The sequence below is a fragment of the Dysgonomonas mossii genome (assembly GCF_004569505.1).
Lineage (GTDB): Bacteria > Bacteroidota > Bacteroidia > Bacteroidales > Dysgonomonadaceae > Dysgonomonas.
The window spans coordinates 1,152,762-1,210,432 of record NZ_SPPK01000001.1 but is presented as its reverse complement, the minus strand read 5'-3'; the positions used below and the strand labels follow the sequence as shown (position 1 = coordinate 1,210,432).

55 protein-coding genes and 3 tRNA genes (1 of these 58 only partly in view) are annotated in these 57,671 nt (G+C 34.7%); 37 read left to right on the top strand and 21 right to left on the bottom strand.

Annotation, left to right across the window (positions count from 1 at the left end; translation table 11 throughout):
- Both E4T88_RS05150 and E4T88_RS05145 read right to left on the bottom strand, forming a co-directional pair.
- Nucleotides 1–391, bottom strand: partial view of a polysaccharide biosynthesis/export family protein gene (locus tag E4T88_RS05150; RefSeq protein ID WP_135104382.1) — the beginning only. The gene continues 440 nt to the left of window position 1, outside the view; the window shows 391 of its 831 coding nt (coding positions 1–391); the start codon lies at nucleotides 389–391; its stop codon lies beyond the left edge, outside the window.
- A gap of 395 nt (nucleotides 392–786) precedes the next feature.
- Nucleotides 787–1,860, bottom strand: a complete 1,074-nt coding sequence (locus tag E4T88_RS05145) for a glycosyltransferase family 4 protein (RefSeq protein WP_135104381.1) — start codon at nucleotides 1,858–1,860, stop codon at nucleotides 787–789.
- Between the two features lie 183 nt (nucleotides 1,861–2,043).
- Here E4T88_RS05145 and E4T88_RS05140 point away from each other — a divergent pair, with 183 nt between their 5' ends.
- Genes E4T88_RS05140 through E4T88_RS05130 form a run of 3 tightly spaced genes read left to right on the top strand, consistent with a single transcriptional unit; the run spans nucleotide 2,044 to nucleotide 3,892 of the window.
- Nucleotides 2,044–2,307: a DUF2089 family protein gene (locus tag E4T88_RS05140; protein WP_135104380.1), complete on the top strand. Its 264-nt coding sequence runs from the start codon at nucleotides 2,044–2,046 to the stop codon at nucleotides 2,305–2,307.
- Complete coding sequence (locus tag E4T88_RS05135) at nucleotides 2,297–2,917, top strand: hypothetical protein (RefSeq protein ID WP_135104379.1); 621 nt, start codon at nucleotides 2,297–2,299, stop codon at nucleotides 2,915–2,917. Before E4T88_RS05140 ends, E4T88_RS05135 begins: the two co-directional genes overlap by 11 nt.
- A gap of 12 nt (nucleotides 2,918–2,929) precedes the next feature.
- Nucleotides 2,930–3,892, top strand: coding sequence for an alpha/beta hydrolase (locus E4T88_RS05130; protein ID WP_135104378.1), 963 nt, complete (start codon nucleotides 2,930–2,932; stop codon nucleotides 3,890–3,892).
- A 17-nt stretch (nucleotides 3,893–3,909) separates the two neighbouring features.
- On the opposite strand, the gene lpxB is transcribed toward E4T88_RS05130, so the two are convergent.
- Nucleotides 3,910–5,052 (bottom strand): lipid-A-disaccharide synthase, encoded by a 1,143-nt coding sequence (lpxB, locus tag E4T88_RS05125; RefSeq protein WP_135104377.1) that lies wholly within the window; start codon nucleotides 5,050–5,052, stop codon nucleotides 3,910–3,912.
- Between the two features lie 26 nt (nucleotides 5,053–5,078).
- Nucleotides 5,079–5,852 (bottom strand): 5'/3'-nucleotidase SurE, encoded by a 774-nt coding sequence (gene surE, locus E4T88_RS05120; RefSeq protein ID WP_135104376.1) that lies wholly within the window; start codon nucleotides 5,850–5,852, stop codon nucleotides 5,079–5,081.
- A 518-nt stretch (nucleotides 5,853–6,370) separates the two neighbouring features.
- Here surE and E4T88_RS05115 point away from each other — a divergent pair.
- Nucleotides 6,371–8,020, top strand: coding sequence for an alkaline phosphatase (locus E4T88_RS05115; protein ID WP_135104375.1), 1,650 nt, complete (start codon nucleotides 6,371–6,373; stop codon nucleotides 8,018–8,020).
- A gap of 85 nt (nucleotides 8,021–8,105) precedes the next feature.
- On the opposite strand, the gene E4T88_RS05110 is transcribed toward E4T88_RS05115, so the two are convergent.
- The 4 genes from E4T88_RS05110 to mtaB all read right to left on the bottom strand — a co-directional run bounded on the left by E4T88_RS05110 (nucleotide 8,106) and on the right by mtaB (nucleotide 12,070).
- Entirely contained in the window at nucleotides 8,106–8,729 is a 624-nt protein-coding gene (locus E4T88_RS05110) for a DUF4294 domain-containing protein (RefSeq protein WP_135104374.1), read from the bottom strand.
- 88 nt (nucleotides 8,730–8,817) lie between these two features.
- Nucleotides 8,818–9,846, bottom strand: a complete 1,029-nt coding sequence (locus E4T88_RS05105) for a glycosyltransferase family 2 protein (protein WP_135104373.1) — start codon at nucleotides 9,844–9,846, stop codon at nucleotides 8,818–8,820.
- The gene (locus E4T88_RS05100) at nucleotides 9,843–10,757 is read right to left on the bottom strand and encodes a lysophospholipid acyltransferase family protein (RefSeq protein ID WP_135104372.1); all 915 of its coding nucleotides are present in this window, start codon (nucleotides 10,755–10,757) and stop codon (nucleotides 9,843–9,845) included. Before E4T88_RS05100 ends, E4T88_RS05105 begins: the two co-directional genes overlap by 4 nt.
- A gap of 2 nt (nucleotides 10,758–10,759) precedes the next feature.
- Nucleotides 10,760–12,070, bottom strand: a complete 1,311-nt coding sequence (mtaB, locus tag E4T88_RS05095; RefSeq protein WP_135104371.1) for a tRNA (N(6)-L-threonylcarbamoyladenosine(37)-C(2))-methylthiotransferase MtaB — start codon at nucleotides 12,068–12,070, stop codon at nucleotides 10,760–10,762.
- Between the two features lie 190 nt (nucleotides 12,071–12,260).
- Here mtaB and E4T88_RS05090 point away from each other — a divergent pair, with 190 nt between their 5' ends.
- The 20 genes from E4T88_RS05090 (at nucleotide 12,261) to E4T88_RS04995 (ending at nucleotide 31,374) form a co-directional block, all read left to right on the top strand.
- Nucleotides 12,261–13,928, top strand: coding sequence for an AMP-binding protein (locus E4T88_RS05090; protein WP_135104370.1), 1,668 nt, complete (start codon nucleotides 12,261–12,263; stop codon nucleotides 13,926–13,928).
- Nucleotides 13,929–14,105: 177 nt separating this feature from the next.
- Nucleotides 14,106–14,327, top strand: coding sequence for a hypothetical protein (locus E4T88_RS05085; protein ID WP_006843518.1), 222 nt, complete (start codon nucleotides 14,106–14,108; stop codon nucleotides 14,325–14,327).
- Between the two features lie 161 nt (nucleotides 14,328–14,488).
- Nucleotides 14,489–15,349 (top strand): ABC transporter permease, encoded by an 861-nt coding sequence (locus E4T88_RS05080; RefSeq protein ID WP_135104369.1) that lies wholly within the window; start codon nucleotides 14,489–14,491, stop codon nucleotides 15,347–15,349.
- On the top strand, nucleotides 15,349–16,296 hold the full coding sequence (locus tag E4T88_RS05075; protein ID WP_135104368.1) for an O-fucosyltransferase family protein: 948 nt from the start codon (nucleotides 15,349–15,351) through the stop codon (nucleotides 16,294–16,296). Before E4T88_RS05080 ends, E4T88_RS05075 begins: the two co-directional genes overlap by 1 nt.
- Entirely contained in the window at nucleotides 16,290–17,096 is an 807-nt protein-coding gene (locus E4T88_RS05070) for a glycosyltransferase (protein ID WP_135104367.1), read from the top strand. The genes E4T88_RS05075 and E4T88_RS05070 overlap by 7 nt, the downstream gene beginning before the upstream one ends.
- A gap of 12 nt (nucleotides 17,097–17,108) precedes the next feature.
- Nucleotides 17,109–18,386, top strand: a complete 1,278-nt coding sequence (locus E4T88_RS05065; RefSeq protein WP_135104366.1) for an ABC transporter ATP-binding protein — start codon at nucleotides 17,109–17,111, stop codon at nucleotides 18,384–18,386.
- Nucleotides 18,376–19,092, top strand: coding sequence for a class I SAM-dependent methyltransferase (locus tag E4T88_RS05060; protein WP_135104365.1), 717 nt, complete (start codon nucleotides 18,376–18,378; stop codon nucleotides 19,090–19,092). Before E4T88_RS05065 ends, E4T88_RS05060 begins: the two co-directional genes overlap by 11 nt.
- A 6-nt stretch (nucleotides 19,093–19,098) precedes the next feature.
- The gene (locus tag E4T88_RS05055; RefSeq protein WP_135104364.1) at nucleotides 19,099–20,211 is read left to right on the top strand and encodes a glycosyltransferase; all 1,113 of its coding nucleotides are present in this window, start codon (nucleotides 19,099–19,101) and stop codon (nucleotides 20,209–20,211) included.
- A 76-nt stretch (nucleotides 20,212–20,287) separates the two neighbouring features.
- Nucleotides 20,288–21,139 (top strand): glycosyltransferase, encoded by an 852-nt coding sequence (locus E4T88_RS05050; protein WP_135104363.1) that lies wholly within the window; start codon nucleotides 20,288–20,290, stop codon nucleotides 21,137–21,139.
- Nucleotides 21,140–21,161: 22 nt separating this feature from the next.
- On the top strand, nucleotides 21,162–21,959 hold the full coding sequence (locus tag E4T88_RS05045) for a glycosyltransferase (protein ID WP_135104362.1): 798 nt from the start codon (nucleotides 21,162–21,164) through the stop codon (nucleotides 21,957–21,959).
- A gap of 2 nt (nucleotides 21,960–21,961) precedes the next feature.
- Nucleotides 21,962–22,867 carry a glycosyltransferase family 2 protein gene (locus E4T88_RS05040; protein ID WP_135104361.1) on the top strand — a complete coding sequence of 302 codons (906 nt, stop codon included), beginning with the start codon at nucleotides 21,962–21,964 and terminating at the stop codon, nucleotides 22,865–22,867.
- A complete protein-coding gene (locus E4T88_RS05035; protein ID WP_135104360.1) occupies nucleotides 22,864–23,652 on the top strand; it encodes a glycosyltransferase family 2 protein in 789 nt (262 codons plus the stop codon). The genes E4T88_RS05040 and E4T88_RS05035 overlap by 4 nt, the downstream gene beginning before the upstream one ends.
- 10 nt (nucleotides 23,653–23,662) lie before the next feature.
- Nucleotides 23,663–24,508 carry a glycosyltransferase gene (locus E4T88_RS05030; RefSeq protein WP_135104359.1) on the top strand — a complete coding sequence of 282 codons (846 nt, stop codon included), beginning with the start codon at nucleotides 23,663–23,665 and terminating at the stop codon, nucleotides 24,506–24,508.
- A gap of 65 nt (nucleotides 24,509–24,573) precedes the next feature.
- On the top strand, nucleotides 24,574–25,428 hold the full coding sequence (locus E4T88_RS05025) for a glycosyltransferase (RefSeq protein ID WP_135104358.1): 855 nt from the start codon (nucleotides 24,574–24,576) through the stop codon (nucleotides 25,426–25,428).
- A 6-nt stretch (nucleotides 25,429–25,434) separates the two neighbouring features.
- Entirely contained in the window at nucleotides 25,435–26,556 is a 1,122-nt protein-coding gene (locus E4T88_RS05020; RefSeq protein WP_135104357.1) for a DegT/DnrJ/EryC1/StrS family aminotransferase, read from the top strand.
- Complete coding sequence (locus E4T88_RS05015; protein WP_135104356.1) at nucleotides 26,553–27,248, top strand: WbqC family protein; 696 nt, start codon at nucleotides 26,553–26,555, stop codon at nucleotides 27,246–27,248. The genes E4T88_RS05020 and E4T88_RS05015 overlap by 4 nt, the downstream gene beginning before the upstream one ends.
- Nucleotides 27,249–27,310: 62 nt before the next feature.
- Nucleotides 27,311–28,264, top strand: a complete 954-nt coding sequence (locus tag E4T88_RS05010) for an aspartate aminotransferase family protein (RefSeq protein ID WP_135104355.1) — start codon at nucleotides 27,311–27,313, stop codon at nucleotides 28,262–28,264.
- A 50-nt stretch (nucleotides 28,265–28,314) separates the two neighbouring features.
- Nucleotides 28,315–29,520, top strand: a complete 1,206-nt coding sequence (locus E4T88_RS05005; RefSeq protein ID WP_135104354.1) for a hypothetical protein — start codon at nucleotides 28,315–28,317, stop codon at nucleotides 29,518–29,520.
- Between the two features lie 147 nt (nucleotides 29,521–29,667).
- A complete protein-coding gene (locus E4T88_RS05000) occupies nucleotides 29,668–30,549 on the top strand; it encodes a glycosyltransferase (RefSeq protein WP_228093732.1) in 882 nt (293 codons plus the stop codon).
- Between the two features lie 3 nt (nucleotides 30,550–30,552).
- Complete coding sequence (locus E4T88_RS04995; protein WP_135104353.1) at nucleotides 30,553–31,374, top strand: glycosyltransferase family 2 protein; 822 nt, start codon at nucleotides 30,553–30,555, stop codon at nucleotides 31,372–31,374.
- Here the strand turns inward: E4T88_RS04995 and E4T88_RS04990 are convergent.
- On the bottom strand, nucleotides 31,371–32,738 hold the full coding sequence (locus tag E4T88_RS04990; RefSeq protein WP_135104473.1) for a methyltransferase RsmF C-terminal domain-like protein: 1,368 nt from the start codon (nucleotides 32,736–32,738) through the stop codon (nucleotides 31,371–31,373). The two genes, E4T88_RS04995 and E4T88_RS04990, sit on opposite strands and share 4 nt — an antisense overlap.
- A gap of 118 nt (nucleotides 32,739–32,856) precedes the next feature.
- On the opposite strand from E4T88_RS04990, the gene E4T88_RS04985 reads away from it, so the two are divergent.
- Nucleotides 32,857–34,362 (top strand): hypothetical protein, encoded by a 1,506-nt coding sequence (locus E4T88_RS04985; RefSeq protein WP_135104352.1) that lies wholly within the window; start codon nucleotides 32,857–32,859, stop codon nucleotides 34,360–34,362.
- Between the two features lie 6 nt (nucleotides 34,363–34,368).
- A complete protein-coding gene (locus E4T88_RS04980) occupies nucleotides 34,369–35,073 on the top strand; it encodes an SAM-dependent methyltransferase (RefSeq protein ID WP_135104351.1) in 705 nt (234 codons plus the stop codon).
- A 152-nt stretch (nucleotides 35,074–35,225) separates the two neighbouring features.
- Here the strand turns inward: E4T88_RS04980 and E4T88_RS04975 are convergent, their stop codons facing one another.
- Together E4T88_RS04975 and E4T88_RS04970 are read right to left on the bottom strand one after the other, a co-directional pair.
- Nucleotides 35,226–36,911: a B12-binding domain-containing radical SAM protein gene (locus tag E4T88_RS04975; protein WP_135104350.1), complete on the bottom strand. Its 1,686-nt coding sequence runs from the start codon at nucleotides 36,909–36,911 to the stop codon at nucleotides 35,226–35,228.
- Nucleotides 36,912–37,019: 108 nt separating this feature from the next.
- Nucleotides 37,020–38,720 (bottom strand): SulP family inorganic anion transporter, encoded by a 1,701-nt coding sequence (locus tag E4T88_RS04970; RefSeq protein ID WP_135104349.1) that lies wholly within the window; start codon nucleotides 38,718–38,720, stop codon nucleotides 37,020–37,022.
- A gap of 243 nt (nucleotides 38,721–38,963) precedes the next feature.
- On the opposite strand from E4T88_RS04970, the gene rbr reads away from it, so the two are divergent.
- Nucleotides 38,964–39,542: a rubrerythrin gene (rbr, locus tag E4T88_RS04965; protein WP_006843541.1), complete on the top strand. Its 579-nt coding sequence runs from the start codon at nucleotides 38,964–38,966 to the stop codon at nucleotides 39,540–39,542.
- Between the two features lie 93 nt (nucleotides 39,543–39,635).
- Here the strand turns inward: rbr and E4T88_RS04960 are convergent, their stop codons facing one another.
- Nucleotides 39,636–40,496: a sigma-70 family RNA polymerase sigma factor gene (locus tag E4T88_RS04960; RefSeq protein WP_006843542.1), complete on the bottom strand. Its 861-nt coding sequence runs from the start codon at nucleotides 40,494–40,496 to the stop codon at nucleotides 39,636–39,638.
- Between the two features lie 227 nt (nucleotides 40,497–40,723).
- Nucleotides 40,724–42,235 (bottom strand): Do family serine endopeptidase, encoded by a 1,512-nt coding sequence (locus tag E4T88_RS04955; protein WP_135104348.1) that lies wholly within the window; start codon nucleotides 42,233–42,235, stop codon nucleotides 40,724–40,726.
- Nucleotides 42,236–42,797: 562 nt separating this feature from the next.
- Here E4T88_RS04955 and E4T88_RS04950 point away from each other — a divergent pair.
- The 7 genes from E4T88_RS04950 (at nucleotide 42,798) to E4T88_RS04920 (ending at nucleotide 49,399) form a co-directional block, all read left to right on the top strand.
- Nucleotides 42,798–44,252, top strand: coding sequence for a sodium:solute symporter (locus tag E4T88_RS04950; protein ID WP_135104347.1), 1,455 nt, complete (start codon nucleotides 42,798–42,800; stop codon nucleotides 44,250–44,252).
- Between the two features lie 43 nt (nucleotides 44,253–44,295).
- The gene (glpE, locus tag E4T88_RS04945; protein WP_135104346.1) at nucleotides 44,296–44,604 is read left to right on the top strand and encodes a thiosulfate sulfurtransferase GlpE; all 309 of its coding nucleotides are present in this window, start codon (nucleotides 44,296–44,298) and stop codon (nucleotides 44,602–44,604) included.
- A 102-nt stretch (nucleotides 44,605–44,706) separates the two neighbouring features.
- On the top strand, nucleotides 44,707–45,375 hold the full coding sequence (locus tag E4T88_RS04940) for a hypothetical protein (protein WP_135104345.1): 669 nt from the start codon (nucleotides 44,707–44,709) through the stop codon (nucleotides 45,373–45,375).
- 227 nt (nucleotides 45,376–45,602) lie between these two features.
- Nucleotides 45,603–47,450: a 2-oxoacid:acceptor oxidoreductase subunit alpha gene (locus tag E4T88_RS04935; RefSeq protein WP_135104344.1), complete on the top strand. Its 1,848-nt coding sequence runs from the start codon at nucleotides 45,603–45,605 to the stop codon at nucleotides 47,448–47,450.
- A 4-nt stretch (nucleotides 47,451–47,454) separates the two neighbouring features.
- A complete protein-coding gene (locus E4T88_RS04930; protein WP_135104343.1) occupies nucleotides 47,455–48,489 on the top strand; it encodes a 2-oxoacid:ferredoxin oxidoreductase subunit beta in 1,035 nt (344 codons plus the stop codon).
- A 107-nt stretch (nucleotides 48,490–48,596) separates the two neighbouring features.
- Complete coding sequence (locus E4T88_RS04925) at nucleotides 48,597–48,992, top strand: VOC family protein (RefSeq protein WP_135104342.1); 396 nt, start codon at nucleotides 48,597–48,599, stop codon at nucleotides 48,990–48,992.
- A gap of 98 nt (nucleotides 48,993–49,090) precedes the next feature.
- Nucleotides 49,091–49,399 (top strand): hypothetical protein, encoded by a 309-nt coding sequence (locus tag E4T88_RS04920; protein ID WP_135104341.1) that lies wholly within the window; start codon nucleotides 49,091–49,093, stop codon nucleotides 49,397–49,399.
- 82 nt (nucleotides 49,400–49,481) lie between these two features.
- Here the strand turns inward: E4T88_RS04920 and E4T88_RS04915 are convergent, their stop codons facing one another.
- Together E4T88_RS04915 and E4T88_RS04910 are read right to left on the bottom strand one after the other, a co-directional pair.
- Nucleotides 49,482–49,811 (bottom strand): YnfA family protein, encoded by a 330-nt coding sequence (locus tag E4T88_RS04915; protein WP_135104340.1) that lies wholly within the window; start codon nucleotides 49,809–49,811, stop codon nucleotides 49,482–49,484.
- Nucleotides 49,812–49,976: 165 nt separating this feature from the next.
- On the bottom strand, nucleotides 49,977–50,798 hold the full coding sequence (locus tag E4T88_RS04910) for a hypothetical protein (protein ID WP_135104339.1): 822 nt from the start codon (nucleotides 50,796–50,798) through the stop codon (nucleotides 49,977–49,979).
- Nucleotides 50,799–51,621: 823 nt separating this feature from the next.
- Between E4T88_RS04910 and E4T88_RS04905 the strand changes: the two genes are divergently transcribed.
- A complete protein-coding gene (locus tag E4T88_RS04905; protein ID WP_135104338.1) occupies nucleotides 51,622–52,686 on the top strand; it encodes a type I restriction endonuclease in 1,065 nt (354 codons plus the stop codon).
- 76 nt (nucleotides 52,687–52,762) lie between these two features.
- Complete coding sequence (locus E4T88_RS04900; protein ID WP_135104337.1) at nucleotides 52,763–53,353, top strand: DUF4352 domain-containing protein; 591 nt, start codon at nucleotides 52,763–52,765, stop codon at nucleotides 53,351–53,353.
- A 223-nt stretch (nucleotides 53,354–53,576) separates the two neighbouring features.
- On the opposite strand, the gene E4T88_RS04895 is transcribed toward E4T88_RS04900, so the two are convergent.
- The 5 genes from E4T88_RS04895 to metN form a co-directional block, all read right to left on the bottom strand.
- A tRNA-Leu gene (locus E4T88_RS04895) sits at nucleotides 53,577–53,658 on the bottom strand.
- A 9-nt stretch (nucleotides 53,659–53,667) separates the two neighbouring features.
- Nucleotides 53,668–53,740 (bottom strand) — tRNA-Gly (locus E4T88_RS04890).
- Between the two features lie 104 nt (nucleotides 53,741–53,844).
- Nucleotides 53,845–54,213: a rhodanese-like domain-containing protein gene (locus E4T88_RS04885; protein ID WP_135104336.1), complete on the bottom strand. Its 369-nt coding sequence runs from the start codon at nucleotides 54,211–54,213 to the stop codon at nucleotides 53,845–53,847.
- Between the two features lie 51 nt (nucleotides 54,214–54,264).
- Complete coding sequence (gene metI / locus E4T88_RS04880; RefSeq protein WP_228093728.1) at nucleotides 54,265–54,906, bottom strand: methionine ABC transporter permease MetI; 642 nt, start codon at nucleotides 54,904–54,906, stop codon at nucleotides 54,265–54,267.
- A 4-nt stretch (nucleotides 54,907–54,910) separates the two neighbouring features.
- Nucleotides 54,911–55,942, bottom strand: a complete 1,032-nt coding sequence (gene metN, locus E4T88_RS04875; RefSeq protein WP_135104334.1) for a methionine ABC transporter ATP-binding protein MetN — start codon at nucleotides 55,940–55,942, stop codon at nucleotides 54,911–54,913.
- Nucleotides 55,943–56,395: 453 nt separating this feature from the next.
- Here metN and metQ point away from each other — a divergent pair, with 453 nt between their 5' ends.
- Entirely contained in the window at nucleotides 56,396–57,199 is an 804-nt protein-coding gene (gene metQ, locus E4T88_RS04870; RefSeq protein ID WP_135104333.1) for a methionine ABC transporter substrate-binding lipoprotein MetQ, read from the top strand.
- A gap of 143 nt (nucleotides 57,200–57,342) precedes the next feature.
- Here the strand turns inward: metQ and E4T88_RS04865 are convergent.
- Nucleotides 57,343–57,416, bottom strand: a tRNA-Thr gene (locus tag E4T88_RS04865).
- Between the last annotated feature and the right edge of the window lie 255 nt (nucleotides 57,417–57,671).

Below are 57,671 nucleotides of genomic sequence, written 5' to 3'. Positions count from 1 at the left end.
TAGACGTCATCCCTCCTATACTTAATTCTCCTAATATTGGAAAATTTATTTTCCCATCTTTATCTACTAAATAGTTTTGTAAACTACCGGTTGTATTGGCATATACTACCGTTGTCTGTATTGGTGAGGTTAAATTAGTAGGTACCATCGGTAGGTTGAAATCTGTTGCAGCACCAGGTATATTAGAATTGACAGTAATGGTAATTATATCATTAGGCATAATTTTCGCTTCATGAATAGCAGCCATACTTGATAAAACTTCAGGTGAAACTGTTTCTGCGTTCTTTAAATAAGGCAACTGTTTATAACCCGTACACGAACCTAAAAAAATAACTAAAAAAGAAACTATTAATGAGTGAAGAATTCTGCGCAAACTCCTTTTTGGTTTCATTGTGTTAAAATAAATAATGTTTTATAAAAGAGATTTCCTGCCAAAGATAATTTATTTTTTATCTTTTTTGACTAAAGAAAAAATAATAACTTTTTTAAGAAATGGAATCAACATTAAATAAACAAAAAGGAAAAAGCCTAAAAAAAAGAAGATATCAGACTAAAAAAAAATCTTGAAAGTGTTATGGTGTCTAGGATTTAAGAATTCGGGTATTAATCCAAAAAATGCTGTAAAATTTCACAAAAAAGAAAACAGATCGTTTAAAAGGCTTATCAAATTAACCTTTATTTACACAACTTTAACAATATCAATATCCACGATCATAATAAAGGATTTAAGACTCAAACCATGAGAAAAGCAACATTTATTCACTTTAATCACTCACTATTAAAATTTTAGTATAACATACCTCTAATAATGGTTCCCATTTTTCCTATAGCATTATCCCAACTAAAACGAAGCACATATTCATGTCCTCTCTTAGCCAAGTCTATACGATATTCATTATCCTTAATCAAATAGCAAATTTTATCAGCCATATTTTTCGCATCACCAGGTTCTACCAACAATGCCGTTTCTCCTTCAACCGCATATTCTTTATGCCCTTCTATATTGGTGCATATAAGAGCACATCCACAAAACATAGACTCTACAGATACCAGGCCAAACCCCTCAGTAAAGCTATTGGATATAAATATAGAGTTACGATTATAGATTGCACACAAATCATCCGGATCTCTATGATAATGAATCCAGTCGGGCAAATCTTCAGGTGAGGGATAAATGCCGAATAAATCAACTTTAAGCTCGGGAATCTGCTCTTTTACAAGATGTAGTGCTTCTAACCCATATTTAGAACCTTTTATTTCTTGAACAGAATACATCATAGCAACGGTTGCAATCTCTCTATTCTCTATTCTTTCCTTAATGTAATATACATTGTTGTCAACTCCATTTTCAATCAATTCTACTCTATTATTGGTATGCTTGGCTACTATCTTTTTTAAATAAGAAGCAACAACGATATTAACCGTATCTTTCAAGTTATACGAAGAGTAAAGTAAATCTTCATGTCCTTCCCAATTTTCATAGCCTTGTATAAGGTTGATTTTTTTACCTTTTTGAGGAGATAGTGTTCCCATATCCAATACGGTAGACCACCAAGTAGCAATAACAATATCTGCATCAACCACATATTTGTCCTTTACTTCTTTTACATAAGACATCGTAATATCCGGATCAAACTCGAACCATTTATTTCTATCAAATCGTTCAATTTTAGATAAAAGACAGCGTACGAAGTATGGTAAACGATACTTCATATACTTTGTTTTGATAGGAAATGTTAGATGAACTTGATACCCCATGTAAGCCAATCGATTTGCATATTCGTACATAACACGAAATCCACCTGCAGGGCGACGAGGCTTGAATGGTAGAATAAAATTAATTTTTATATTGTTCTTCATTTCTTCATCTTTTCTTCACAAATATAATGAGTTTAGCAATTCTTTTATCATTATTAAAACTCTTATTTAGAAACTCTAAAAACAATACAGCGAACATAAAATTAAAATAAAAATAAATTTTATTAAATATATATTTAATATTACTAAATAAAACATTATGTTTGTAAAAAAAATGCAGTAAATATGTTACCATGTAATTGTCCAAGTTGTAAAACACAATTAAAAGTCAAAAGCCTTGTTTGTGAAAACTGTGCAACAGAGGTGCACGGTCTCTATGCACTCCCCATACTAGCTCGTCTGTCTGTAGAAGATCAAGACTTTATTCTAAAATTTGTGAAAAATAGTGGAAGTTTAAAAGAGATGGCTAAAGATTTAAAATTGAGTTACCCTACCGTGAGAAATTTATTAGACGATATAATTGATAAACTAAAAGAATATGAAAAGTAAACCTTCTGTGACAAGCTGGTTATTCAAACCATTTCAATACATTGCCGGTACAAAAGCTCTTATACTTGGGCTAATTGTAATGTTATTACTATCGGTTTTGGGGTATTTGGGAAATACTCATTTCAATGGAGTGATCGGGATGCAATATGCGCCACCAAATCAACCTCAACACTATGCAGTCCACATAGTTTATCAGATCATCACCCTCATTTCTATGACAGTGATTTTCTATATTGCGGCCCGCATTGTATCCAAATCTTCTGTCCGTATTATTGATATTGCAGGCACAATGTCTTTATCACAAGCACCCCATATCTTGTTTGGGCTAGTAGGCTTAATACCCCCTGTTCATTTAGATTTTGGAAACATAAATGCAGTAAATACAAATGAAATATTTTCTATACTGAAAGATAATATTGGAATATTAGTAATAGCCTCTCTACTGTCTGTTGTAATATTAGCTTGGTCCATTGTTCTTAAATACAATGCCTATTCCGTTTCGGGTAATATAAAAGGAGTTATTGGAGGAATCTCTTTTACAGCAGCTCTTATCATATCCGAAATATTAATTAAAGTACTTATTTTTATCACCATACCTTATTTACACTAAAAACAGACCACTATGAATCGCAAAAAACTATCATTTATTTTATTATTACTCTTATCCCTAAATATATCAGCACAATTAATCGTAAGTGAAGAACCTATTATATTGAAAACGGAAACAGGGGATATATTTGGCTCATTAAAAGTTCCGAATAGTAAAACTCCTGTACCAATAGCAATTATTATAGCAGGTTCGGGACCAACAGACCGCAATGGAAATAGTCAACTTACTCAAAACGATGCATACAAAATGTTGTCTGATGAATTATTCTACAGTGGAATAGCTACACTCTGCTTCGACAAAAGAGGTATAGCTGCGAGCAAATCAGCAATGAAAGAGGAATCGGATATCCGATTTGAGAATTATATTGAAGATGTAAAAGGGTGGATAGATTTATTGTCAAACGACAAGCGGTTTTCTAACATAATAATTATAGGGCATAGCGAAGGTTCGTTGATTGGGATGATTGCCACAGAAAACAATCCAAAAGTTACAAAATACATTTCTATAGCAGGAATGGGTGTACCTTTTGATGTGATACTCAAAGAACAATTAGAAAAGCAGTTGGCGGGACAGCCCCAGGCTACAAAAGATCTGATATTCTCTTATTTAGATAAATTGAAACAAGGTGAAACTATCTCGAATGTTCCTCCAACACTCAATGCACTATTTCGCCCAAGCGTACAACCATATATGATATCAGTAATGAAATATAATCCTCAGGAAGAGATAGCAAAACTTACCATTCCAACTTTAATTATACAAGGAACAACAGACATACAAGTACCCACAGAGCAGGCAAACCTACTATCTGTAGCAAATCCTAAAGCAAAAAAGGTTGTTATAGAGAATATGAACCATGTATTGAAAGACTGCAAAAGTAGCGACATGGCAGAACAAACGCCAACATACAGCAACAAAAATATTCCGCTAAACAAAGAAATAGGAAAAGTTATAATAAACTTTATAAAAAATTAGAAAGCGAAAGAGAGGAATTATTTTCCTCTCTTTAGTTTTTGTATAATAATATCTGCAGCTCTTTGCGACGCTCCAGACTCACCCAATATTCTTATAACTTCATCATAGTCGGCTAACATCGTTTCACGATAGGTGTTGTCATTCAAAAGCTTATTAACTTCCTCCCTAATTGTATCTACAGAGAAAAATTTGGCAAAAAGCTCTTGTACCACTACCCTATCGGCTATCAGATTTACTAACGAAATATATTTTGTATGAAGTATATTCTTGAATGCCCAATAAACCACATGAGGAATAGGCGTTTTGTAACAGACAACTTGCAGAACTTTGAATAAAGCAGTTTCTAATGTAGCCGTGCCGGATGTCACCAATGCCACATCAGCATACTGCAAAAGTCTGTAAGTTTGACCAAATACAATTTTACAAGAATTACGACCTATATATTCTTTGTAATAATCAGGATCTATACCGGGTGCTCCGGCTATCACAGCTTGATAATCTTTAAAGCCTTCAATTGCCTCGAGCATAGCGGGCAGATTATCTTTTATTTCTTGTTGGCGGCTACCGGCAAGTAATGCTACAATAGGTTTATTATCTAAGTCGTTTTCCGCTATAAACTTATCTTTAACGTCATTCTTATTCTCTTCTCTAAAATTGGCTACAGCATCGACCACAGGATTCCCCACATAATCGATACGATAGTCATGCTTCTTATAGAAATCGACTTCAAAAGGAAGAATAGAAAGCATTTCGTCAACATATTTCTTAAACGATTTCACTCTATATTCTTTCCAAGCCCATACTTTTGGGGAGATATAATAATATACAGGAATGTTGGTATGCGTTTTAATATATTTGGCAACTTTCAGATTAAATCCGGGATAATCGATCAATATCAACACATCGGGATTAAACGCCATAATCTCCTTTTGACACATCTTCATATTACGAAGAATAGTCCTCAGATTGAGAAGTACAGGAATAAATCCCATAAAAGCCATTTCGCGATAATGTTTTACGAGTCGTCCTCCCTGAGCCAACATGAGATCCCCTCCCAGAAAGCAAAATTCAGCTTCTGCATCCTGCGCCTTGAGAGCTGCCATCAAGTTAGACCCATGCAAATCTCCCGAAGCTTCTCCTGCCACCAAAAAATATTTCATTGTATTGTAATTTTATCGATAGAGAATTAAAGAATGGCTTCCCAAGACTTTATTGAGGCAATAAGATCATGATTTGTCATATCCACCTTCACCGGCACAACTGAAACATACCTGTTAGCCAAAGCCCATTCATCCGTCATTTCATCACTAGGCTCATCATTCTCAAAGTTTCCTGTCAACCAATATATATCTTTATCTGCACCATCTTTCGACTGCATAAATTCATTCACCCACTGTCCGGATGTCTGACGACAAACACGGATTCCTTTTATATCGTCTCCTTTCGGAATATTTACATTCAAACATGTTCCACTAGGCAGCCCATCTTCCAATACTTGCTTGGTAATAGAGTGAATATATTTTTTTGAGTAAGTAAAATCAGCATTGTGACTATGATCAAGCAACGAAAATCCAATAGATGGTATTTTAAATACCGCTCCTTCTATTGCTGCTCCCATTGTTCCCGAATAAAGGACAGCTACCGCTGCATTCGAACCATGATTTACACCCGAAAGAACAATGTCAGGCCTGCGTTCAGCCAGTTCACTTATACCCAACTTTACACAGTCCACAGGAGTTCCTGTTGTCGCATAGACTTTGATATTCTGGCTTTCACTTATCAAATATACCCGTAATGGCTGTAATGATGTTATTGCACTCGACATTCCCGAACGAGGTCCATCGGGTGCTACAACTATAATATCTCCTAAATCTTTTACGCTATCTATCAATGCTTCTATACCTTTAGCCTGATAACCATCGTCATTCGTAATCAGTATCAGAGGCTTCCTATTCTCCATCTATCTTTATTTATCATTAAAAAACAAAACTAAGAACTAAAAATTAAATTTCAGTTAAGAAACAAAGATACATCAATATTTTTAGAGCGTATTTATTTCCTTTGTAAAAAGAAATCGACGAAAGGAACGACTCCGAGCAGTCACATTTATCAACAAATAACTGTTTGTAATCTTATATTGCAGATTTATCTTATATAAGACATTATAGTGATCTGAAAGAAGTAAAAGTGACATTAAAAAGAGCATAACGACTGTTACTTTTGTTACTTTTTAACAACATTAAATATCTAAACATATGATGTACAACAATATACAAAACCATAAAAAAGTAACACCCACGCACGGTAAAAAGCGTGACTTAAATGAATTATAGCCATTAAAAAACAAACTCTTTTTTGTGTTATTTACAAAAGGTTTGAAATGGCTTTAAATTATTATCCAGCGTCTTTGCGATGCAAACATATTTTGTAACTTTGGTATACTTTTTCAATTTATTAATCATTCAAAATATTCCCAACATGAGAAAAACAAGTACGGTCTTATTGCTTCTGCTGATTTTTTCGACCGCGATATATGCCCAACAGCAGTACCGCAAGCATGTCAGACCTACCAAAAATGTGATTGTGATGATACCTGACGGAACATCTATCGGTGTAGTTTCTGCCGCACGTTGGTATCAGATTTACAACAAGCTTGGAAGCAACAATTTAGCTATTGACCCTTATCTATGCGGCACGGTAAAAACATTTTCATCAAATGCTCCCATTGGAGACTCGGCTCCTACAACTTCTTGTTATATGACCGGTATGCCCCAACAGACGGGTAATGTATCGATCTATCCTGTTGCCGATCCTCAAAATGACTTAGTACCTGTAGATCCGGCAAAAGCTTACCAACCATTAGCTACAATACTGGAAGCTGCTAAACATCAACAAAACAAAGCTACGGGATTGGTTGTTACGGTGGAATTCCCGCATGCAACACCCGCAGACTGCTCTGCACACTATTATGCCAGAGGCAAATATGAATATATCGCATCACAAATGGCATATCAAAACTTAGATGTCATGTTTGGTGGTGGTAATTCTATACTTACTGACGACATTAAACAACATTTCAAAAACACGGGAACCAGACTTATTCAGGATGATCTAAAAGCTTTCCGTAACTTTAATGGAAAAGATAAAGTTTGGGCATTATTCGGAGAAAGAGAGCTACCTTACGACATCGACAGAGACTCTACTCTAGTTCCGTCACTGAATGAAATGACTAAAAAAGCGCTAGACAGGCTTTCTCAGAACGAAAACGGCTTTTTCCTCATGGTAGAAGGCAGTAAAGTAGACTGGTCTGCTCACGGAAACGATGCTGTAGGCTGTATTACAGAATATTTAGCATTCGACAAAGCAGTTGCTACTGTTATGGATTTTGCCCGCAAGAATGGAGAAACAACTGTAATAGTTCTTCCCGATCATGGAAATAGCGGATTCACAATTGGTCGTAGAGACCTGAAAAGCTATGACAAAGCAACCATCGATCAACTATTCAAAAATGTATCGCAATACAAAAAAACAGGAGAAGGTTTGGAGCGTATCTTATTAAAATCGAAACCGGAAGATTTCAAAAGCATATTTAAAGAATATACGAATATAGACCTGAACGACGATGAATTAAACTTACTTCTCAGTTCTAAGAACTATCAAGAAGCTGACTATATGAAAGTAAGCAATAGCGTGAATATGGGTTCGAGTATTATTAATATAATGAATCAACATACATATTTCGGTTTCACAACGGGAGGGCATACCGGCGAAGAAGTATTTCTCGCAGCTTATCATCCTGATGGTGATCTGCCTATAGGTATGAATACGAATGTAGAAATAAACCAATATTTATCTGACGCTATAGGGCTCAAAACATCTTTGAAAGATATGACAGAAGAAGTGTTTGCTAAACATACAGAAGTCTTCAAAGGATTAGAGTATAGCATCGATAAGTCTACTGATTTCCCTGTATTAAAAGTAAAGAAAGGAAATATGACCTTGACTATACCTGCGTTCAAGTCGGTAGTTTATCTCAACAATCAGCCAATCTCGTTAAGTACAGTGACTGTATACATAGACAAGAACGACACATTCTATGTTCCTAAGAGCCTAATTAATAAGCTATAAGAAGATAGTTACCCCCATATACAAAACAGCGATAAACTCAAAAGGGCTTGTCGCTGTTTTATTTATGTAATCTAATTGTTATCAATCATTTATATCCATGATAATTAATGGAATAATAATAATCTAATGTACCTTGTTCCAACTGAGTAACGATGGCTTCTATTTCGGCATCTCTACCTTCAGGATCATATTCTGTTTTCAGGCTATTGCCAAACAATCCGGCAAAAGCATTATATACACCGGCTTTGAAGCTACCAACCAAGGCTTTTACAATATTATATGACGAGGTATTACATTGACGATCGATAAGCTTCACCAAAACCTTACCCTGATTCTTGGTCATTTTCTTCATCTTGGGTTTGTATTCCTCCATCATATATTTCTGCACATCGTTCATATACTTATCTCTTGCTTTATCATTGGGCAAGGATTGCATATATTCATAAGTTTCAACAATAGCAGCTGTAATCATCTTTGCATAAGGGTACGCTATGCGGACGTCCCTTACTAGTTTTGAGTATTCCTGTCTTTGCTTGTTATTCTTAAATTTTAATGGAGCATATATATAAACCGGCTTGAGGTTCATAATAGCAATCGTATCCCCATGATAGATAACTGCCATATCTATATACGTATCTTGCTTTTCCTGTGCCTTGAGAGCCACAGAAACCAACAATAACAAGACAAAAGAAAATACAATCTTTCTCATTGGGTTACGCAGTATAAATACAGTCCAAATATACAAGAAAAAAGAAAATTCAGATAAGAAATATCAAACTTAATTGCAGTTGAAGAGCTTAACGTCCAAACTTCAAATTTGAGAATAACTTTATTCCTCTCAGATAATAAGCAGCAAGAATACTTCTTGGGTAGATAGTTGCAGGGTATTCAACAATCATTTTTTCCAGATTTTCATTTCTAGCAGACCGATACATCTTCCTGTTATTATAAAAGTCTTTATGGGCTCTAACAACCTCTTTCGCGTTAGCATACTTTCCTGTTACAGCAAATTGGAACGCCGCGATATAATCCAATATCAGCCGTATAGTCATCACTTTCTTTAAGTTATCCTGAGGCAGATTTTTATAAAGCATTATAAGGTTATTCCTGAAATTGAGAAATGTTTTTCTGGGATTTTCCTTTTTCAAGGTAGCGGCTCCCACATGATATACAACCGAAGAAGGTAAGCAAACAATACGCCTGCCTCTTGAGTTCAACCTCCAACAAAGATCAATCTCTTCCATATGTGCAAAAAAGGAAGAGTCGAACCCTCCTACCTCAAAGAAGTCTGCAGAACGTATAATGAGACAAGCTCCCGTAGCCCATAAGATATCTATTGGCGTATCATACTGATGATGATCCTCTTCTATTTTTTGAAAAATACGCCCCCTACAAAATGGATAACCATACTTGTCTAAGAATCCACCCGCAGCTCCTGCATATTCAAAACTAGCTTTGTTTCGTTGAGCCAATATCTTAGGCTGGACGGCAGCAACATCTGCATTTTCATCCAGATAGGATATAGTCGTGTTTAACCAGTTTTCGGTTACTTCAACATCAGAATTGAGAATAACAAAATATTCGGCAGCGACTTCTTTCAATGCAACATTGTATCCTCCTGCAAAACCATAGTTTTCAGGGAGTCTTATCAATGATATTTGAGGATATGATGTCTCTAAGAAAGATAAAGACTCATCTGTAGAACCATTATCAGCCACAACAATTTCGACATCAGGAAAAGATGAATACCGTACAACTGTAGGAAGAAACTCTTCTAGTAACTTTTTCCCGTTCCAGTTAAGAATAACAATTGCTATTTTTTTCATTTATGTTGTGCTAATTCAACTTCCTTCCGAGTCATTTTCCATCGCTTGTGAGTCCATAGCCAATAAGCAGGATTACGCAGAATGGTTCTTTCCATCTCTCGTATATAAGTTTCTGTTATATAGAATTCGGGGGCAGCCTGAGGCTTATCCGAAATCAATTTTACCGTTCCTTTATAATGTCCTCTTTTCACCTTTTCTATATCAAGGTAAACGACAGCAAATCCGGTTTGTTTTGCAATACGCTCAACTCCTGTAAAAACAGCAGATTCTTGATTCATAAAAGTTGACCAATAATGTATGTTGTGAAAAGACGGCGTCTGATCGGCCATGAAGCCTATTAATACTTGTTGTTTTGCCTTTCTTAGCTTTACAATAACACGCAACGTTTCATTCTTAGCTATTCCGAACGAACCAAACCGACTACGTATCTTGAGAAACAAATTATCGACAGCTTTATTTTTCAAAGGTCTATAAATCTGTCCTAAAAGCTTATTTTGATCCTCTTCATTGCGAAACGACATCGTGATTGATGGAACCCATTCCCAATTACCATAATGCCCTAAGAACATTAAGGCAGAGTTTCCATCCTTCATCAAATCTTTCACGATATCCATATTCTCAAAAACCATTCGCTTTTGCATCTCTTCATCAGAGATATGTAATAGTTTTAGTGTTTCTACGAAGTAATCGCAAAAATGATGGTAAAATTCTTTCTCGATAACGTGCAACTCTTTATCCGTTTTCTCGGGAAAGCTATTTTTAAGATTGATGCGTACGACTTTCAACCTATAACGAATAACCTTATATACTAGAAAATAGAGGAAATCAGATAAAATATATAATGCTCTGAATGGTAACAGCGCATGCAAATACATCCAGATATACAATATATAATATAATATCTTATTCATCGTCAGATCTCGGTAAGAGCTGTTTTTATGGAATTAAAATCGCCCAAAGTTATCATTTTTATTTCATTCGCTTTATGTGCATGATACTGAGTTTCTACTTTTATATAATTCTCAGTAAAACCATACATAACGCTATCATGTTGAGTATGCTCGAATAACACTTTTCGCTTTGTTCCTTGCTGCGACCGATAGAATGCCTGCAATTTTTCGTCTGATAAATCTAGTAGAGCCTTACAACGTGCATGCTTAGTTTTAGGATCTACTTCGTGATCTATTTTCAAAGCCTGCGTATTCGGACGTTCAGAATATGTAAAAACATGCAATTGTGAAAAATCAAGACTTTCTAAGAAAGCTTTTGCTTCTTCAAAATATTCATCGGTCTCTCCTCTTGTACCAACAATAACATCAACTCCGATAAATGCATCAGGCATTACGGATTTAATCTTTTCTACTTTATGCCTGAATAATGCAGTATCGTAGCGGCGGCGCATCAATTTAAGCACAGCATCCGAACCCGACTGTAATGGGATATGAAAATGAGGCGCAAAACGTTTTGATTGAGCTACAAATTGTATAATCTCATCGGTAAGCAAGTTCGGCTCTATTGATGAAATCCGATAACGCTCAACACCCTCCACTTCATCTAAAGCTTTGACTAAGTCAAAAAAGGTTTCGCCGGTAGTTCTACCAAAGTCTCCTATATTCACACCTGTTAGAACAATCTCCTTACCTCCTTTTTCAGCAACCTCTTTTGCCTGCTGTACCATGCTTTCTATCGAGCCGTTACGACTGCGTCCTCTGGCAAAAGGAATGGTACAAAAAGAACAAAAGTAATCACAGCCATCCTGCACTTTCAGAAAATAGCGGGTACGATCATCCTGTGAACACGATGGAACAAATGACTTTATCTTATTCGTTTTAGAAGTATGTACGACCCCTTTATCTTTTTTCTTTAGTTCGTCAAGATAAGCTACTACATCAAGCTTCTGCTCCGATCCCAGTACAATATCCACACCTTTTATACCCGCAATATCTTCGGGTTTAAGTTGAGCGTAGCATCCTGTTACTATAACATAAGCACCGGGGTTTTCTTTAATCATTTTACGTACAGCCTGACGACATTTCTTATCTGCAAATTCGGTTACCGAGCAAGTATTTATAACACATATATCTGCAACTTCCCCATCTCTGGATCTACGAACACCAACTTGGGACAATTGTCGCCCGATAGCTGATGTCTCTGCAAAGTTTAATTTACAGCCTAATGTGAGATAGGCTGCTTTTTTATTCTCAAAAATTGAATTATCTATCATTGTATATTACAGAACCTAATTTAATAATATTGAAATAAATAACTTTGTTCTACAAGCAATTTATTAATTATTGTCATACAAAAAGAGTACAAAATTACACAATTACGTGAAACTTTACATATAAAATAGTTGTAGATTATGATGATAGTCTCTATTTTTGCACAAAATTTATAAAAATGAGCAACAAATCATGATTGACAAGAATCTAATAACCTTATATGAAGACAGTTTTAGAAACAATTGGGACTTGAAGGGCTTGTCTGACTATTCCGAAAAAAAAACATTGTATTATAAAGATCTGGCTCGTGAAATAGCTAGAATACATATATTACTGGATGATGCTCAAATAGCAAAAGGAGATAAAGTTGCTCTTATTGGCAAAAATAATATTCCTTGGTGTGTTACTTATCTTGCCGTTATCACTTATGGTGCTACCATTGTACCTATCCTACAGGATTTCCATGCAGACAATATACAGCATATAATCAATCACTCTGAATCAAAATTATTATTCACAGCCAATAATATATGGGACTCTCTGGATGAAGATCATATACCGGGAGTAAGAGGAGTATTCTCTATTAATGATTTCAAGCTTACTTGCTTGCACGAGGGAAAAGGAGAAAAGCTTTCCCTGGCGGTAGAAGAGTTAGACAAAAAAATGAAGGAGAAGTACCCCAATGGTTACTCTCCTAATGATATTAATTACGCTAAAGTAGATAACTCAGAAGTCGTACTCATTAATTATACTTCGGGAACAACAGGCTTTAGCAAAGGGGTTATGCTTACAGCCAATAACCTTGCAGGAAATATAACTCATGCTCAATATCTGAAATTACTATTCAGAGGACAAGATATCGTTTCTTTTCTTCCACTGGCGCATGCTTACGGCTGTGCGTTTGAATTTTTGTATTCCTTGACCGAAGGCTCGCACACAACGTTATTAGGAAGAGCCCCATCTCCTAAGATACTAACCGAGGCTTTTGCCGAAATAAAACCACACCTTATTATAACAGTACCTCTTGTTATTGAAAAAATATACAAAAAAGCAATTTTACCTAAGATAGAGAAGCCTGCTATAAAAATGGCCTTGAAAATTCCGATTGTAAAGGATCAGATTTATGCAAAAATAAGAAAAGGCTTAATAGATGCTTTAGGTGGCAATTTTCATGAAGTAATCATTGGTGGTGCAGCTCTAAATGGAGAAGTGGAAGCCTTTCTTCACAAAATCAAATTTCCATTTACGGTTGGTTATGGTATGACTGAATGTGCTCCTTTAATTTCATACGAGCATCATTACGATTTTATACCCACATCTTGCGGTAGGATATTAGACAATATTATGGAAGTCCGTATAGACTCGCAAGACCCATATAATATTGTAGGAGAAATACAGGTAAGGGGAGAAAATGTAATGAAGGGTTATTACAAAAATGAAGAAGCGACAAAAGCAGCCTTTACTGAAGATGGCTGGTTGAAAACAGGAGATTTGGGAACTATAGATAAAAATAACACAATTTTCATAAGAGGACGCAGCAAAACGATGTTGCTAGGCCCTAATGGACAGAATATATTCCCTGAAGAAATAGAATCTAAGCTTAACAATATGCCATTCGTATTGGAAAGCCTCGTCGTGGAGCGAAATGGTAAATTGGTTGCATTAGCTCATCCTGATTATGAAACTATGGATGCCGCCCATGTAGATCACGAAATGTTGCCGGCAATAATGGAACAAAATAGGCAAAACCTAAATAAGATGCTTGCAGCATACGAAAATATATCGGCGGTACAAATTTACCCGAGTGAATTTGAAAAAACTCCTAAAAAAAGCATAAAAAGATATCTATATGATAACTAAATAGTTACAGTGTATTTAACAGTAAAAAAGTACCCCCCTCAGAAAAAAATAAAAAAAACACTAAAAAAAATATAATTGTGCTGTACAACATGTAAAGAAATATGTATATATTTGCATCGTGTTATCAGAAATTATAACTCAAATACATTTACCGTTTAAGTTTTAATAGAAAAGAAAATGAAAAAATTAGTTTTATTTGCTGTTGCTGCTATCGCAATCTCTTTCGCATCATGTAATAACAAAGCTGCTGAAGAAGCTGCTGCTAAGGCTAAAGCTGACTCTTTAGCTGCTGTTGAAGCTCAAGTAGCTGCTGAAGCTGCTGCTAAAGCTCAAGCTGACTCAATCGCTGCTGCTGCTCAAGCTGCTGCTGACTCTGTAGCTACTGCTGTAAAAAAATAATCCAGCGACAGTTAAGATTTATGAAACCTGTATGAGGTAATACACTCATACGGGTTTTTTTATTATAGTTATTTTTTATTTAAAAATCTTTAACATTAAAAATAACTATCTTTGCACACTCAAAATCACACAAACAAATATAGAAACAATATAATATCTAAATGGAAACTGAAAAAGAACATTGGGATATAGAGATCAAACCGCGCGGAAGCAATTTTTCCCTTAATATAAAAGAAGTCTGGCAATATCGTGACTTATTACAAATGTACGTTCGCCGCGATGTTGTAACTATATACAAACAAACTGTACTCGGCCCTCTATGGTTCATCATTCAACCACTATTTACTACAATAATGTATATGTTTGTATTTGGAAATATAGCCCAAATACCAACGGATGGACTACCTCAGCCATTGTTCTACCTATCTGGAATATTATGTTGGGGATACTTTTCTGACTGTATGGGAAAAGCCTCAGGAACCTTCCTCGGTAACGCCGGAGTGTTCAGCAAAGTATACTTTCCTCGATTAGTAGTTCCTATATCAAGTGTTATTTCCAATTTAGTACGATTAATAATCCAGCTAGGGCTATTCCTTGCCGTATACTTTTATTTCGTATACAACGGCACAGACATCAAACCTAATATATATATTCTCTCTTTTCCATTATTGGTTTTAATGCTAGCCGGACTGGGACTGGGGTTTGGCATCATAATATCGTCTGTTACAACAAAGTATAGAGACATGGCTATCCTATTTGGTTTTGTAACCGGATTGTGGATGTATGCAACACCGATAATATATCCACTCTCAGTAATGAAAGAAAAATATGAAGAATATATGTGGCTCATACAGCTGAATCCATTAACATCTATCGTAGAAACATTAAGATATGGATTTATGGGAGCAGGTACAGTTGATTGGTTTTGGCTCAGCTATAGTTTTGTTGTTACAATAATAGTTATCATTCTCGGTTCATGGGTATTTAACAAAGTAGAACGCAGCTTTATTGATGTAGTGTGATGGAAGCTACAGAAATGAGAGAAAAATATTATGCTCTAAACAAATCCTTCAAGAGAAAATTCGTTTTTCATCTGGGATATGATGCAGGATTTTTCTCAGAGTATAACAATATGATATTAGCAATGTTATACTGCCTAACACACAAGATCCAATTTATACTATATTCTGAAGATGCTAATTTCGGGTATCAATACGGGTGGACTGACTATTTTCTACCGTTTTGTGACGAGGTTAAAGATAATTTTCACAAAAAATATAACTTTAGAAACTACGATTTCATCCAAGAAAGATTAGGAATAAAAGACAAACTGAAAATTAAAGCATATAAGGTGTTTAATGGAATAAATTTCCTAACTCAAGACTTATGGATCCTTATCAGGGACAGAAAAAACGAAAAAAACATATATAATATCCCCGAGATGGGAATTGTAAACTGTTCATTAAAGGATGCATGCCAAAAATTAATATCCCTAACTTGGCAATACAATGAAATAACTGCTCGGGAGATAAAAAATAAAATAAGATTACTAAATTTACCAGAAGATTATATCGGTTTTCATATACGGCGCGGAGATAAACATATTGAACAAGATTTAGTCGAAACATCAAGTTATCTGAATAGAGCAGAAAATATAAGTAATATAAAGAATACTTTTATATTAACTGATGATTTTAGAGTAATATCTGAAATAAGGAATAAATATAAAGAGTGGACGATATTCACATTCTGTAAAGAGTCTGAGCAAGGGTACGACCATGCTAAATTCAAAAAAGAAAATAAATCTATAATAAAAGAAGCACATTTAAATCTATTTGCATCATTAGATGTGCTAAACAACAGTAGATTTTTCGTAGGGACTTTTGGTTCAAATCCGGGTATGTATCTAGGAATGAGGATGGATTCTGCTAAATGTATAAGTATTGACATAGATTGGCAAATATGGTAGACAATGTTAATACATACAAAAAGCTTCCTTTCAGCGCCATTGTTACAGGGTACAATGAAGGATATATTTTGGAGGATTGTCTGAAGTCAATTTCTTTTTGCGAGAATATTAAATATGTAGATCAAGGCTCTAATGATAATTCGATAGAAATAGCCAAGCAATATAGTAATGAAATCATAGAGCACAAGAGGGTACCGCTAGGCGAAGCTATTGTTGCAGAGTATTACAAATCGGAAAAAAATGATTGGATACTTATAATAGATCCCGATGAACGAATTAGCTTTGAGCTATATAAAGATATAATAGCACTTTTTGAAAAAGGAATCCCTGATAATATTGGAGCAATACTCGTTCCTTGTATATATTATTACAAAAAGCATCCATTGAAAGGAACACGCTGGGGAGGTATTCACTCCCGTATGCTATTGTTTCACAAAGACAGATGTAAAATGACAGGCGTAGTACATGCGGGCAGAACGGTACTTCCTCCTTATGAACCGTTTTGGATTGCATACAATGGGAAAAATATAGATCATCATTATTGGATGATCAGCTTTTCTCAATTGCGGGAAAAACATTTAAGATACTTAAAAATGGAAGCTGAATCAAGAAATTTCATGGGATTTATTGCTTCAAAAAAAGGTATCATAAAACGTCCATTCAAAGCTTTTCACTCCTGTTTTCTCAAGATGAAAGGGTATAAAGACGGATTGTATGGACTCTTATTATCTTTTTTCTGGGCATGGTACGATACATGTGCCGAGATAAGATTATATAAATATCAAAAACAACAGAAATAAACAAATCTGAATATGTTAGACATCGCAATAAAATTTGAAAATATATCTAAGCAATATCGTTTAGGATTAGTTGGCACAGGAACTATAGCACACGATCTAAACCGCTGGTGGCATGTTGTAAGAGGCAAGGATGACCCCTATTTGAAAATAGGTGAAGTAAATGACCGTTCATCAAAGGCTAGCAGCAAATATATCTGGGCACTTAAAGATATAACTTTTGATGTAAAACAAGGAGAAGTGTTAGGCATAATCGGTAAAAACGGTGCAGGAAAATCAACCTTGCTTAAGATATTATCGAGAGTAACATCTCCTTCTACCGGAACAATTAGAGCCAAAGGTAGGATAGCATCACTATTGGAGGTAGGAACAGGATTTCACCCCGAAATGACCGGTCGTGAAAATATCTTTATGAATGGCTCAATCATGGGAATGACTAAAGCTGAAATAAAGAGAAAACTAGACGAGATTGTAGATTTTGCAGGTGTAGAGAAATATATAGATACTCCTGTTAAACGTTACTCTTCGGGTATGACAGTTCGTCTTGGCTTTGCGATTGCAGCACATTTGGAACCCGAAATACTCGTTGTGGATGAAGTATTGGCTGTAGGAGATGCCGAATTTCAGAAAAAAGCGATTGGCAAGATGCAAGATGTGTCGAAAGGTGATGGTCGTACAGTATTGTTTGTAAGTCATAATATGCAATCCGTTTCTACATTAACACAGAACAGTGTTTTATTAGAAAATGGACAGGTTTGTGCTTATGACAGAACAGATGTTGTTATTCAGAAATATTTATCTATGAGTGGAACTCAAGAGAATATATATCAACGCAAGATAAATAATAACAAACCCAATGTTATTAAAGTTGAATGTAAAACATCTCACAATAATAATATTCAACAATTTGGGAAACCGATGGATATTATTATTGATGTTCATACTCCCTACAGAATACCGTCAGCAGCTGTCTCCTACCAAGTACTTAATAGTGAAGGGGTACCGATAACCCATATATTGAACTTATATGAAGAAAACCCTTTTTGTGATGAAGAAGGAATATATAGGTTAAAATCTTCTATTCCATTCGTACATCTATACCCGGGGACATATAGTTTGATCGTCCATTTTTCAGATAGGATATCTCGAGAAAAATATGAAACCATAGAAAATATTACTCCTTTTGAGGTTAAAGTTTTTGGAGAAATTCGTGATTATTATTGGGGCCCAAGAAATGCGACTTATGTAGAAGATTCTATATGGGATGTAAAAAAAATAGATAATGGCAAATAAGAAACCATACGATAATTTTATTAATATTCCTTTTACCTCAGATAATTTGGATAGATATTTAATGCGTAGCTATATTTTTAATGTAGTTAAAAATACTTTACCATCATTAAAGGGTACCTTATTGGATGTAGGATGTGGTAAAATGCCATATAAGAAGTATATATTAGAAAATAGTGAAGTGAATACATATATAGGCCTTGATATAGAGACTGCTATGGAATACGACACTATAATAAAACCTGACTATACATGGGATGGCAAAGAAATGCCATTTAAGGATGAGAGTTATGATACACTTTTAGCTACAGAAGTGTTAGAACACTGCCCTACGCCTGAGCTAGTATTGAAAGAAATGTACAGGGTATTGAAAAAAGATGGATATATTCTGCTGACTGTTCCCTTCTTATGGCCACTACATGAAACACCACATGATGAATATAGATACACTCCGTTTGCTTTACATCGGCTCTTAGAAGATGTCGGATTCAGAAATATTGAAGTTAAATCTAGTGGAGGATGGCATGCAAGTATGGCACAAATGTTAGGATTATGGGTCAAAAGAAGTGGTATTTCTAGTCAAAAACAAAAAATCCTGTCGAAGATTCTAAAACCAATCATAAAATTTTTAATTAAAAAAGATACTGTACCTACGAATTTCTACGAAGGACTGATGATCCCTAATTTATTTGCCACAGCTACAAAATAAACTTTTATGAAAAATATAGCTCTAATTTCTCCTAACTTGAATGCATATTCAGAAACATTCATTCAAAACCATAAAAAAAATTTCGAAGGAAATGTGAAGTTTTATTATGGTGGGCACTTCCCGACACATCTAGAAGGGAGTGGCCATTTGTGGATATCATCCAAAGAAAGATTAGCTGATTATATTAAGGCAAATGTATTTCAGATAAAGAATATTCCATCACCAGAATATAAAGCATTAGAAAAAAGCTTCAAAAAGGAAAAAATTAATATTGTTTATGCAGAATATGGTCCTACAGGATATGCAATCATGGACATCTGCAAAAAAATGGGATTACCACTTATCGTTCATTTCCATGGATATGATGCTTCGATGGCAAGAGTTTTAGAGGAATACAGGGATGCTTATAAAGAAATGTTTAAATATGCCTCAGTTGTCATAGCTGTCTCTAAAATAATGGAACAGGATTTAATTAAAATAGGATGCCCTGCTGAGAAGCTAAAGTATATCACCTATGGTCCTGAAGATAATTTCTTCTCCGTTACCCCCTCATATAAGTCAGAAGCATTTCTTTCTATTGGACGCTTTGTTGACAAAAAAGCACCATATCTTACAATACTGGCCTTTAAAAAGGTGTTAGAGAAGTTTCCGAGGGCTAAGCTATATATGGCTGGAGATGGAGTACTACTAAATACATGTATCAATCTTTCAAAATATCTAAAGATCGAAGAAAACATTATATTTATAGGGCAAGCCAAACATCACGAATTGATAAGCTATTATGAGAAAGTTCGAGCTTTTGTGCAACACTCCGTAACAGCAATCGATGGCGATATGGAAGGAACCCCAGTTGCTATTATTGAAGCCTCTGCTGCGGCTCTTCCTGTAATATCAACAAAACATGCAGGAATCCCTGACGTGATAATAGATGGGGAAACAGGCTTACTTGTAGATGAACATGATGTTGACGGCATGGCTCAAAACATGATATATATATTAGAAAATGAACTTAAAGCAAAAGAGATGGGAGAAAAGGGAAGAATGAATATTTATGAAAATTTCAGTATGAAAATTCATATAGATAATTTAAACTCTATTATCTCTGAATATGCAAAATAAAAAGACTATCAATTTAATGTTGATGATATTTTTATAGAAAATAATATAGATATAAAATTGAATATATTTTGATAAAATGAATAATCCATTATTCTCTGTTCTTATAGCCAATTATAATAATGGAATATATATCGAGGATGCTATCCAGAGTATATTCGATCAGACATATAATAATTGGGAAATAATTATTGTAGACGATTTTTCGACAGATTCGTCATCCGATGCTTATGAGAGCTATCAAAAGAATGAGAAAATAAAAGTTTTTCGTAATGCAGAAAACAAAGGATGTGGATATACCAAAAGAAGATGTGTTGATGAAGCTTCTGGTGTAATCTGTGGTTTTTTAGACCCGGATGACATTCTATCTAAAGACGCTTTGGCTGAAATGATTGCAGCTCATGAGCAAAATCCAGATTGTTCTCTAGTACATTCCAAACTTTATTTTTGTGATGAAAAACTAGAAATACTAGGGGAATATTCGGCAGCAAAAAATGTACCTTTTGGAGAAAAAATGTTTTTCAATATGTATGGAGAGTTTACTGCATTTGCTTCTTTCAAAAAGAGCTTTTATGACAAGACAGATGGAATAGATTCATATTTAATTAGAGCTGTAGATCAAGATTTATATTATAAATTGTACGAAACAGGGAAAACATTCTTCCTAGACAAGTTTCTTTATTATTATAGAGTTCATAACTCTGGAATATCAACTTTATCTAATTCAGATAAAGCATACTACTGGAAATGGTTTACAATACTTAGTGCAGCAAAAAGAAGAGGTATAAATATCGAAGATTTCTTCTTAGAAAATTTTGTTACTAGATATGAATATGAAATGCTCAAAAATAAATATGAAAAAGTAAAGAAATACAGTAAACTAAATGATTTTTTACGAAATATCAAACATAAGTTTGGATTGATAAAATAATAGAATTAATTTATTTTTATTTATGAAAAGGGTTGCTTTTTTGAGTTTGTTTTCATATTCTTTTTGGAAAGAGTATATCTACAATCGTCGAAAGAATTCTTTGATCTATCTTTTCAATAAGACGGTCCGTCAACAAAAAAATGATCCTCTGATTATTTCTATAATTATAATTAATTATAACCGTCTCGCCGATTTAAAAATCCTTGTAAAGTTTTTACAGGAAAGAAGACATAAAAACATTGTTATAGTTGATAACAATTCAACATATCCACCTCTTTTAGAATACTATAAAGAGATCGAAAAGGATATTAAGATAGAATATATGCACAAAAACTATGGTCACATGGTTTTTTGGGAAAATCAAGATTTATATAAGAAATACTCTAAAGGATATCATATTGTAACAGATTCGGATATTATCCCAAACGCAAATCTACCGGTAGAATATTTGCATAAAATGATAAGGATACTGGATAATAATAAACATATTACCAAAGTTGGCTTTGCTCTGAAAATTGACGATATCCCCGATTATTACCAACATAAGGAAAAAGTTCTAGAATGGGAAAAAAAGCATTGGGAGAATCTAGTTGGAGAAAATTTGTATTTGAATGAACTGGATACAACGTTTGCTTTATATCCACCACAATATCAATATAATTTGTTGAATTTTTATTCGGCAATAAGAATAGCCGGAGATTATACAGCACAACATAAGGGGTGGTATATTGACGACCAGAATCTAACAGATGAAGAGATATATTATTTCAAAACGGCAAGCGATTCCAACTCCTGGAAAATAGATATTAAAAACAGCTAAAAATGGTATCAGTTATTCTTCCCAATTATAATCATGCTCCATATCTGAGACAACGTATTGAATCAATACTAAATCAGACATACCAGGACTTTGAGCTGATAATCTTGGATGATTGTTCACCAGACAATAGTAAAGATGTAATTGAAGAATATAGAAGTAATTCTCATATATCGCACATTGTATATAATGAGACTAATTCCGGTTCTACATTCAAACAGTGGAAGAAAGGGATTGAGTTAGCCCAAGGAGAATATATCTGGATTGCTGAAAGTGACGATTATGCAGAGCTTACGTTTCTTGAAAAAACGATGGATTCTATTTCTAAATATAATTCAGTACTCTGCTTTGCTCTTACGACAATAGTTGACAAAGGGGACAATACAGTAATGGAGCAACCCACTATCCTACCCGATTTATCAATGAATATCAATCTGTTCACAGAGAACTATTTGTTATATAGTAATCCTATTTGTAATGCCAGTATGGTGATTTTTAAGAAAGATGCTATCGCCGCAAATCTGTGGAATAATATTATAAATTTCAAATACTGTGGTGACTGGTTATTATGGGGCAGCTTTTGCGGTGAGGGAGAAGTTACGGTGTCTGAAGTAAAAGAGTATCTAAATTATTTTAGAACACATTCGGTAAATGTATCAAACAAATCCGAAGACAGAGGACTGGGAATATTAGAGGGTTATAAAGTTTCCGAAATTATAGCAAAAAGGCTACATTTGAAGTTAGATAAAGAATATAGCAAGAATTGGTATTACAAATGGCAATCATATAAATTAAAGTTTTCATACTCGAATTCTGTAAACAAAGCTATTTTATCAATGTTTATAAAGGAAAGCCCGATGGTTGCTTATTACGAACTCAAAAGATTAATATTGAGACTTATAACAAGATGAAAGTATCTATTGTAACAATTAACTATAACAATGCCGCAGGGTTAGAGAAAACGATTAATAGCGTTATCTCTAATGATCTGTATGATATTGAATATATTGTTATTGATGGAAACTCTACAGATGGTAGTGTGGGTGTTATAAAAAAATATGAAAGCAAAATAAACTTTTGGATCAGCGAACCTGACTCTGGCATATATAATGCTATGAATAAAGGGATCAGGCAAGCAACAGGGCAATATATATTATTCGTAAACAGTGGAGATGTAATAAAAGAGGATTGTGATTTGCAATCGATTATATCTCAAATTACAGGGGAAGGCATAGTCTATTTTGATATGGAAATTGCTGATAGTTTATCAAAGACAAGCTATATAAAACAATATCCCAGCAATCCTGATTTTAAATATTTTGCAGAAGACACGCTACCACACACAGCTTCTTTTATAAAAAAAGAACTTTTGGTAAAATATGGATATTATTCGGAAGAAAAAAAGATAACATCAGACTGGGCTTTCTTTATGGATGCGATATGCCTGCTAAGTTCTACATACAGACATATTGATGGTTGTTTTTCTACTTTCTATATTGATGGAATCAGTTCGAATGCTTCAAACAAGCAATTGCTTATAGATGAACGCAACGACCATATAGCCCACTCTTATCCTATCTATAATACCTTATATAAAGACTGGATGGATAAAAGACAAGAGCTATATAAATTAAAAACATCAATAAGTGTAAGGTACTTAAAGAAGCTCGGTTTACTAAAATGGCTTAAACTATAAACTTTATATTATGAACCCTATCATATCCGTTATCATGCCGTGCTATAATCAGGCTAAATATATGCCTGAGGCGCTACAATCACTTCTCGATCAGGATTATCCTCATTGGGAGTGTATTATGGTTAATGATGGTTCACCTGACAATACAGAAGAAGTTGCAAAACTATGGATAGAAAAAGACAAACGGCTCAAATATTTTAGGAAAGAAAATAGCGGGGTTTGTGATACCAGAAACTATGGAGTTGATCAAGCTATTGGAGAATACATCGTTCCTTTGGATGGAGACGATAAGTTAGGCCCTCATTATTTTAGCGAGGCAATAAAGGCATTTACAAAAGACCCTGAGATAAAACTAATATATAGTGATACAATATTATTTGGCGATGTAAATGAAAAAAGGATAAATCCTGATTTTGTATTTGAAAAAATGCTTACGGAAAATCAAATCTACAATTCAGCCATATTCCGAAAATCTGACTTTCTTGAAGCTGGAGGTTACAATCCGAATATGTTTGACGGTATAGAGGACTGGGATTTTTACCTTTCGTTGATCACACCGAATGATAGGGTTATAAAACTTAATGACTTTCACTATTATTATAGGATAAAAGAAGTTTCACGATCGATGCGTATATTCCGTGAAACAGATAAAAATGATGCAATGCTTTTACAAATGTTTAAGAATCATATACCTTTGTTTCTTGAGTATTTGAATCCTGTTAGAGATCGGATTAAAGCAGAAACATACAATAAAGAACTTTACTGGCATTATCATACCCCAGAATACAAATTGGGTAGAATGATATACAAACCATTCCGTTTTGTACAAAAAGTATTAAGAAAGCTCTTTTCATAACTGTATTTTTACAGAGAAAAGACCATTGGAAAATATTCGAATGTAAGAACAGAGTTTTACAAAATATGAAGATAAATATCATACTCATCACATACAATCACAGCAATTATATACGTCCGGCATTGGAGAGTATTTTGATGCAGGAAACATCTCACAATGTTGAGATTATTGTTGCCGACGATTGCTCTACCGACAATACTGTAGAGATTATAGAGGAGTATGAATCGAAAACAAAATTTGTTTTTCATTATTTACATAAAGAACAAAATGTAGGATATATACGCAATTACCAACAGGCTTTTGCAACATGTACAGGAGACTATGTTGCCATCATGGAAGGTGACGACTATTGGGTAAAGGCATCCCACCTGGAGAATCATATCAACCATCTGGAGAGGATACCAAACACCTCTATGAGTTACAACAGGCACATACGCTTGTTTGAAGATCAACATAGAGAAGAAATATTTGACTGGAATCTTGATACAGACTATGAACTGATCACTACCGATCAGTTGGCATTGGGAAACCGCATAGGTAATCTGTCTTGTTGCGTATTCAGAGGAAAATATATACAGCAATTAGACCCAAAACTGTTTGATATGGAAATAGCCGATTGGATGCTAGGGATGTATATGGGACAATTTGCACCCTTGCTATATCTCAAAGACGTAACTTCGGCATATAGGATACATGATAACGGACAATGGTCGCGGATGGACGAAAAAGACCAGTGTGCAAAGGTTATCGAGCTGATAAATAAATACGACAAGTATTTGAACTATAACTATACAGAAACCTTCACAAAACATAAACGGAGACTCGAAATTTTACTTTACGGAGATAAATCTTTCAGAGGCAGAATAAAGAGCTTTACTCCTTTATGGATTAGAAACTTATACAATAAACTTATTAGGTAAAAGATTATGAACAAAAAAATAATGGTTACCCAACCGGCGATTCCACCTTTGGATGAATTTATTCCCTATCTGCAAAAAATATGGGATAATAAATGGTTGACAAACAATGGTCCGTTTCATGAACAGTTTGAAAAAGAACTGGCAGACTATCTTGGCGTTAAGCATATCTCTGTATTTGCCAATGGGACACTGGCATTAATAACAGCATTACAAGCCTTACGCATTACAGGTGAGGTTATAACCACTCCATTCAGCTTTGTTGCAACAACACACTCATTGTGGTGGAACAACATCAAGCCTGTATTTGTAGACATAGATAGTAAGAACTATAATATAGATCCGGAAAAGATAGAAGCGGCCATTACGCCAAAGACAACCGCCATCATGCCGGTGCATGTCTATGGCAATCCGTGCAACGTAGAAGAAATACAACGCATAGCAGACACCTACGGGCTACGTGTAATATATGATGCTGCACATGCTTTTGCTGTTAAAAAGGATCGACAATCGGTGATGAATTGGGGTGATTTATCTATTCTCAGTTTCCATGCAACAAAGGTTTACAATACAATAGAAGGAGGTGCGATTGTTTGTCAGGATGAAAAGACGAAACAGCGTATCGATTTATTAAAAAACTTCGGATTCAGGAACGAAACAACTGTTATTGAGCCGGGTATAAATGCCAAGATGAATGAATTGCAAGCAGCTTATGGCTCACTGCAATTGAAACATGTAGATAATTATATCGCTAAACGTCTGGAGCTAGCTAAATTATACGACAACCTGCTGAAAGATGTAAAAGGAATCACTTATATGACTGTTGGCGAAGGAGTAGAGCATACTTACCCTTATTACCCAATACGAGTAAATACTGCCGATTATGGCATGAATCGTGATGATCTGTACTTCAAATTGCAGGAGTATGATATATTCGGACGCCGTTATTTCTATCCTCTTATAAGTGATTTCCCGACATATAGAGGACTGCCTTCTGCCAGTGTTAGCAACCTGCCCGTTGCAGCACAAGTGTCTAAAGAAATTGTATGCTTACCGATGTATGCAGATTTGGAGTTTGAAGAAGTAGGAAAAATATGCGAGCTAATTAAAAATAAACCTTGGGTAAAATGATTTTAGGAATAATGCAGCCTTATTTTATGCCATACATTGGCTATTTTCAGCTACTGAATGCCGTAGATAAGTATGTAATATACGATAATGCAAAATATACGAAAAAAGGATGGATCAACCGTAATCGCATCCTACAAAACAACAAGGATACGCTAATCTCAATATCGGTAGAAAAAGATTCCGATTATCTGGATATAAAAGATCGCTCTGTAGCCGATTCTTTCGATAAGAAAAAATTAATAAATCAGATAAGAGAATCATATCGCAAGGCTCCTTATTTTGAGCAGGTGATACCAATTGTGGAGGATATTATCAACTACGAAGAGAAAAATCTTTTCTTATATATTTATAATTCAATCAAAGAGGTTTGTAAATATCTGAATATTCATACTGAAATTATTATTTCATCAACAATTGATATAGATCAAACTCTTGCGGGACAAGATAGGGTAATAGCTATATGTAAGACTCTAGGAGCAAAAGATTATTATAATGCAATTGGCGGACAAGAACTGTACCATCCAAAGGACTTCGAGAAAAAGGGAGTAAGCCTCCGCTTCTTATCATCCAATCTTGTTGCTTATAAACAATTCAATAATGATTTCATCCCTTGGCTATCGATTATAGACGTTATGATGTTCAACAGTTTGGCAGAAACACAAGATATGCTAAATGAGTATAAATTGATTTAACGTTACAAAAAAGCGAAAATCTTATTAATCAAAGGTAATACTTCATAGAAAATATTAAAGACATGAAAGAGATAGGAGGATACTTCGAACTTCAACTTCGCAAAGGAGAACATTATCATAAGGGAGCACTAGAGCTAAATACTGCTCGCAACTGTCTTGAATATATACTAAGAGCAAAGAAATATAAAAAGATATATATTCCTTACTTGAACTCTGAAGTTATCTGGGAACCGATAAAGAAACTAGGCATAGAATCCGAATTCTATTCTGTAGATTTCCGCCTCAATCCTATTTTCTATAAAGAATTAAAAGAAGATGAAGTGTTTTTTTACTCCGACACTTATGGCATAAAGTGTTGCACCGTTTTGCAGCTTGTCAAAAAATTTGGAAAACAATTGATAGTTGATAATACGCATGCTTTCTTTTCGAAACCTTACGAAGGTATCGACACAATATATTCTCCACGCAAATTTTTTGGACTCCCCGACGGAGCTTATCTATATACAGATACTTTTCTGAATGAAGAGCTTGAGCAAGACTTCTCTATTCCACATATGACACATTTGATGAAACGGATCGAATACGGTAATGCCAGTGCAGCCTATCAGGATTATCTTGACTACTGCGCAAGCCTCGTTGGTCAACCAATAAAGCGTATGTCGAATCTTGCTTCTGCATTGCTATCTAACATAGACTACGAAAATATGAAAGAAAGACAGATAAAAAACTTTAACTATTTACATTCTGTCTTGGGGAAAGATAATAAGTTTGAATATGATAACTTTCCCTCAGATACGTGCCCGCTGAGTTATATGTTCTATTCAGAAGATCGTGATTTAAGAAAGAAACTGATTGATAACAAAATATATGTATCTACATATTGGAAGGAAACACTAGGACTTGTAGAGAAAGGCTCTCCCGAATATAAGATAGTCAACTACCTGCTGCCTCTACCTTGCGATCATCGATATGATGAAGAGGATATGGAAAGAATAATAAATGTGATAAATAGCTGATTTGTGATACAAATAAATATTAACAACATAAAACAGCATATCCTATAATTATGACCCGTTGTTTATCTTTGATTATTTTCAGTTCATTATTCTGGAATCTTAATGCTCAAAATATTAAGAAGATATGTGACGATACCTTGTATTTAAAAACGAATGAAAAAATTTATAAAAAACTTGATTTACCCGATCTCCTCAGCTCCAAACATGATTTTTATTTTAGATTCAAAAATTATGGTCAGATTATTGACATATGGATGGATCAAGGGCTTATGGGAGGGACATTGACTAATTATAGATTTAAAACGAAAAAGAATTCCAATAAAGACAGTGATACTATATATTTAAAGGAAGAGATAAACCAAACTAAAATAGCTAATATATACAATATTATAAACAATTCAAAAATCTTAGAATTAAAAACAGATAGAGAGATTGAGGGATGGGAACAAGGTTATGATGGCATAACTTATTGTATAGAATATACAAATAAGGATGAATATCACTTTAAGAAGTATTGGAATCCTGAAACTAATAGATCATTAAAAGAAGCTATCATAGTTAGTGATTTCATAAATAAGATATCTGGAATTTTAGAATTAGAAGAAAATAAAAGAAAGTTTGAATCTAAATTTTCAGCAACAGGATATTATAAGACAGAAGGAATGTTGGTTATGTGTTATTTATACGACTTATATTCTTTTGGATACTCAGGTTCTACTAGATTACCGTTAGGCTATGAAGCCAAAATCTATTTTGGAGGGATAAGCAACATAAAGACAAATCTAGGGTTATCATTGACTCATCAGTTCGATAGCAAAGGATCATATGATATTCAGACAATCATAGGCTATCATAATCTATTTCTAAAAAAGAAGAGAAGCTCAAATGATTATCTCTCATACGGATACAGAATACGAAAACTAAAATATATAGATAACAAAATAAAATGGCAAAATCACTCTCTACTTTATCGTTATAATATAAAAGATATAAGCTTGGGATTAGGTGCTAATTACCTAATAGGACGAAAAAAGAAAGTTGGAGGGGCTATTTATGCCGACAAATCATTCTCTCAAGCTCAAATAACCATTGCTTCTGAATATTTTATATATAACAAACAGTTTGACTATAAGATATCATTATCAAAAAGATTTCGATTATACGCAGAAAATATACATAACTTTTCAATAGGTTTGTATTATGAAAGTTTCTTAGACAAAGACAATATAGGTTGGAAGCTAAATATTTATCTATAATTATTTCTCTATTAATTAGATCGTATATTCTTACACAAAAATTATCTTTATAAAATATTTTTATTGGGGAAAGATAAAATAACAATCAAAAAGAATAATAAACCTGTTACTTTTGTCACCTTTTAAGAGTTTGAACACCATTATTCAATGATAAACAAAGAGCACAACATAATCGTATCCGTCTCCATGATTACTTATAATCATGAAAAGTTTATAGCGGAAGCTATAGAAGGAGTTGTAATGCAGAAAACCAATTTCCAATTCGAATTGGTAATCGGTGAGGATTGCAGTACAGACAATACCCGTGCTATTTGTATAGAATATCAGAAGAAGTATCCCGACATTATACGATTAAGATTACCTGAAACCAATCAGGGGATGATGCTCAACTGGATAAATAATATTAATAGCGGGCGTGGAAAATATATAGCGCTGTGTGATGGCGATGATTTTTGGACTGACCCTTATAAACTTCAGAAGCAAGTTGATTTTATGGAGGCTAATCCCGACTTTGCTATGTGCTCTCATAAGGTACATACTCTGATGTGCGGACATTTGGATGAAAATATAGAGATGGAGCGGGATGTATTGACTACAACAGACATTATTCAAAAAGATTGGGGGTTACTTACTGCCTCTATCATTTTTCGTAAAGATGCACATAAAACACCTGAATGGTATTATACTGTAAAAAATGGAGATTACGCTCTTCAACTGATTGTGTCACTATCGGGTAAGATAAAATTTCTCCCTGATTATATGGCGGTCTATAGGCAACATCTCGGAGGAATATCTTCTACTCTAAAGCCTCTAAATCAAACAGCCTGGATGGTTTATTTATTGCATGAGTTTAATACATATACAAACGGTAGCTATAAGAGAACAATCATTGAGCGGATAAAAAGGATGTACAAAATACAAATATATTACGCTAAGGGCTATAGCCTGCGTAAAGCGGCCACAGTCTTATCACTTTATCAGAAGCTTGTATTCTTAAATCCTTTCTTAATAAAATCGAGGCGAAAGTAAAATATGAAACTATCAATTATAACTGTCAATTTGAATGATAAAGCGGGTCTTGAAAAAACCGTAAAGAGTGTTATTTCACAGTCTTTCTCCAACTTTGAATTTATCATTATTGACGGTCAGTCTACAGATGGCAGTATCGATATAATAGATCAATATAAAAGCAAGATCAGCTACTGGGTAAGTGAAAAAGATAGTGGTATTTACAATGCTATGAATAAGGGTATCCGACAGGCTAAAGGCGAATATCTATATTTTCTCAATTCTGGCGATGCATTATACAATGAGAATGTCCTTCATGATATATTCAATGATGATCCCCACGAACCTTTTATCTGCGGAAATTTTTATATGGAAGTTGGAGGAAAGTTAGAGGCAGATAAATCGTACAAAGGTCGTGATTGGTGTTTTGCTATCTATGACTTGTTTGCCGGTTTCTTATGTCATCAGGCCTTCTTTATACACAGATCGAACTTCGAACAATATGGGCTATACAGCGAAGATCTTAAAGTTATGTCCGACTGGAAGTTGTTCTTTCAAGGAATTGCACTAGACCATCTCCCTGTAAAATATGTAGATACATTCATTGTTGTTTACAATATGGAAGGATTCAGTACCCAAGTAGGAGGAGAAGTTATATACAAAGAGAAGCTGCAAGTATGCAATGAGCTTCTTAGTCCCTCACTGACAGAAAAACTCAAAAGATTATATTATCTCGATCAGAATGGATTTATAACCGACATAATGAAGTCTAAAACATGGATATACAACGGATTCCGTGTATTTGCAAAGATTGGTCGTACCCTAGGTTTTATAAAAACTGATTAGATAACATTCACCTCAGCCTCAGGAATATTTGCTGAACGTATTCGCCATTCTTGTGGATAAAGGTTATTAGCACGATTACCTATATTCTTTACAAACCCCAATGGCTTGTTCCTGTAGGTAATTAAAATATAGCCTTTTGGCTGATCTTGTAATAATAGTGTCTCTTTGCGTAGATAAGCTATAGCGGTTTTCCAGTCCACATCATAAGTAGTGAAATTCGCAACATTGAAACATGTGCTTAATGCTAGAGACTGATCCGGGATAAAATCCTTTCCTTTAACCTCTCCTAAGCAAATTCCTTCTGAAATAACATTCAGATACGACTTTATCAGAGTTAATTCATTATACAGGTGTGAAGGAAAAGAAAACCATCTATCCTTTTGAGAATAGAATGTAAACGACTCATTATCTTTTACATAGTCTTTACAATCAAATGGAATAATACTTTTTGATATTTTCTCTTTATCCTTCCTCCTCTTTAAAGAACCTTCGTCAGAAGTCTTTCTAAGTAAAGCACAGAAGAATCCTTCTCCTTTAATCTTATGAGGAAAGAATCGGTAAGCAGGAAAACCATCTCTTAAAGAGGGGCTTACCTCCCACTCTTCTGTAATGTCGATTGGTAAAACCTCTGCTCCCAGCTCTTCACAAATCCATTGTACATTGTCTTCGTTTTCATCCACATTGTATGTACATGTACTGTATAGTAACAATCCGTTAGTTTTGAGAGCAGGCCATATATCCGCCAAAATACGTTGCTGACGTTCTTTACAGAGCTTGACATTGTCTATCGACCATTCTAATGTTGCACCCTCATCTTTTCGAAACATACCCTCCCCTGAGCACGGAGCATCTACCAGGATAAAATCAAAGAAGCCTTGTAATTTTCCTATCTGTTGCGGATCGTTGTTAGTCACTACCGTATTAGGATTACCCCACTTTGTTATATTCTCAGCCAATATATTCGCTCTGGTGCGGATTACCTCATTAGAAACTAAAAGACTGCCCTCTCCCATTATATCAGCTATCAGAGTCGATTTACCTCCGGGAGCAGCGCAAAGATCAAGGATACGCACATCATCCTCTGCAACATATTGTCTGAAAGCTTGTTCTATAAACATCGAAGAGGCCTCTTGTACATAATAACATCCGGCATGAAACAACGGATCGAAAGTAAATGAAGGCCTTTGAGGTAGGTAATATCCTGATTGAGACCACAGAACTCTATCGAGTAAGGGTTTCTCGGTCTTATGATTATTTATTCTGATACTCGTAGGAGATTCACTGTTTAGTGCTTGTACAAAAGCATCCCATTCTTCCCCTAAAAGAGCTTTTGTACGGGTAATAAAGTCAGAAGATAAATCCATTATCATATATTTACTACAAAGTTATATTAATTTGCAAAACTATTATAAATACAATTATTTATTCTTTTGAATAATATTCTTTACTTTTACTTTCGATTCAAAGTAATAATTCAAATTAATGATAAGAAAAGAAATAATTTCAGAGAAAAAAACACTAATTATACTTTTCGTTTACTCCTTCCTTTTACTGTTTTTTTGTTCTAAAATGTCACCGTTATACCCTTTTAATGAATGGGATGATATAAATCTATATTTTACAATTGGAAAAGGAATTTTTAATGGAAAAATTATTTACTCTGAATTATTTGATCATAAGGGACCGCTAATATTTTTCATTTATGGAATAGCGTATCTTATTTCTAGCACAACCTTTTTGGGAATGTATATCATTGAAGCGCTGATGTGGGCTTTTATGATATGTGCCGGATATTTTACAGCCAAGCTATATATAGATAAAATTTATGCATTCATCGTAGCTCTTATCTATCCTTTATTCACCTTGCCACATATATTGGAAGGAGGTTCGGCAGAAGAAATGATACTTGTATTTGCAACTATTAGTCTCTTCTTCTTTTTATCACATTTTAAAGACAATAGCAAAACACATAAACCTCTAATCATGTTTATTCATGGTATTATGTGTGCTGCAACCATACTGATAAAAATCAATTTAGTTGTTTTTTGGTTCTTTCCATTGGCAGCTATATTTATTAATCTTATCATAGGTAAAAATTATAAAAACTTATTTCAGAATATTCTTGCCTATATTGCAGGACTACTAATATTATTCTTGCCCATAATCTTTTATTTTATTTACAATAATGCTCTTTCTGATGCTTGGAATACATATATCGTATTGAATAGCAAATATGCCAGATTTAATGCGAATGAGATGGTAGAATTAATTGCTGTACGCTTTTATCAACGTATAAGATTTGAACCGCTCACTTATTTCTTTATCTATACAGGCTCTTTTTACTTTCCTATAAAATATATTCGTAATACACTATACAAAGCCTCGATCATATTGTCTTTCTTTGCTGTACATATTATCATATCTATGACATTTCTCTTTATGTACTATTATACTATTCCTTATTACATTTTCAGCCTGTTAGGGGGGATTGCAATAGTAGATATCATTCGAAAATTCGTAAAACTACAACCCAAATGGTATTTTTATATCCTCTTCTTTGTATTAGCTATTGGAATAGGAATAAGAGAAAAGAACTTTTTTTCATTATCCAAAGCGGAACTATTAAGAAAGGAAGAACCTAACAATCCGACCTTTCTTTTTAGTAACATTGTAATGAAAGAAAGCAAACCTACACTGCTCAATCTTGGTTTAGACCTCGGTAGTGGTGTATTTACAAAAGCGAATATTGTACCGAATGTCAAATACTTTATTTCACCAAATCTACCTCATTCTATCTATCCCGAAATGAGGGATGAGCAGACGAAGTACATAGAAAACAAAGAAGTCCAATTCGTCATATTATCCCAATTCTCTCTCAACTTCGACTATTTCTTCAACTTACCGGCTTTGAATGAGAATTATAAGATAGTAGACACATATATTGAAGATAAATTCAAAACCTATTATTTATATAAACTAAAAGACTAAAGTGCTATGCAAGCATCGTTATATCTCATACCCGTAACACTAGGAGAAACTTCTATCGAACAGGTATTGCCTACATACAACAAAGAGATCATCTTACAAATAAAATACTTTATTGTGGAGAATATCCGCTCTGCCCGTCGTTTCTTGAAAAAGGTAGAGAGCAACATCAATATAGATGAACTTACCTTCTACGAGCTGAATAAGCATACCAAGCCCGAGGACATCGAGAATTACCTCAACCCTATGATAAACGGATTTCATGTGGGTATTATATCCGAAGCGGGCTGTCCGGCTATAGCCGACCCGGGAAGCGACATCGTAGCTATTGCCCAGAAGAAGAATTATAAAGTAGTCCCGTTAGTAGGACCATCGTCTATTCTTCTTTCGCTTATGGCATCCGGATTTAACGGACAAGGATTTGCATTTCACGGTTATTTGCCTATCGATGGAGCAGAACGTATCAGGAAGATAAAACAGCTTGAAAATCTAATACATCACGAGCACCAGACACAGATATTTATAGAAACTCCTTACCGTAATCAGAAGCTGGTTGAAGATATTATCAAGCATTGTACGCCTTCCACAAAGCTTTGTATTGCGATGAATATAACTTGTGAAAATGAGTATATCAGAACTCTCTCAGTAAAACAATGGGCAAAGCAATTACCCGATATGGCAAAACAACTATGTATCTTCCTTTTATATAAATAAGGTAACTAATGTCACTTTTTCATCAAGCTGACAAACAGTAAATTACAGACAAAAGGTGACAAAAGTGACACTTTTATATAGTTTTTTTAATGTCACTTTTCTTACTGAAAAGATAATCATGTCAAAGAACAATATCTATCAATAAGATAATATTATTCTTTAAATGTATAGGAGAGAAACAAATGCTCTACACTATTATCCTTCTGAAGAAAAACAGTCAATAAATATTCATTGTCACTATTTTCTACAATATCAATAGCGGCTTGCTTTTCTATGATTTTTCTATTCAATCCGTATTTTTGTAAAAATGGTTTGTCATTCCCTATTTGATACAGCAGCTGCTTTCTTTCTCGTTTTTCTATTTTATCGTCCCAAAATCCGTGCGGACGTATCTTAAAGTTACAGTAATAGTCTGTTCTTAACTCTGTAAACAAATCAATGCCTCGGGATAATAAGAAGTTGTGCAAAAACAAAAATATATCTTCTAACCGATAACCATGATGAGGAAGATTATGTAAATTATAATACTGCCCGATTTCATCAAAAAGCTCGAAGTAACGATCTTTATAATACCTATCGGTCAACACTTGCATGGTACGGCTAAATTTCCCGCTATTCCAATATTTCTCGAGAGCATGCTCGGCATCATGTATACGTTCCAGCTCTTCGTGGGTAATATCATTATTCGACTCTATTTCGTATGGAGCTATAAGGCTGTATTTGTATCCATATTTATCAGCATTACGTCTAAGAGATGTACCTCTCAGCATCTTTAGAAAGCCAAGCTGCAATTCTTTCGCCTTCAGACAAAATACATCATTAAACGACTTTACAAATCGCTCATAAGTCTCGTATGGCAATCCGGCGATAAGGTCTAAGTGCAAATCTATTCTACCGCCACCCATCAGCTTTTGTATATTGCCTGCCAGCAATTCAAAATTCTGCTTACGCCTTACTGCAATATTAGTAGGTTCGTAAGTAGATTGAATACCAATCTCAAATCTGAAATAGTTTTCCGGTAAGTTTTTATTGAGGTAATTTATTGATTCGTCAGTCAGCAAGTCGGCATATATTTCAAACTGGCAGCTTAAACCCGGGCGGTAATGATCAATCAAAAAATCAAATACAAATCGTGTATGTTCCTTATTCAGATTAAAGGTACGATCAAGAAACTTGATTTGTTTGGCGTTACTCCGGATAAAATAAGATAGATTATCTACAATATGATGCTTGGGGAAATAACGGACTCCTTTTTCGAGTGAAGACAAGCAGTATTGACATTGATAAGGACAGCCTCGAGATGTTTCGAAATACAGTAATCTGTTTTTCATATTTTCCTTATCTTCTTCCAGTTGGTATGGAGAGGGTAAAGATGCCAGTTTCTCCAAATCAGCTTTAGCAACAATCTTACTTACCGATCCTCTTTTCGACACACCATCTATAATAGGCTTACTTTTAGTGCTTATAGCCGTAAGTAATTCACCTAGTACAAATTCACCTTCCCCGCTAATCAGATAATCGACATTCCAATTTTCCACAAAATAATCAGGCTCATAAGTAACCTCGGGGCCTCCTACGATTACAATGGTTTGTGGACTTTTTTCTTTGATCAAATCAATCAAAAGTTTCACCTTTTCCACATTCCAGATATATACGCTGAGACCAATGACATCAGGGTTCTGTAATAAAAGATCGTCTACAATTGTAGTTATCTCTTCTTTTATTACATATTCCTTAAACGAGATATCGAATTTATCTTTGTTGGCTACATACAACCATCGTAGAGCTAGCGAAGTATGTATATATTTAGCATTGAGCGTGGTCAGTAATACTTTCATTATGTAAAGATACTATGATTAACTCATAATACATTTATACATCGTGCGTAACTTAATCAATTAAACAATATACCTTACCCTCTGATGATATGTTGAGCTTTGGATGCTCTAATCTTCATTTTCGAGTATCTCTTTTGCTCTCGCAATAGCCAGGTTTATGTTATCGCAAATATTAATCTCTCCTATCATATTCGGAATTTCCGACTTTTCTATCATAGCATGCACTTCCGGCCTTACTCCAGACAATACAACTTGTATTCCGTCTTTCATCGATTTTCTGCACAAACTGGTCAGGTTATGTAATCCTGTAGAATCTATAAATGGAACTAAACGCATCCGAATAATTCTTATTTTGGAGCTTTCGCCAATCTCGCGCATACTTTCATCAAACTTATTGGCTATACCAAAGAAAAACGGCCCATCTATTTCATATACTTCAACACCCTCGGGCAATGATAAGATCTCTTCATTTTGAGTAAACTCACTTTCATCCGTCAAGTCTAGTTGGTCTTTTATAACAGACACTTGCGTAACCTCATTTATTCGCTTCAAGAATAAGACAACAGCTAATAGTAGTCCAACTTCTATCGCTACTGTAAGGTCAAATATTACCGTCAGGAAAAATGTAATCAATAATACGGCAATATCGGATTTCTGATTTTTCAAAAGAGCTTTAAATGTACGCCACTCACTCATATTATATGATACAATGACAAGTATTCCGGCAAGACAAGCCATAGGAATGTATTGAGCCAACGGCATAAACAAAAGCAAAATTAGTAACAACACCACTGCATGTACGATCCCGGCAATAGGAGTTCGTCCTCCGTTGTTAATATTGGTCATAGTACGAGCTATAGCTCCTGTTGCAGGTATACCGCCAAACAAAGGTGTCACTATATTTGCCATTCCCTGCGCTATAAGTTCAGTATTAGAATTATGCTTCTCCCCTCCGATCACACCATCTGCAACCGTTGCCGACAAAAGAGATTCTATCGCACCAAGCATTGCTATAGTGATGGCAACGGGCAACAAATCTATAATTGCAGCCATATTAATGACCGGAATTTCTGCATCGGGAATCTCAGCCTTGATTCTGAAGCGATCCCCAATAGTATCTATCACTTCTATGCCGGCATACGTTTTTAATAGATATACAACTACTGTTATTATCAAAATTGCGACGAGCGATCCGGGTATCTTTTTCACAATGCGGGGAGTGATCACAATTATAAAAATACTGGCTATACTGATAAGTGTATTCCACCAGTTGATCGTTCCAAAATATTTAAAATACATTATCCATTTTCCGATAAAATCTCCGGGTAGTTTTTCACCGCCAAAGTTCAATCCGAAAACATCTGCTATCTGGGTTGTAAATATAGTAACGGCGATACCGCTTGTAAAACCTACAATAATAGGATATGGTATGAATTTTATAATCTTCCCCAGTTTAAACACGCCTAAAAGTACGAGTATAACACCCGAGATAATAGTTGCAATAATAAGTCCCTTGATACCATGCGTTTGAACAACTCCATATACAATAACGATAAAAGCTCCTGTAGGACCTCCAATCTGTACCCGGCTTCCACCCATGAACGATATAATAAATCCGGCAATAATGGCGGTTATAATACCCTTTTCGGGAGTAACACCCGATGCTATACCAAAAGCCAAAGCAAGAGGCAGGGCAACAATCCCTACTATAAGGCCTGACATCAGGTCGTTTATAAATTTTTCTTTACTATATGTTCTTAAGGAAATAAATAACTGAGGGGTAAAGTCTTTTAGGAAATCTTTTTTCATAACAAACGAGGAATGGATTAATGTGATTTATTATTTGCTATAAAATACATAAAAAATCTAATATTCTGAAATTACAATATTTAGACTAAGCACTTATACTCGCTTCTTCCAATTATGTAATAACAAGTCTTGAAGTTCAATTTTCAGGGCACAAAGGTATAAAATCATTTGAATTCTTTCTTAGAAAAGGATTTTAAATATTAAATTTGTAAAAATCATTTTTTTTAAACTATCATCAAGGTTATGGAAAAAAGTATTAAAGGCACAGAAACAGAAAAATGCCTACTCAAATCTTTTGCCGGAGAATCACAGGCAAGAATGCGTTACACAATGTTTGCAAGCACTGCGAAGAAAGAAGGATATGAGCAAATAGCAGCAATATTCCTCGAAACAGCAGATCAGGAAAAAGAACATGCAAAACGTATGTTTAAATTTCTAGAAGGCGGTATGGTTGAAATAACAGCCATGTATCCTGCCGGAAAAGTTGGTACTACCGAAGAAAATTTAATTGAAGCAGCAGCCGGAGAACATGAAGAATGGGCTATTGATTATCCTGCATTTGCTGAAATAGCAGAGAAAGAGGGATTCAAAGAAATTGCAGTAATGTACCGAATGATAGCCAAAGTAGAAAACATGCACGAAGACCGTTACAAAGCGCTATTGGCTCGTGTACAAAGCAATGGCGTTTTCTCTCGTGAAGAAGCTATCGACTGGCAATGCCGCAACTGTGGATTTGTAATCAAAAGCAAGGTAGCACCCAAGACCTGTCCAGCTTGTCTTCACCCACAGGCTTATTTCGAGCCACTTAAATGGAATTTCTAAAAAAGAAATTCTAATTTGGTTTGACAAAAAAAGAAAAAAGGGAATTAGTAAAACTAATTCCCTTTATAATTTTTAATACCCGACTATTTATTTTTAGCCTAGGTAACTTTTCAATAATTTGCTTCTCGAATTTTGTCTTAAACGCTTAATTGCTTTCTCCTTGATTTGACGTACACGCTCACGTGTCAATTGAAACTTATCACCAATTTCTTCAAGGGTCATTTCTTGATACCCAATACCGAAGAACATTTTGATAATCTCACTTTCTCTTTCTGTCAATGTTGATAATGCACGTTCGATCTCCTGCTGGAGCGATTCGTTTATCAACTTACGGTCTGCAATTGGGGCGTCATCATTTACAAGTACATCTAACAGGCTGTTGTCCTCTCCTTCAACAAAAGGAGCATCCATCGAAATGTGTCGTCCTGAGACTTTCAGCGAATCGGCGATTTTATCAACCGGTATATCTAATTGCTCTGCTAGCTCTTCTGCCGATGGCTTGCGTTCGTTTTCCTGCTCAAACTTAGAGAATGCCTTGCTGATCTTATTCAGCGAGCCTACCTGATTGAGCGGAAGGCGTACGATACGCGATTGTTCCGCTAAAGCTTGCAATATAGATTGGCGAATCCACCATACCGCATAACTGATAAATTTAAACCCTCTGGTTTCGTCGAATTTTTCCGCAGCTTTGATTAGTCCCAAATTTCCCTCATTAATTAGGTCGGGCAAACTTAATCCTTGATTTTGGTATTGTTTTGCAACAGATACCACGAATCTAAGATTGGCTCTAGTAAGTTTTTCGAGTGCTGCACGGTCACCTTTTTTAATAGCCTGTGCTAACTCTACTTCCTCCTCAACCGTAATTAGATCTTCACGACCAATTTCTTGTAAATACTTGTCTAATGACGCGCTCTCGCGATTAGTAATTGACTTTGTAATCTTTAACTGCCTCATATACAGATATGTATAATAAAATACCCCAAAAATGTTTGCAAATATAGTAAAAAAATACTAGATAGCCACCATCAACAGTCTGGTTTTATTGTTGAATGACTTAAATAATACTTATTAAACAGAATAATTATTTTGTACTTTATAAAGTTTATACATATAAATAACGCTTAAGTAACATTATTGTTTTGAACTTAAGCGTTATTTATATTTTAATACGAATATGATACTTATTCGCTAAGATCTACCGCATAATATTTCCTTGCACCGGATGGGGTTATCCCGGATATGAACAATACTTTATCCTGACTTCCTGCTGTTGATGTAATAATGTTTTCTACCTGACTTGGAGATGATACAGGTTGATTATTTATCTTCTGAATAATAAAACCTTTGCTTATCCCTTCTTTGTAGAATTTGCCACCATTATCAACACCTGCTACTTCAACACCATAGCTTACGCCCAGGTCTTTCTTCTTGTCTGCCGACAGTTCTTTAAACGCAGCACCTACAGCAGCTATACCGTCACCTTTTTTGACTACAGATGTATTGCCCGAACTGTTTTTGAGTGTAACATCGTAGGTCTTAGTAGAGCTTCCACGGATTATATCTACTTTCACCTTATCTCCCGGACGGAACCTGTTTACCTGATCTTGAAGTTCACTCACTCCCTTAACCTTCACGCCATTGATAGCTGTAATCACATCACCTTCTTCTAATCCTGCTTGTTTGGCCGGACTCATTTCTGCAAAACCACCAACATAAGCACCTTCATTTGCTTTAAGACCTTTTGTCTTGTCCGGATTAGCCTCTTTCGCTACAGAGATATCTTGAATCATAACACCCAACACAGCACGTTGCACAGTACCATATTCTTTTATATCTGCCACAACTTTTCCTGCGATAGAGATCGGAACAGCAAAACCATATCCGGCAAAGTCACCAGTTTGTGAATAGATGGCAGTGTTGATACCGACTAGTTCTCCGTTTGTATTTACAAGCGCACCACCACTGTTTCCTCTGTTAATAGCAGCATCTGTCTGTATAAACGACTGGATGTCTCCACTATTTGCACCAATGCCACCACGACCTTTAGCGCTTACAATCCCGGCGGTTACTGTAGATGTCAGATTAAAAGGATTTCCTACTGCCAATACCCATTCTCCGACTTTCAGGTTATCTGAATTGCCAAATGGTATATATGCAAATTCATTCCCTTCTATTTTCAGCAAGGCGATATCTGTCTGCGGGTCTGTACCGATTAGTTTAGCCGTAAACTTTCTATTGTCATTTAATGTTACTTCTATCTCATTTGCCTTGTCTATAACGTGATTGTTAGTAACAATGTAACCATCCTTTGAGATAATAACACCAGAACCAAAGCCTACACTAGGCTGGGGGGTACCAAAATCCTGACCTCTATCACCAAATCCGAAAAAGTATTCGAATGGATCGATTGCCCTTTGACGCCCCTGCGCAGGAGCCTGTGATTTTACGGTTGATTTTATATGCACTACAGCATGTACCGAATTCTCAGCCGCCTTCGTAAAATCAGGGTATCCTTCGGCGGTCAAACTGGCCAGATGAACTCCTTTCTGATTAAACTCTCCCCCATAATTATAAAAGTCGGCTGAACTATATCCTCTACGATGATCCATAAAGGTATACATACCATAAGTAGCACCTATACTCACTAATGCAACCAAAGCATAGGTTGAAATATTTTTCCAAATCTTTTTCATATGCAAGTATCTTTAATTGTTTAATAACTGATTATTGTCGTTCAATTTATTTTCAAATTTAAATACAAAAACTGTACACTTGATGCAAGATAAGATTATTTTTTAACACTTTTAACCGAGTAAAAATCCTTTATTATTATTTTAACAATTGGGGCCGACTTTTTGTCTGATTTATAATCAAACAGTGCCTTTTTATTCCAAATAATATAGCATATCATTAACGTTGAAAAAGGTCTAGCAAAAGAGGTTAAATCAGGAAATACTCAGCACATAATAACATAAGCCTTTATCATACTTACTTGTTTATAAATAATCATTTTCAAAAAAATATATTCAACGAATTATTTTCAACTTCTTTATTTCTTACCTTTAGCCCTGCTTAATTACTTTAAGCAAGACCTAAATAATTGATTCAGACATAAGCCTATGCCAAATTGTCACTTCTAATTGTATTTTTCTACATTGGCAAATATAAAGATGACTGACATTGGCTTTGTAAACAATACTGTCTACATAGAATCGTTTTACAGGAATATATAAAGAATATATAGCTAATCATCTTATGGGGATATACATACTTGTTATTATTGCAGTCTATTTTACGACGCTATTGGTTATTTCTCATTTTGTAAGTAAAAAAAGCAGTGATAATGAAGCATTCTTTTTAGGGAATAGGCAATCTCCCTGGTTTGTAGTTGCCATAGCGATGGTTGGCACATCTATCTCCGGAGTAACTTTTGTATCTGTTCCGGGAATGGTTGGTAAATTTGATATGACATACATGCAAATGGTGTTTGGTTTCACCATTGGATATTTCATCGTAGCCTTCATATTACTCCCCCTCTATTACAAGCTAAATCTCACGACCATATATGGTTATTTAGAGAAGCGCTTTGGTTTTTATTCATATAAAACAGGAGCTTCTTTTTTTATCTTATCTAAAATCATCGGAGCTGCCGCACGCCTATACCTAGTAGCTATCATATTGCAAACACTTGTTTTCGATCAATGGCATATACCATTCTTTGTTACGGTTACCGGCATCATCCTACTCATCTGGGCATATACATTCCGCAGTGGCATCAAGACCATTATATGGACAGACACACTACAAACTTCATCTCTGATACTGGGTGTTATACTCATAATATGGCAGGTTGCATCAAAGATGGACTTAGATATATCACAAGCAGTAAATGTGATTAGCAACAACGAACATTCTCGCATATTTGTTTTTGACGATTGGGCTTCCCGTCAAAACTTTTTCAAACAATTCCTTAGCGGAGTATTCATTACAATTGTAATGACAGGACTTGATCAGGATATGATGCAGAAGAACTTAACATGCAAGAGTCTGAAAGATGCACAAAAGAACATGGTAACATACGGATTTGCTTTTATCCCCATCAATCTGTTATTTTTATCTTTGGGTGTCTTACTTATATTGTTTGCAAGCCAATTTAATATCACCCTGCCCCAACATTCCGATCAGATATTGCCTGTTATGGCAACCGAATATTTAGGTTTTCCCGTACTTATATTTTTCACGATCGGTATAATTGCCGCCGCCTTCTCCAGTGCAGACTCGGCATTAACTGCATTAACAACATCTGTATGTATAGATATCCTTAATATCAAACGAGATAATGAAGAGCAAGCAAAGAAAATAAGAAAAAGAGTACATCAACTTGTGAGTTTGGCATTTTTACTGGTAATCCTTATCATAAATTCTATTCATCAAGAAAACGTATTGGATACTATTTACAAAGTAGCATCATATACCTATGGACCATTGTTAGGATTATTTTTCTTCGGTCTTTTCTCAAAAGTTAGCATACGAGACAAGTATGTGCCATACATATGCATACTTGCACCGGCATTAAGCTATCTCATTGAATTCCTTTCCCTAAGGTTATTTTCTTACACAGTAGGATATGAAATATTATTACTTAACGGGCTGCTAACTGCTATTGGATTATTGTGCCTGAAGCAGGATAAACAAACAACATCCGTATAGTTTTGTTATAATAGTATATATAAAATTAAAGAAGTAGACTATTATGGCATTTAAACATATCAATCCCTCTCAAGCTAAAGCATTATTGGTTGAGAATCACGCAGTACTTGTAGATATCAGAGATGAGCTAAGTTTTAGCCTTTCTCATGATGACCAAGCAATAAACCTTACCCAATCATCGCTGCCGAAATTTCTATCCGAGACCGAGAAAGATACTCCGGTATTAGTTATTTGTTACCATGGTAACAGTAGCCAACTAGCGGCAGATTTTTTATCGCAACAAGGATTCTCTGATGTATATAGCATTGATGGAGGATATGAAGAGTGGAAGGAACAAGAAATAAAAAGCTGAGCTTACAGTTTTCTCGAGACAATCACCTTTGTATACATCCTGAACTGATTATGTATATAGGATGTGTAATATTCATATTATTAATTTAAACCAGCCATATCGATGAAAAATAAACATTTTACAATTCTATGCCTGATACTTCTGCCGATGTTGTCATATGCACAAGATGACTCGGATTCTAAATTTCTATTTGAAAAATTTGAGAAAGGAAAAGTAATATACAAGAAGGGAAGCACAACTACAGCCTCCTTCAATTATAATATATTTACAGGGAAAATGGTATTTATGGGAGATAATAACGTCATTATGGAGCTAGCGAACCCCTCCCTTATATCGTTTATTAATATCAATGACCGAGTCTTTGAACATATAAAAAACGATGAGTTTTATGAAAAAGTAAAACTTAATTCAGAAACCTTACCATTATATATAAAATGGTACTCTAGTTTTATATCTAAAGGAAAAACAGGAGCTTATGGTATGAGGTCTGTCAACAACTCCTCTACTGAAATGAAAAATATAAATCAGGACTTCAATGGTCACACCCCTGATTTGGTATTAGGTAAAGACGTTGTAAAGCAACCTAAAAATTCATATTTTTTAAAAATAAAAGGAAAATTCCAGAAATTCAACTCTTTTGACTCTTTAGCAAAAATATTTAAAAAGCATGAGCTTGAGATAAAAGAGCAACTAAAGGAATCAAATCTTGATTTCAAAAATATTGAAGATGTAAAAAAGGCTGTTGAGTATTGTTCTCAATTTGTTGAATGACATAAAAAAAGAAATCCAACTATGCTTTTTCTCTAAAAAATATAGAAAAACGTAATTTATTTTTAAATATAAGAACTCTATTAGTTTAGCCTATCCGAACATAGAAAAGTTTTATCAACAAAGTAGTATTATTTTGATATTTTTCATATAAATAAGTTTGTTTATTCATGAATACTTTTTTCCTTTGTTTAAGATTAAATAAATACTATCTGTTATTAAAGTAAGTAATGCAAAACACAGTAAAAATTAAGGACGTAAAAGACATAGTCGTACGTTTTTCTGGCGATTCGGGAGATGGTATGCAGTTAACCGGAACCATTTTCTCAAACCTCTCTGCTATCTTTGGAAATCAGATAGCTACATTCCCCGATTTTCCTGCAGAAATCAGAGCACCTCAAGGTACTCTGTATGGAGTTTCAGGCTTTCAAGTACATTTAGGTAATCAAATTTACAACTCAGGCGATATGTCTGATGTTTTGGTTGCAATGAACCCTGCTGCTTTGAAAGTAAACGCCAAATCATTGAAAAAAGATTCTGTTATAATTATCGATACAGACTCTTTCGGCAAACGTGATTTGGAAAAAGCTCTATTTGCTACCGAAGATCCATTTACAGAATTAGGACTGACAACACAGCAGATAATCTCCGTACCGATAACAACTCTAACTAAGAGTAGCCTCGAAGGTATGGAAATGGATATGAAATCTCGTGTCAGAAGTAAAAATATGTTTGCATTAGGACTTGTATGCTGGTTATTTAATCGTCCATTGGATGTAGCTAACCATATACTTTCTAACAAATTTGCAAAGAAACCGGTTTTGGTCGAAGCAAACCTTAAAGTACTAGCCGATGGATTTAATTACGGACATAATACCAATATGTCTATCTCTTCATATAGGGTAGAGACTGTAAATATTGACAAAGGATACTATATAGATATTAATGGAAATACAGCAACAGCATATGGACTGATTGCTGCTTCCGAAAATTCTGGTAAACCGCTGTTCTTGGGCTCATACCCCATTACTCCGGCGACAGATATTTTGCAAGAACTTGTTAAATTTAAACAGCTAGGAGTTAAAGCAATTCAGGTAGAAGATGAAATAGCCGGTGTATGTACGGCTATAGGCGCCAGTTTTGCAGGTAACTTAGCAGTTACATCTACATCCGGACCGGGTTTAGCCCTCAAAGGTGAAGCTATAGGATTGGCTGTAATGGCTGAATTGCCACTTATTGTTATCGATGTTCAACGAGGAGGCCCATCTACAGGCCTGCCAACTAAAACCGAACAAACCGACCTCAGACAAGCTCTATATGGTCGCAACGGAGAAAGTCCTATTGTGGTACTGGCAGCAGCTAGTCCTACAGATTGCTTTGATATGGCCTATTGGGCATCTAAGATCGCATTAGAGCGTGTTATGCCTGTGATCCTGTTAACAGATGGTTATATAGCAAACGGTTCTTCGGCATGGCGCATTCCAGATTTAGACCAATATCCGACAATAACTCCGCATGACGTATCGCAATACACAGGCAACGAATGGAATAGTGCGTTACGTAATGATGAAACAATGGTTCGCTACTGGGCTGAAGCAGGCTTAGAAGGATATACACATCGTATTGGTGGACTTGAAAAAGACTTTAAAACCGGAGCCATCTCTACCGACGCAGCTAACCATCAAAAAATGACTGATATCAGACAACAAAAAGTAGATAAAGTAGCGGATATAATCCCTCAACTAGAGCTCATTGGCGGAGAAGATGCAGAATTACTGGTTATCGGATGGGGTGGAACATACGGACATTTGCGAGAAGCAGTTGAAAAAATGAATATCCTCGGACATAAAGTGGCTTTAGCTCATTTCCGATTTATTAGTCCATTACCTAAGAATACAGAGTCGATACTCCGTAAATTTAAAAATATTATTGTTGCAGAGTTAAACAACGGTCAATTCGCAGGCTATTTGGTGGACAAAATCCCCGGATTGCAAGTATCACGTTACAACAAAGTGGAAGGACAGCCATTCGCTGTTTCTGAATTGATTGAAGCATTCACAAAGAAGTTAGGAGAGTAAAATTATGATAGATGTAAATTTAAAAATGGCCTCTTCTCATCAGGCTAAAGATTATAAAAGCGATCAGTATGTACGTTGGTGTCCGGGATGCGGAGACCATGCTCTTCTCAATTGCTTGCACAAAGCAATGGCTGAGTTGGGTATAGAGCCTCATAAAACAGCTGTTATATCAGGTATCGGATGCTCTTCTCGCCTGCCTTACTATATGAACACATACGGGTTCCATACCATTCACGGACGTGGGGCTGCCATTGCGACAGGAGTAAAAACAGCAAAACCTGAGCTATCCGTTTGGCTTGCTACCGGTGATGGCGACTGCCTGGCGATCGGAGGTAACCACTTTATACATGCAGTGCGTCGCAATGTGGATATTAACATTTTGCTACTAAACAATAAAATTTACGGCTTAACAAAGGGGCAATTCTCACCAACATCTGACAGAGGATTTGTTTCTAAGTCTTCTCCTTTTGGGACGGTAGAAGATCCATTCCACCCTGTAGAATTAGCACTGGGAGCACGTGGAACCTTTTTTGCTCGTTGTATAGATGTCGATTTAGCTAACACGACTGAAGTTTTGACTTTATCGGCAAAGCATAAAGGCACTTCTGTTGTAGAGATATTGCAAAACTGTGTAATATTCAACGATGCAATCCACGATAATGTTGTAGACAGAGCATGGAGAGCCGAACGTACAATCTTGTTGAAACATGGAGAAAAGATGCTGTTCGGTGCAAACAAAGATAAAGGATTAGTAATTGACGGCTGGCAAATCAAGGATGTAATTATCGGTCAGAATGGTTATACAATCGATGATGTTTTGGTACATGACGCTACTACGAAGGATGATACATTACACCTAAAACTAGGATTGATGTCTCCTCAAAATGGCTTACCTTTAGCACTAGGTGTTATTCGTGATGTGGAAGAGCCTACGTACGATCAAGGTATAGAAGAGCAAGTAAAAGAAGTACAAGCTAAAAATCCGGTTCGTAAGCTTACAGATTACCTGATGAAACAGGATGTATGGGAAGTGAAATAATACAATATAGATATTAAACTTAAAAGCCTCTGATCTCTTATAAAGTTTCAGAGGTTTTTTAATTATTTGTCTCGTCCAGAAAAAAATGACAATATAAAGTCAAAATCATGAAGCACATTAAACTCGCTCAAACAATTCTGTTTGTAGATAATCAAGAAAGAAGCAGTTTATTTTATGAAAAGATATTTCGCCAAGCTTCGGATCTTAATGTCCCCGGAATGACAGAATTTAATTTATCCGACCATTGCAAATTAGGCTTAATGCCTAACAACGGAATCGCCAGAATATTAGCAAATCAACTCCCCCACCCTCAGGATGGCAATGGAATCCCCAGATGTGAACTGTACCTGTATGTTGAGGATATTAAATTGGAGTTTGATAATGCAATTAATAGTGGAGCAAAACTAATAAGTCCCATTATTGAAAGAAATTGGGGAGACAGAGCATGCTATTTCGCAGATCCCGATGGGCATGTAATAGCATTTGCTGAAAGAATCATTTAAAACAAGGTAAAATATCCACCTTCTATCTTATCTATTTGTATTTATTTTACTTAACTTTATATCATATAACAGGTTTAATACACAAAACACTCAATGCTATGGACGTAAAAGAAATTCAAGATAGTTATATGGAAAATTATAAGAAACTTAACGAGTCTTATAATAATCTTAATATTGCAGATTTAGTAAATGATATTAACAAAGCGATATCCTCTTCCGATATTGAAAGTGTAAATACCTACTTCAATAAAATTTCGGAATGGAATGAGAATGTATCAAAATTACAAGGAGCAAGAATAGCTATAATTACTCAATATAAGTTTCTAAAACTCCCCTCTGTATCGGAATTATCAATTGTGTTTGATTTTGTAAACAAAGAATGGAAGTTTAATACTGACCCGGAATAGTTATCATTTTTACTTTTATATCTAAATAGCGTGTATTCTTTTAGCCAACAACAAAAAGAATACAATAATCGACTAGCATTTATTATTCGCGAGGAGAATAATAGATAATACAAACACCGATCAATGCAACCAGTGCTCCGATAATATCATATTTAGTAGGAATATATTTATCAAACACAAATGCCCAAAGAAGAGACAAAACGATGAAAAAGCCGCCATACGTTGCATAAACTTTTGCGAAATTAGACTCCTGAAAAGTAGCAACTATACCGTATGCGATCATAATAGCTCCACCAAGAATTCCATACCATAGAGGCTTGTCTTCTCTTATTGATAACCAAATAAGATATCCACCACCAATTTCGCATATACCGGCAAGAATAAATATACAAACAGACCTTAAAATATCCATAGATTTTTCATTTAAACAAGACAAAAGTATCAATTTATTTAAGAGAAACAGTCATCAGATTCTTCTGGAGTACTAAAACAACGTTCTCTATAACAATATAAGATATTCCCTTAATAAAAAAGGACAACAAATGTTGTCCTTGTATAATTAAAGAATAAATTAAAATTAAAAATATACCCCCATAACCTTGGCTTCTTGGTATTCCACTCTAAAATCACTTTCCGGTAAGGGTGGCGTTCCACAAAACGTCATATTAGGAACATGATATTTAACCGGATATCCATTTTCATTGTAAGTATGGGTTATTTTAAAGGTGGTAGGTGTTTGCTCTTTTCCATTCTCATCTAAAAAAGATACTTGTATTTGAGTATAATTATTATAAATAAGAGTAGCGTCCAGCATAGTCACCAAAAACCACTGAGGTGTATTCACAGAGCTATATATACCATTATGAACATCATAGGTGTATGAATAATAATTGTTGCTAAAGTCGTTCTTTATCAAATTACCCTTCTGATCGTATTGGTAATTATATTCTATCGATGCATCTCTGTTATTTGCATAATATTGCTTCATTTTCAACACCCTGCCTTTTGTATCAATGTCAATGTATCGTGTATAGTATTTATCTTGCACTACTATATGTGATCCCTCATAAGTTATTGTATAAGTATAACTTTCGCCTTCTGAGGATTCCTGTGTAGCTTTATCTACACGCCCCAATGCATCGTATTGTATTTTAAGTTCGCTGATCTTAGATAGATTCTTATCTAATTTAGAAAAATAACTACAACTTATAAGGCGATTGTAATAGTCGTATACGAACACTTTCTGACCACCATTCTTTTCTCCGGAGATTTTTACCGGCAATAATTGAGCAGAAGTTCCACCCGGAAAATTCTGTATGCTGTTATCATCCGAGCATGCTACAAATAATAAACAGACCAGCACAAGACATAATTTAAAATACGAGCTTATGTTTTTCATTATAATATATATAAGGGTTACTACTTCTCTTTATAATATATAGATGATTGTCTTCTATTAAAAGTTGCATGCGAAAGTAAAATTCACAGCTCCCTCATAAATAATTATTTAGCAAATACTTAATAAAATTTTAATCGAAATGAAATAATCATATAATACATTTGAGTAAACAAAAAAAATTTATGCTATGGATATTAATGCTGTTAATTTGGTTATGCTGAGTGTAGTGGTGGTATCCTACCTTGCCTTTCTAGTTTATTGTATCTTAAATAATTTATTTAAAGGGAAGAGGAATTGAATCTTTTATTAAAGTCTATTCTATTTACTTCACGAAGAAATTATGCTACTCCTTTTTCACTTCATATTTTGTAAATAAATATTTATAGAATCCCTCTGACTCTTTTTTAGTTTCGGGTACTAGCGCCAAAATGTTTATTTTAAATAAATTTTTCTTAAATTTATTTGATTTATATTTTCCTTTTATCTACTTTTGAAAAAGGACTAAACACCTTGATATAAAAAGGTTATATCATCAAGATCCAAACATGAAGACATTGTTAATCCTAAAAAATTAATTCTTTATAAGTGAAAGGTTAATTGGTAAAATCCATTTGATTTGAATTATTTTTATAGATAATTCAATTTATCAAGTAAATAATTAATCAAAGCTTTAGACTCGGATCAGACTTCTTGACATTCCTTAAATCTATTTTCAGAATATATTGATTTTATTATAGACTTAAACAAAATGAGAAAACTATTTTAATTTAGAACAAAACATCTAATAGCTCATTTTTAAGATTAATTTTAAACAAATGATACCATGGACTTCAAAGATCAAATCAAACAGCTTTCAGACAGAGCCGAAAAACTAAAAGACAGCCTCCAAACAGAAGAAGCAACTAAAAATGCTTTAATTATGCCTTTTCTTCAAGCAATGGGTTATGATGTGTTCAATCCATTAGAAGTAATGCCAGAGTTTACTTGTGATATAGGAACTAAGAAGGGAGAAAAGATAGATTATGCTATATTCAGAGATAATCAGCCTGTCGTTTTAGTAGAGTGCAAGCACTGGAAGCAAGATCTGACATTACATGACAATCAGTTGTTGCGTTACTTCCATGTATCAAATGCTAAATTCGGGTTATTGACTAATGGAATAGTCTACAAGTTCTATACAGACCTTGAAACTCCTAATAAAATGGACGAGAAGCCATTTCTTGAAATCAATTTATTTGATCTCAAAAGTAACACAGTCGAGGAATTAAAAAAATTCCATAAAACATATTTTGATGTTGATAATATATTGAGCTCTGCAAGTGAATTAAAATACACAAGTCAGTTGAAAATGGTTATTAACAACGAATTCTCAAATCCGAGCCCTGAGTTTGTTAAATTATTTGCAAAACAGGTTTATGATGGTGTTATCACCCCTAAGCTATTAGAACAATTTACATCTCTAGTCAAAAAATCTATTTCAGGTTTAATTAGTGATATTATTTCAGATCGTCTGAAAACGGCTTTAAAAACAGAAGTTGCCCAAGAAGAGCAACCCGAACAACCAGAATCACTAATTGTTGAAGATAAAAACAATGGTATAGTTACTACAGAAGAAGAATTAGAAGGCTTCATGTTGATTAAGGCTATACTTCGAGAAGTTGTAAATGTATCGAGAATAACATATAGGGATGCTCAAACTTACTTTGCAATAATATTTGATAATAATAATCGAAAACCTATAGTCCGATTGTATTTTAACTCACCTACAAATAAATACATCGTAACTTTTGATAAAGAAAAAAAGGAAACAAGGCACAATATATCTTCTTTAGATGATATATACCAATATGCCAATGAAATAAAAGAAGTAGTTAAAAACTATATATAAAAGAAATGAAAGAAAAGAGAATCTGAGATAATACACTTAAAATCGGAGTCAAAAAACGATACTCTAATAAATTATTATGAAAAAGACAAGTGATAATAAACTAGAAAGTAAAAGAAAAGCATTAAACATTGGGTGTTTATTTGTGACTTTAGGTTTAATTATAATATTAGTTTTTGTGATTTTGATTAATGGAGACAACCCAAAGAGAGATACAGAGAAATTATCAGATATAGAGCAATCTACGAATTCTGAAAATGCATCAACCACCAATAAAGAAATTTCATCCAAAAGCATTGTTTTACCTAAGATAAATGAATCTGTTATTACAGGAAAATTTAAATTTACAATAACGAAGATTGCCTATGACAGAAAAAATAAGGATAGAACTCTTGTCTTGTTGGTTTACATCACATATCAAAACACTTCAAATAATCAAGCAGTTATTGAATATAATTATTTTGATCTTATCGATGAGAAGGGTGCTATATATGCGGCATCAAATAGCCTGAATCTTGATTTAGCTGCATCAGGAAATGGTATATACTTTGATGAGTGCAATCCAAATATTGTAAAAAAAGGAGTAATAGCATTTGAAGTTCCAGCTAAAAACAAATATTTCATTTCAGTCTCTGATGGTGATGATGCATCAGTAATTGATTTAAATTAAAACTTGAATTGTCTTTAACTTTTAGAAACTTTTTCAAGTAATTGAACGGTTAAGAATATTGTAAATTATACATTTCAAAGAAAGACGATATTGTTTTTACATTTATTGTTAAAGGTAAAAAACGACAAAATATTTACATTTTAGTTTTTATACGTAAATAAATAAATTCCAATAACATAGGCCTATAATCTATTGAATATAGGCCTATTAACATTTAAATCTGTGCGCATGAAGGGACTCGAACCCCCACGACCGTAGGTCACTGCCACCTGAAGACAGCGCGGCTACCATTACGCCACATGCGCATTTTTTCGAGCGAAAAACGGGGCTCGAACCCGCGACCCCAACCTTGGGAAGGTTGTGCTCTACCAACTGAGCTACTTTCGCAATCGGTGTTGTAAAATTAGTATATTTTCTGAACTCTGACCAAAAATAAGAATACTATTTTACACCTTAATTCTTATTTTTTATCAGGACGAAAACTTCCCGTGCTACTCTTCTTCCCGAGCTTCTAAAATAGCCTTTAGATGTTCCCATCCACCACCATTATATACATTCGTAAAACCAGCCTCTTCAAACTCAGCTTTGGCTTTAGCACTTCGTCTGCCACTTCGACAGATCACAATTACTTTCTCATAATGTTTCAAACTCTCGATAGAATCACCGAGTATCTGTAAGGGAATATTTATAGACGATCCAATATGCCCTTCATCATACTCTTCTACCGTACGCACATCAACAATCACAGTACCTTTACGTGCAGCCAATGATCTTAATGTATCTGTATCGGCTATCTGCGCATCAATAGAAAGAGATACCAGACTAAGAATAATTGTAAATAAAAAATAAGATAGTTTCATTTTCTAATTAAAATTGTGAATATTATTTATATTCCCAAAAGAGCAAAGTGATTATCTATGGTCAAACTTCTTAGAAATATAATTACCTGTATATTGGATTATAAACACTAATATTACGAGCAACGCTAAAACTATATTCATTATTTCCAGATTATAACCAACATAGCCATATTGGTAACCAATTTGTCCCAATCCTCCGGCTCCCACAGCACCACCCATAGCAGAATAACCGACAAGCATTATTAACGTTATAGATACACAATTAACAATTGACGGTAATGCTTCTGGTAATAAAACCTTTTTCACAATCTGAAGTGGAGTTGCACCCATCGATCGAGAAGCCTCTATCAAACCACTCGGCACATCGATAAGGCTATTTTCTATCATTCGGGCAACAAAAGGAGCAGCACCAATACTCAATGGAACAAGTGCGGCTAAAACCCCTATTGATGTACCTACCAATGCACGAGTGAAAGGAATCATCCATACAATAAGAATAATAAAAGGAATGGCTCTAAAGATATTTATGAATGTTGATAGGATATTATGCAATATCATATTTTCTTTTATCTGCCCTTTACGTGTTATATACAGCCAAACCCCAAGCGGTAATCCAAGCAAAAAACTAAAAAAGCCTGACACAAGGGTCATGACGATTGTTTCACCTGTACCTTTTAACAATAAATCGATCATCTCACTAGACATATCCTAAAGCACTTACGTTTATATTCTTACTCTTTAAATACTCAACAGCTAATACTTCATTTTCTGGCAAGCCGTGTAATTCTATCAGCATACCCCCAAACTTAACACCTTTTATATGATCTATTTGAGCACATACAATATTACTATTGACCTCATACAACTTCGCAATATCCGATAGCACTGCATTTGCTTCAGACTGTCCCGAGATTTCTAATCGAATAAGCATATGTTTATTATCCATAAATTGCTCTGTCAGCCGATCTGAATAATTAGAAGGAATATGCAGTCTTATAGAAGAATCAATAAAGTATTTGGTCAATTCATTTTTAGGATGTGAAAAGATCTCAGTGATCAGCCCTTGCTCTATCAACTCACCCTTGTTGAGGACAGCGACTTCATCACAAATCGTTTTTACAACTTCCATTTCATGTGTGATCAACAATATTGTAATATTCATCTTCTTATTAATATCTTTCAACAAAGAAAGAATCGAATAAGTGGTTGCCGGATCTAATGCACTGGTTGCTTCGTCACACAAAAGTATTTGAGGATTATTAGCTAAAGCGCGCGCAATAGCAACACGCTGTTTCTGGCCACCCGAAAGTTTTGCAGGATAATCATCAGCTTTGTTTTCTAAGCCAACAAGAGCCAACAACTCCAAAATCCGCTGCTTAATTAATTCCTTAGGAGTTTTATTCAACTTTAGAGGAAATGCTATATTTTCAAATACTGTAGCGGAAGATAGCAAGTTGAAGTGTTGAAATATCATACCGATCTTCCTTCGGGTAGCAATAAGCTCCGAAGAAGACAAAGTCAGCATATCCTGTCCATCAATATATATTTCACCTGAAGTGGGACGTTCTAATAAGTTTACACAGCGGATTAACGTACTTTTGCCTGCACCCGACTCTCCTATTATACCAAATATCTTGCCTTTAGGAACAGTAAGGGATATATTCGACAGAGCAGTAGAAGACGCATTTTTTCCCTGAAAAATCTTTGTTACATTCTTTATTTCAATCATCTAAATATATAGATTGTTTCTTTTAATTATTTTGCCAAAAGTACACAATCCAAGCTATTTTATAAAATTATATTTTCAATATTCACCTTTGTTCTTTACAAACCACAAAATTAACGATATCGCTTATACAATAAATACCTCATTTATGGTATTTATGATTAAATGGAAGCCTTATACTTTTACAGAGAGTATACAGGTCATAAGTTTTTTATTATAATAAGATTCTTTACTTTTGTATTAAGCAATTGGTAAAAAACAATGCTGTATTTGTTGTATTGCAAGAAACTCTGTGTTACTCTTTTTACTCTGTGTTAAAAGAAATGGATAAGAGCAAATGCGACAATAATTCCTTATTATAACTTAGATAAAATTTGCAGGTTATTATTTTATCATTGAAGACAAATAATACTAACCTGCTCATTATTTTAATAATTTAGAAAATATAATATCAGTATGAAGAAAATAAATGGATTGATTACTATATGTGCATCCCTTATACTACTCACATCTTGCGGAAACAAAAAAAATAACGACCCAAATCATATTAAGGTAGGGGTATCTTCAGGCCCTGAATACGTAATAGCCGAAGCGGCTAAAAAAGTAGCGAAAGAAAAATACGGACTAGAAGTAGAATTAGTACAATTCAGTGATTATGTAATGCCAAACACAGCATTAGATCAAGGGGATATAGAAGCCAATGTATTCCAAACAAAGCCTTTTTTAGAAGAACAAACTACGAACCGTGGATATAAATTTGCCATCGTAGGTAATACGTTTGTATATCCAATGGCAGCATATTCAAAAAAAATAAAAAGTTTGGAAGAGTTGAAAGATGGAAGTGCAGTAGTGATCCCGAATGATGCATCAAACAATAGCAGAGCATTGCTATTATTACAAAAGGCGGGATTGATAAAACTCAAAGATGGTGCAACCTCTCCACGACTAGTTGATATAATAGAAAATCCTAAAAATCTGGAGATATTAGAACTAGAAGCACCACAACTACCTAGAGTCTTAGATGACGCAAAAGTGTCTTTATCTATCATCAACAATAATTTTGCAGGACAAGCAGGACTGTTACTTAAAGACGCTGTTTTTGCAGAAGATAAGGAGTCTCCTTATGTCAATCTGATTGTGACCCGAGAAGAAAATAAAGATAGTGACAAAATCAAAAAGTTTGTAGAATCGTATCAATCAGAAGAGGTAGAAAAAGTTGCTGCTGATGTGTTTAAAGGCGGAGCCGTAAAAGGTTGGTAATTCAGTATATCAAAAAGCAGAATTTACGTACTTCCAATAATAATAAAACAGGGTTAGAAATTCTAACCCTGTTTTATTATTATATTGAAGATAAAAAATAGTTATAAACAAAAAGACTATCCAAATTGGATAGTCTTTTTCTGAGCCTCTTGTCGGATTCGAACCAACGACCCCGAGATTACAAATCACGTGCTCTGGCCAACTGAGCTAAAGAGGCAGATGGGTAAGCTTACTATATCGCGTCGCTACAACCGACGGCCCTTGCTGCGATCAAACCCTGGGGGATTAATCGGGAGCTGACCGTATAGGACTTACCCGCGACAAAAGTAGATAAATTTTTCATATTCACAAAATATGATTTCAATTTTTTCCTTTGATTTCCTTTTACTACATTTGTATGAAACTCTTTTGTAGAAAGAAAATACTAGATATCAAAGCGTTAACAAATTTGATTTTTCAATAAAAATATTAT

Excerpts from the sequence above, each read along its gene's own strand:
- E4T88_RS05145 (WP_135104381.1), bottom strand. The coding sequence starts at position 1,860 with ATGAAGAACAATATAAAAATTAATTTTATTCTACCATTCAAGCCTCGT.
- E4T88_RS05140 (WP_135104380.1), top strand. The coding sequence starts at position 2,044 with ATGTTACCATGTAATTGTCCAAGTTGTAAAACACAATTAAAAGTCAAA.
- E4T88_RS05135 (WP_135104379.1), top strand. The coding sequence starts at position 2,297 with ATGAAAAGTAAACCTTCTGTGACAAGCTGGTTATTCAAACCATTTCAA.
- E4T88_RS05130 (WP_135104378.1), top strand. The coding sequence starts at position 2,930 with ATGAATCGCAAAAAACTATCATTTATTTTATTATTACTCTTATCCCTA.
- lpxB (WP_135104377.1), bottom strand. The coding sequence starts at position 5,052 with ATGAAATATTTTTTGGTGGCAGGAGAAGCTTCGGGAGATTTGCATGGG.
- surE (WP_135104376.1), bottom strand. The coding sequence starts at position 5,852 with ATGGAGAATAGGAAGCCTCTGATACTGATTACGAATGACGATGGTTAT.
- E4T88_RS05115 (WP_135104375.1), top strand. The coding sequence starts at position 6,371 with ATGAGAAAAACAAGTACGGTCTTATTGCTTCTGCTGATTTTTTCGACC.
- E4T88_RS05110 (WP_135104374.1), bottom strand. The coding sequence starts at position 8,729 with ATGAGAAAGATTGTATTTTCTTTTGTCTTGTTATTGTTGGTTTCTGTG.
- E4T88_RS05105 (WP_135104373.1), bottom strand. The coding sequence starts at position 9,846 with ATGAAAAAAATAGCAATTGTTATTCTTAACTGGAACGGGAAAAAGTTA.
- E4T88_RS05100 (WP_135104372.1), bottom strand. The coding sequence starts at position 10,757 with ATGAATAAGATATTATATTATATATTGTATATCTGGATGTATTTGCAT.
- mtaB (WP_135104371.1), bottom strand. The coding sequence starts at position 12,070 with ATGATAGATAATTCAATTTTTGAGAATAAAAAAGCAGCCTATCTCACA.
- E4T88_RS05090 (WP_135104370.1), top strand. The coding sequence starts at position 12,261 with ATGATTGACAAGAATCTAATAACCTTATATGAAGACAGTTTTAGAAAC.
- E4T88_RS05085 (WP_006843518.1), top strand. The coding sequence starts at position 14,106 with ATGAAAAAATTAGTTTTATTTGCTGTTGCTGCTATCGCAATCTCTTTC.
- E4T88_RS05080 (WP_135104369.1), top strand. The coding sequence starts at position 14,489 with ATGGAAACTGAAAAAGAACATTGGGATATAGAGATCAAACCGCGCGGA.
- E4T88_RS05075 (WP_135104368.1), top strand. The coding sequence starts at position 15,349 with ATGGAAGCTACAGAAATGAGAGAAAAATATTATGCTCTAAACAAATCC.
- E4T88_RS05070 (WP_135104367.1), top strand. The coding sequence starts at position 16,290 with ATGGTAGACAATGTTAATACATACAAAAAGCTTCCTTTCAGCGCCATT.
- E4T88_RS05065 (WP_135104366.1), top strand. The coding sequence starts at position 17,109 with ATGTTAGACATCGCAATAAAATTTGAAAATATATCTAAGCAATATCGT.
- E4T88_RS05060 (WP_135104365.1), top strand. The coding sequence starts at position 18,376 with ATGGCAAATAAGAAACCATACGATAATTTTATTAATATTCCTTTTACC.
- E4T88_RS05055 (WP_135104364.1), top strand. The coding sequence starts at position 19,099 with ATGAAAAATATAGCTCTAATTTCTCCTAACTTGAATGCATATTCAGAA.
- E4T88_RS05050 (WP_135104363.1), top strand. The coding sequence starts at position 20,288 with ATGAATAATCCATTATTCTCTGTTCTTATAGCCAATTATAATAATGGA.
- E4T88_RS05045 (WP_135104362.1), top strand. The coding sequence starts at position 21,162 with ATGAAAAGGGTTGCTTTTTTGAGTTTGTTTTCATATTCTTTTTGGAAA.
- E4T88_RS05040 (WP_135104361.1), top strand. The coding sequence starts at position 21,962 with ATGGTATCAGTTATTCTTCCCAATTATAATCATGCTCCATATCTGAGA.
- E4T88_RS05035 (WP_135104360.1), top strand. The coding sequence starts at position 22,864 with ATGAAAGTATCTATTGTAACAATTAACTATAACAATGCCGCAGGGTTA.
- E4T88_RS05030 (WP_135104359.1), top strand. The coding sequence starts at position 23,663 with ATGAACCCTATCATATCCGTTATCATGCCGTGCTATAATCAGGCTAAA.
- E4T88_RS05025 (WP_135104358.1), top strand. The coding sequence starts at position 24,574 with ATGAAGATAAATATCATACTCATCACATACAATCACAGCAATTATATA.
- E4T88_RS05020 (WP_135104357.1), top strand. The coding sequence starts at position 25,435 with ATGAACAAAAAAATAATGGTTACCCAACCGGCGATTCCACCTTTGGAT.
- E4T88_RS05015 (WP_135104356.1), top strand. The coding sequence starts at position 26,553 with ATGATTTTAGGAATAATGCAGCCTTATTTTATGCCATACATTGGCTAT.
- E4T88_RS05010 (WP_135104355.1), top strand. The coding sequence starts at position 27,311 with ATGAAAGAGATAGGAGGATACTTCGAACTTCAACTTCGCAAAGGAGAA.
- E4T88_RS05005 (WP_135104354.1), top strand. The coding sequence starts at position 28,315 with ATGACCCGTTGTTTATCTTTGATTATTTTCAGTTCATTATTCTGGAAT.
- E4T88_RS05000 (WP_228093732.1), top strand. The coding sequence starts at position 29,668 with ATGATAAACAAAGAGCACAACATAATCGTATCCGTCTCCATGATTACT.
- E4T88_RS04995 (WP_135104353.1), top strand. The coding sequence starts at position 30,553 with ATGAAACTATCAATTATAACTGTCAATTTGAATGATAAAGCGGGTCTT.
- E4T88_RS04990 (WP_135104473.1), bottom strand. The coding sequence starts at position 32,738 with ATGGATTTATCTTCTGACTTTATTACCCGTACAAAAGCTCTTTTAGGG.
- E4T88_RS04985 (WP_135104352.1), top strand. The coding sequence starts at position 32,857 with ATGATAAGAAAAGAAATAATTTCAGAGAAAAAAACACTAATTATACTT.
- E4T88_RS04980 (WP_135104351.1), top strand. The coding sequence starts at position 34,369 with ATGCAAGCATCGTTATATCTCATACCCGTAACACTAGGAGAAACTTCT.
- E4T88_RS04975 (WP_135104350.1), bottom strand. The coding sequence starts at position 36,911 with ATGAAAGTATTACTGACCACGCTCAATGCTAAATATATACATACTTCG.
- E4T88_RS04970 (WP_135104349.1), bottom strand. The coding sequence starts at position 38,720 with ATGAAAAAAGATTTCCTAAAAGACTTTACCCCTCAGTTATTTATTTCC.
- rbr (WP_006843541.1), top strand. The coding sequence starts at position 38,964 with ATGGAAAAAAGTATTAAAGGCACAGAAACAGAAAAATGCCTACTCAAA.
- E4T88_RS04960 (WP_006843542.1), bottom strand. The coding sequence starts at position 40,496 with ATGAGGCAGTTAAAGATTACAAAGTCAATTACTAATCGCGAGAGCGCG.
- E4T88_RS04955 (WP_135104348.1), bottom strand. The coding sequence starts at position 42,235 with ATGAAAAAGATTTGGAAAAATATTTCAACCTATGCTTTGGTTGCATTA.
- E4T88_RS04950 (WP_135104347.1), top strand. The coding sequence starts at position 42,798 with ATGGGGATATACATACTTGTTATTATTGCAGTCTATTTTACGACGCTA.
- glpE (WP_135104346.1), top strand. The coding sequence starts at position 44,296 with ATGGCATTTAAACATATCAATCCCTCTCAAGCTAAAGCATTATTGGTT.
- E4T88_RS04940 (WP_135104345.1), top strand. The coding sequence starts at position 44,707 with ATGAAAAATAAACATTTTACAATTCTATGCCTGATACTTCTGCCGATG.
- E4T88_RS04935 (WP_135104344.1), top strand. The coding sequence starts at position 45,603 with ATGCAAAACACAGTAAAAATTAAGGACGTAAAAGACATAGTCGTACGT.
- E4T88_RS04930 (WP_135104343.1), top strand. The coding sequence starts at position 47,455 with ATGATAGATGTAAATTTAAAAATGGCCTCTTCTCATCAGGCTAAAGAT.
- E4T88_RS04925 (WP_135104342.1), top strand. The coding sequence starts at position 48,597 with ATGAAGCACATTAAACTCGCTCAAACAATTCTGTTTGTAGATAATCAA.
- E4T88_RS04920 (WP_135104341.1), top strand. The coding sequence starts at position 49,091 with ATGGACGTAAAAGAAATTCAAGATAGTTATATGGAAAATTATAAGAAA.
- E4T88_RS04915 (WP_135104340.1), bottom strand. The coding sequence starts at position 49,811 with ATGGATATTTTAAGGTCTGTTTGTATATTTATTCTTGCCGGTATATGC.
- E4T88_RS04910 (WP_135104339.1), bottom strand. The coding sequence starts at position 50,798 with ATGAAAAACATAAGCTCGTATTTTAAATTATGTCTTGTGCTGGTCTGT.
- E4T88_RS04905 (WP_135104338.1), top strand. The coding sequence starts at position 51,622 with ATGGACTTCAAAGATCAAATCAAACAGCTTTCAGACAGAGCCGAAAAA.
- E4T88_RS04900 (WP_135104337.1), top strand. The coding sequence starts at position 52,763 with ATGAAAAAGACAAGTGATAATAAACTAGAAAGTAAAAGAAAAGCATTA.
- E4T88_RS04885 (WP_135104336.1), bottom strand. The coding sequence starts at position 54,213 with ATGAAACTATCTTATTTTTTATTTACAATTATTCTTAGTCTGGTATCT.
- metI (WP_228093728.1), bottom strand. The coding sequence starts at position 54,906 with ATGATCGATTTATTGTTAAAAGGTACAGGTGAAACAATCGTCATGACC.
- metN (WP_135104334.1), bottom strand. The coding sequence starts at position 55,942 with ATGATTGAAATAAAGAATGTAACAAAGATTTTTCAGGGAAAAAATGCG.
- metQ (WP_135104333.1), top strand. The coding sequence starts at position 56,396 with ATGAAGAAAATAAATGGATTGATTACTATATGTGCATCCCTTATACTA.